Source organism: Kitasatospora sp. NPDC001547 (assembly GCF_042894165.1).
In the GTDB taxonomy this organism is placed as follows: Bacteria; Actinomycetota; Actinomycetes; order Streptomycetales; family Streptomycetaceae; genus Kitasatospora.
Genome location: NZ_JBIAVL010000004.1, coordinates 1 through 55,246, shown reverse-complemented (window position 1 = coordinate 55,246; position 55,246 = coordinate 1). Strand labels below are relative to the sequence as shown.

Genomic DNA, 55,246 nt, shown 5'->3' with positions numbered 1-55,246 from the left:
GCCTCCGCGCAGGCCAGCAGCTCCTCGCCGCCGCGGCCGAAGACGTACGGGTCGCCGCCCTTGAGCCGGACCACGAACTTGCCGGCCTTGGCGTGCTCGATCAGGGTGCGGTTGATCGCCTCCTGGGCCATGAAGCGGCCGTACGGGATCTTGGAGGCGTCGATCACCTCGACGTGCTCGGGCAGCTCGGCGAGCAGCTCGCGCGGGGCGAGGCGGTCGGTGACGACCACGTCGGCGTCGGCGAGCAGCCGGCGGCCGCGCACGGTGATCAGGTCCGGGTCGCCGGGGCCGCCGCCGACCAGGGCCACGCCGGCGCCGTGCGAGCGGTACTGGCGGGCGGCCAGCGAGCCGTCCCGCAGGCCGTCCACGATGGCGTCGCGCAGGGCGGCGGAGTGCCGCGGGTCGCCGGTGAGGACGGCGACGGTGGCGCCGGCGTCGCGGCCGCTGGCCGGGGTCCAGGCGGTGGCCGCGGCGGCGTCGTCGCTGCGGGAGCAGAACACCCGCTCGCGCTCGGCCTCGGCGCTGACCGCCGTGTTGACGGCCTGGTCGTCGGTGGCGACCAGGGCGTACCAGGTGTCGGCCAGGTCGCCGTCCCGGTACGGGCGGGCGTGCCAGGTGAGTTCACCGGCGTCGGCCATCGCCTGGACGGCCGGGGTGGTGGCCGGGGATATCAGGTGCAGGTCGGCGCCGGTGGCGATCAGGGCGGGCAGCCGCCGCTGGGCGACCTGGCCGCCGCCGACCACGACGACGCGGCGGCCGGCCAGCAGCAGGCCGACCGGGTAGGGGGTACGGCCCTCGGTGCTCGGGTGCGGGGTGGGCGCGGTCATCGGCGGTGCTCCTGATCGGGGTGAGGGTGTGGGGACGGTGCGGCACGTCACCGCTCCGCGGACCGGCGCGCCCTCGGGCCGGTCCGCGGAGCGGTGACGGGATGCGTCAGGCCTTCTCGGTGACCCCGGCGGAGTCGAAGGTGGCTACATCGTGCATCGCGCGGGCCGCGCTCTGCACCAGCGGCAGGGCCAGCAGGGCACCGGTGCCCTCGCCGAGCCGCAGGTCCAGGTCGATCAGCGGGCGCAGGCCGAGCTTCGCCAGCGCGGCCTGGTGGCCGGGCTCGGCGGAGCGGTGGCCGGCGATGCAGGCGGCCAGCACCTCGGGGGCGATGGCCTTGGCGGCCAGCGCGGCCGAGCCGGCGATGACGCCGTCCAGGACCACCGGGGTGCGCAGCGAGGCGGCGCCCAGCAGGAAGCCGGCCAGGGCGGCGTGCTCCAGGCCGCCGACGGCGGCGAGCACGCCGACCGGGTCGCTCGGGTCGGGCTGGTGCAGGGCCAGCGCGGCGCGGACGACCTCGATCTTGCGGGCGTGGGTCTCGTCGTCGATGCCGGTGCCGCGGCCGGTGACCTCGGCCGGGTCGAGGCCGGTGAACACCGAGATCAGGGCGGCCGAGGCGGTGGTGTTGGCGATCCCCATGTCGCCGGTGACCAGCGCCTTGTTGCCCGCCGCGACCAGGTCGCGGGCGGTCTCGATGCCGACCTCGATGGCCTTGAGGGCCTCCTCGCGGGTCATCGCCGGGCCCTGGGTCATGTCGGCGGTGCCGGGGCGGACCTTGCGCGGCAGCAGGCCGGTGGCCCGGCCCTGCTGGACGGCGTCCGGCAGTTCGGCGGCGACGCCGACGTCGACCACGCAGACCTCGGTGCCGATCTGCTTGGCGAAGGAGTTGATCACCGCTCCCCCGGCCAGGAAGTTGGCGACCATCTGGGCGGTCACCTCCTGCGGCCAGGGGCTGACGCCCTGGGCGTGCACGCCGTGGTCGCCGGCGAAGATCGCCACGCAGGCGGGCTCCGGGATCGGCGGCGGGCACTTGCGGGACAGGCCGCACAGCTGGGCGGAGATGATCTCCAGCATGCCGAGCGAGCCGGCCGGCTTGGTCATCCGCTTCTGCCGGTCCCAGGCCTCGCCGAGCGCCTTGGCGTCCAGCGGGCGGATGCCGCGCAGCGTCTCGGCGAGCAGGCTCTGCGGCTCCTCGCCGGGCAGCGCGCGGTTGCCGTACTGCTCCTCGTGGACGACCCAGGACAGCGGGCGCTTCTTGGCCCAGCCCTGCTGCTCCAGCTCGGGCTCGCCCGGGAACTCGTCGACGAAGCCGACGCACAGGTAGGCGACGACCTCCAGGTGCTCGGGCAGTCCGAGCTCGCGGACCAGCTCCTCGTCGTCGAAGAAGCTCACCCAGCCGACGCCCAGGCCCTCGGCGCGGGCGGCCAGCCAGAGGTTCTCCACGGCCAGGGCGGCCGAGTACGGGGCCATCTGCGGCTGGGTGTGGCGGCCCAGGGTGTGCCGGCCGCCGCGGGTGCGGTCGGAGGTCACCACGATGTTGACCGGGGTGTCGAGGATGGCCTCGATCTTGATTTCCTTGAACTGCTTGGCCCGGCCCTTGGGCAGCGAGTCCGCGTACGCCTCGCGCTGGCGCTCGGCCAGGGCGTGCATCCGCCGGCGGGTCTTGGCCGAGCGGATCACCACGAAGTCCCAGGGCTGCGAGTAGCCGACGCTGGGCGCGGTGTGGGCGGCCTCCAGGACGCGGATCAGCACCTCGTGCGGGATCGGGTCCGGGCGGAAGCCGTTGCGCACGTCGCGGCGCTCGCGGATCACCTGGTGGACGGCCTCGCGGCCGGCCTCGTCGAAGCCGGGGGCGGCCGGGCCGCGCGGCTCGGCGGGCTCGGTGGGCTCGGCGGCTTCCTCGGGCTGCTGCTCCGACTGTTCCGGCTGCTCCTGCGCCTCCACTGCGACGGGCTGCTCGGCGGCGGCCTGGTCCTCGGGGGCGTCGGTGGCGTCGGTGGCCTGGGGGGCTTCGGCGGGCTGCGGGGCTTCGGCGGCGGGCTGCTCGGCCGACTCGGCAGCGGGCTCGGCGGCCTGTTCCTGGGCGGGCTCGGCCTCCTGGGCTGCGGCGGGCTCCGCGACGGCGGCGGGCTCGGCCCCGCCCTCGGCCGGGGGCTGCGCCTGCTCGGCGGCCTGCTCCACGGGGGCCTCGGCCTCCGGGGCGGCGGGCTGCTCGGCGGCGCCCTCGGCGGGTGCGGCCTGCTCGGCAGGCTCCGCGGCCTCGGCGGCGGCCTCCTCGGCGGCTACGGCGGGCTGGGCCGCCTCCGCCTCGGGGGCGGCCTCGGCCGGAGCCTCGGCGACCGGCTCGACGGCGGCGGTGGCGTCGGCCTCCGCGGGCGCCTCGACGGCCTGCTCCGCGACCGGCTCGGCGGCCGCCTCGGCCGGGGCCTCGGGCTGCTGCTGCGGCTGCTCGGCCTCGGCGGCGGGCTCGGTGACGGCCTGCCCGGAGGGCATCTCACCGGTGCCCGCGGCGGTCTCGGCGACCGGCTCGGCGGCCGGCTCCACGACGGCCTCCGGCGCGGTCTCGACCGGCGGGGCCTGCTCGGCGGCGGCGACCGCCTCGACGGCCTCGGCAACCGGGGCGGCCTCGGCGGGCGCCACGGCCTCGGCGGCCTGAGCGCCCTCCACGACCCCGGCGGCCTGCGGCGCGTCGGCGGCCGCTATGGGGACGGGCTGCTGCGGGGCCGCCTCCTCGACGACCGGAGCCTGCTCGGCCGGCGCCACCTTGGGCAGGCCGTGCGGGGTGGGCGCGGCGAGGAAGGCGGAGATCCGGCGCGGCTGACCGGCCGGGGCGGCGGCCTCGGGCTGCTCGGCGGGCACCGCGGCGCCGTCGGTCGCGGCACCCTCGGCGACGACGGCCTCGGCGACAGCCGGCTCGACGGCGACGGCCTCGGCGACGGGTGCGCCGGCCGCCTCGGCCACCGGCTGGACGGCCTCGCTCTCGGCCTGCGCCTGGGCCTGGGCCTGCTCGGCCACCACGGCCTGCGGCGCGACCTCGCCGGCCTCGACCGCCTCGGCGGCGGCCTGGGGCGCCGTCACGTCCTGCGCGGACTGGGCCGGAACGGCCTGGAGGGCCTCCGGCGTCTCCACGACCTCGATCACCTCGATCGCCCCGACCATCTCGACGGCCGGCACGGCCTCGACCGGCGGCGCGGCCAGCGGCACCTGCTGGGCCTGCTGGAAGTCCTGCGGCGGCTGCTGCCCGTCCGCGACCGGAACGCCCGGAGCGACCGGCGGCACCGGGACGGCGGCCTGCGGCGCGACGGCGGGAGCCGGGGCGGCGGCCTCGGCCATCGGCGGACGGCCGACCACCGGGATGCCGTGCGCGGGCGTGCCGCCCTGCGAGGGGCCGCGGTCGGCCAGCGAGCGGACCGGCACCTGGCCGGTCATCAGCGACGGGTCCGGGATCGGCGGGCCGGCGTGCAGCGGTCGGCGCGGCTGCTGAGCCTGCGTCACCGGCTGCTGCGGCTGCGTCTGGACGGGCTGCTGCTGGAGGGCGTGCTCGGCGCCGAGCGCCGGCGGGTCCACCGGCGGCCAGGACGGCTCGACCGGCATGCCGTCCTGCGGCGCGAGCGGCACCTGCTCGGCCGGGACGGCCGCCGGCTCGCCCCAGGAGCCCTGCGGGCCGGGCATCAGCAGCACGTCGTCCTCGTCGTCCAGGCCGTCCGGCGCGTCGGGCTGGTCGAGGAAGTGGAAGGCCGGGCGCGGGGCGCCCTGGTCGACGGCCCAGCCGTCGCCGGGGTGGCCGGGCTGGGGCACGCCGGGAACGCCGTAGCCGTGCTGGGCCTGCGGCGGGACGACGCCCGCGCCCGGGGGCACCGCGCCGGGGACTCCGCCGATCGGGGCCGCCTGGCCGGGGATCAGTCCGCCGTCCGTCGCGACGCCCTGGAGGGGTGCAACGCCCGCGACGCCCTCCGGTCCGCCGAGCGGGTCCGGCCCGGCGTGCAGGTGCTCCGGCAGTCCCTCGCCCGGGACGTGGCCGCCATCGGTCATTGTCAAAGCTCCTTCCAGGCCGCTGCCGCGCCCTCGGCGACACGATCACCGATCGCAGCGCCCATCCGCACGGGCCGAACCAGCACCGACCCGCCCCTAACCACACGCGGCCGCCGCGCCGTGGCGCTGCGGCCCAAGTCCATCCGGTGCGCTGCGGCACCCCGGGGTCCGGCGCACCGCCCGTACGGGGCGGCACATCGTCTGAAACAACGACAACCCGGAGCAACCGGCACGACCGCACCGGACCCTACGGCATTCTCCAGGTCCGGCACGAGGCCCGTCGAATTGCCCACACTCCGAGCGGAACCGGATTGCACCACGTCAAAAAGGTGACAAACCGACCGAATCGGGTGGGTCGCCGACCGACGCGCCGCCCAGGACGTCACACTACCGGCCCGGCGCGGTCACCTCTCGAATCGGTGTCCGGATGCGACCTGGATCACCGTCGACGCCACCGGACGGTCCCGGCGCGCGCCCACGGCCTTCACACGATCTGCTCACCCCAGAGCACCAGCGCGCCGGTTCCGCCCGCCCCCGGCGCCAGCCCGTCGCCGCTCCCCACCGGCCGCAGCGGGGTCGACTGGAGCAGCGCGCCGTCCGCCCGGTAGCCGGCCCCGGCGATCGCCCGGTGGACCTCCTCCGCCTCGGCGAGGGTCCGGGGCAGCGCGACGAACCGCTCGGGCCGCCGGGCCAGCACCGCCCGCACCACGTCGAGGCCGCCGGACTCCACCACCGCCGCGTCCGGCTCCGGCAGGCCGCCCAGCACCTCGGGGCCGCTCCCGTACACCGTCTCCACCTCGACGCCGTAGCGGCGGGCGTTGACGGTCAGCCGGGCGCAGGCCGAGCGGGAGCCCTCCACCGCGACCACGGCGGCGCCGAACCGGGCCGCCTCCACCGCGAGGGCGCCGCTGCCGGCGCCGACCGACCAGACCAGGTCCCCGGGACGCGCACCCAGACGGGCCAGCACCAGGGCGCGCACATGGGCGGGGAGCACCTCCGGCACGCCCGGTTCGTCCTCCGCGCGCCCGGCGCCCGCGTAGGCGTCACCGGGGAGTGCCCAGCCGCGGTCCGCGCCGGGGTAGCCGACCGGGCGGCCGGCGAGCCAGCCGGCCGCCTCGTCCACCACCGCGGTCCGGGCGCCGCCGCCGATCACCAGCACCACATTGGGGTCGCGCCACACGTGGTCGGCGATCCGGTCGGAGGTGAGGACGGTGACGTCCTCGTCGGGGGTGCCGAGGGCCTCGCAGACCACGAAGGTCCGGTGCACCCCGCGCAGCATCAGGGCGAGTTCGGCGGGCCCGGCGCCCGGCGCGGTGAGCACCGCGACCTTGGGGTGGGCCCGGCAGATGTTGGCCGCGCGGCGCAGCCGTCCGCCGTGCACGCTGACCACCTGGGCGTCCTCCCAGGGCATGCCGGCCCGGGCGAAGGCCGCGGCCACCGAGGAGACGGCGGGCAGCACCTCCAGTTCGAGGCCGTACTCGGGGCGGCGCAGGGTGCGCACCACGCCGAAGAAGCCCGGGTCGCCCTCGGCGACCACGACGGCGGCGCCGCGGTGCTCGGCGATCCTGCGGGCGGCCTCCCGGATGTTGCCGAGGGTGATCCGCTCGGCGGACTCCGGCACCGGGAGCGCGTTCAGTTGGTAGGGGGCGCCGGCCACCAGGGTCGCCGCGGCCAGGGCCGCGCCGGCGGCCTCGGTCAGCGGTGTGCCGTCCCACCCGATGACCGTGATCCGGTCAGCCATCTGCGGCCGTTCTCCCTCGACTCGGTGTGCCACTCGATCCGCCGTCGTGCGGTGCCGGTCCAGAGGCTACCGGGTGTGATCCCCGAGGACCCGACATCTCGCACGGATGTCCGCGCAGGGAGAACGGACGGCGCGGCTCAGTCGCGCAGCACGTACCGGTGGTCGCCGTGCCAGCCGTCGCGGTGCAGTTCGGGTGATTCCAGGTCCTCCGGGAGCAGGCTCCACAGGATGAGGTCGCTGCGGCTCTCCTCGACCACCTCGCCGGACTCCCCCCGGACTATCCAGGCGCTGCGCAGCACGCCCTCGCTGATGCCGCCGATCTTCTGGGCGACCTGCTGGGCGGCGGTGTTCCCGGCGGCGGTGCGCAGCTCCAGGCGCAGGAAGCCGCGGTCCTCGAACAGCCACTGGGCGACGCCGAGTACGGCCTCCGGGGCGTAGCCCTCGCCGCGCGCCCAGACGGCGGTGACGTAGGAGATCTCGGTGCTGCGCAGCCGCCAGTCGGTGTTGCGCAGCTCGACCAGGCCGACCAGGCGCTGGGTCAGGTGCTCGGTGACGGCGAAGACGATGCCGCGTCCGGCGGCCCGGTGGGCGGGGGCGAGGGTGCGGGCGAGGTCGGCCGCGTACTCCTCGGTGAAGGGGTGCGGCAGGTCCGTCCAGGCGAGGACGAGGTCGTCGGCCATCATGGTGGCCAGGCCGGGGGCGTCGTCCTCCGCCAGGGGCCGCAGCAGCAGCCGCTCGGTGCTGATGGCGGTCTCGGGGAAGCTCGCTGCCATGCCGTCTCTCCTCGCCGGGTCGTGAACACAACACCGTACGCCTCCGTCGTGCCCCGGGTGCCACGCGGTGCGCCGCCCGCACGACGGTACGTCAGAACGCGGTCGGCCGGAGTGTCCCTGCTGCATACTGCCCGACCGGGCCCCCGCCGAGGTGCGGCGGGGGCCCGGTCGGGATCGGGGCGTCGAGCGGGTCGACGGCTCAGAAGGCCGGGACGACCGAGCCCTGGAAGGTGTCCTCGATGTACTTCTTGACCTCGGCGGAGTGCAGCAGCTCGGCGAGCTTCTTGACCCGCGGGTCGTTCTCCTTGCCCTTCTTGACGGCCAGGAGGTTGGCGTACGGGTTGCCCTCGGCCTTCTCCAGCACCAGGGAGTCGGTGGTCGGCTTCAGGCCGGCCTCGATCGCGTAGTTGCCGTTGATGACGGCGGCGTCCAGGTCGGAGATGGAGCGGGGCAGCTGGGCGGCCTCCAGCTCCTTCCACTTGAGGTTCTTCGGGTTGCCCGTGACGTCGGCCGGGGTGGCGGCGGTGCCGGCGCCGTCCTTGAGGGTGATGATCTTGTTGTCGGCGAGCAGCTTGAGCGCGCGGCCCTCGTTGGTGGCGTCGTTCGGCAGTCCGACGGTGGCGCCGTCCGGCAGCTCGGCGAGCGACTTGACCTTCTTGGAGTAGGCGCCCAGCGGCTCCAGGTGCACCGTCTCCACGGGGACGATGTTCGTGCCGTTCTTCTTGTTGAAGTCCTCCAGGTACGGCAGGTGCTGGAAGTAGTTGGCGTCGGCCGAACCGTCCTGCACCGCCGTGTTGGGGGTCACGTAGTCGGTGACCTCCTTGATCTCGAGCTTGAGGCCCGCCTTCTCCGCGAGGTTGTCCTTGACGAACTTCAGGATCTGCCCGTGCGGGGTGGGGCTGGCCGCGACCTTGAGCGGCGCGTTCGGGTCCGAGGAGGAGGACCCGGAGCTGCCGCAGGCGGCGAGCGAGAGGGCGATGCCGGCGGTGGCGAGGACGCTGGTGAACTTCAGGGCGTTGCGCACGAAAAGTGCCTTTCTGCGTGGAACGGGGAGCCGCGTCCGGGGTCGGACGGGGGAGGTCTAGTGGGCGACGAGGTCCTCGTCGGCGGCGGTGGCGGGGCGCGGACGCAGCAGCCGGGTGCGTCCGCCGCCGTGGCCCCGGTTGGCGAGCCGGCGCACGGCGTAGTCGCCGGCCAGCTGGATCACGGTGACGATGACCGCGATCTCCGCCACGATGATCCACATGAAGGAGGTCTCGAAGCGCAGGTAGCCGTAGCGGTAGGCGAGGTCGCCGAGGCCGCCGCCGCCGACCGTGCCGGCCATCGCGGAGTAGCCGATCAGCGCGATGACCGTGGTGGTGACGGAGGCGACGATGCCGGGGAGCGCCTCGGGCACGAGCACCTTGCGGACCAGCGTCCAGGTGCCGCCGCCCATCGCGTGGACGGCCTCGACCAGGCCGCGGTCGACCTCACGGACGGAGGTCTCCACCAGTCGGGCGAAGAACGGGATCGCGCCGACGGTCAGCGGCACGGTGGCCGCCTGCCAGCCCAGGGAGTTGCCGGTCAGCCAGCGGGTGAAGGAGATCAGCGCGATCATCAGGATGATGAACGGCATCGAGCGCGTGAGGTTCACGACCGCGCCGAGCACCTTGTTCACCGGCTGGTTCTGGAGCACCCCGCCCTTGGAGGTGAGCACCAGCAGGATCCCGAGGGGCAGGCCGAGGAGGACGGTGCAGGCCGTCGACACCCCGACCATCTGGAAGGTCTCCTGGGTGGCGGGCCACATCAGCTCCTGCATCTGGTCCCAGGTCATGCCACCGCTCCGTTCGCCGTGCCGACGCCGTCCGCGTCGAGGAGGTCCACCTGCAGGCCCTGCTCGCGCAGGTAGCCGATCGGCACCACGTTGTCCTGGTGGCTGCCGGGCAGTTCGACCCGCATCCGGCCGACCATCCGGCCGGCGATGGTCTCCACCGCGGCACCGAGGATGTTGATGTCGATCTGGTAGGTGCGGGCGAGCTGGGAGACGAACGGCTGGGCCGAGCTGTCGCCCTGGAAGGTGATCTCCAGGACGGTGGATCCGGCGTGGCCGGTGCCGAACTCGCTGAGCGGGAACAGCTCGCGGGCCAGCTCCGAGCCGGGCTCGGCCAGCAGGTCGGTGAGCTTGCCGGACTCGACCACCCGGCCGCCGCGCATCAGGGCGGCGGAGTCGCAGACGGACTTGATGACGTCCATCTCGTGGGTGATCAGCAGGACGGTGAGGCCCAGCTGCTGGTTGAGGTCGCGCAGCAGCTTGAGGATCGAGCGGGTGGTCTCCGGGTCGAGCGCCGAGGTGGCCTCGTCGGAGAGCAGCACCTTGGGGTCGCCGGCCAGCGCCCGGGCGATGCCGACGCGCTGCTTCTGGCCGCCGGAGAGCTGGTGGGGGTAGCTGCGGGCCTTGTCGCCGAGGCCGACCAGGTCGAGCAGTTCGGCGGCCTTGCGGCGGCGCTCGGTGCGGTCCAGTCCGATGATCTCCAGCGGGAGCTCGACGTTCTGCTGCACGGTCCGCGAGGAGAGCAGGTTGAAGTGCTGGAAGACCATGCCGATCCGGCGGCGGGCCTCGCGCAGCTCCCGGCCGGCCCGGTTCTCGCCGCCGGCCAGCGCGGTGAGTTCGACCCCGTCCACGGTGACCGTGCCGGAGGTCGGGCGCTCCAGCATGTTCACGCAGCGGATGAGGGTGGACTTGCCGGCGCCGCTGGTGCCGACGACTCCGTAGACCTCGCCCGGGCGGACGTGCAGGTCGACGTCGGCGAGGGCGGTCACCTCGCGGCCTCGGGAACGGTAGACCTTCGTCAGGTCCGTGGTGGTGATCACAGCGACTTTCCGTGGGTCGGGGGCGGGCGGCGTGGGTCGACCGCGCGACCGGCGTGCGGTCGGCGGCGGCGTTACGGCGCTGCGCCGGGAGGGTCCGGACCTACCATCCCCTGATCGTGGCCGCTGGACGGCCGGGCCGCGCGACGGCGTGGCCCTAACGAGTCACCCGGCCCGCGGGTGGGCGGGCACGGCGGAGGGAGGGGTCCGGGAGGAGGGGCGCGCTCGCACGGGAGGGAGCGGCGCGGAGTCTCGCTTCGGGGCGCGAGGGGGAGGCACCCTCAGGGGTGCCGGGGGCGGTGGCCCTCAGCAGTGACACATTCGACGACACATGGCACGCTCACCTGCCGGCAGGGTGCCGGTGGGGGTCCAGTTCGTCGTCGCAGTCATGTGAGCCAGTAAAACAGATGGGTGGTTTTCCGCCCAATTATTTGCCGGAGCTGTCCGCGATGCGGACATGCACCCCTGCCACCAGCGCGGATACGGCTCGGCGCCGCCACCGGTGGTCCGGATGGTGGCGGCGCCGGGAGCCGGGCGCGGGGCGGCGGGCTCAGGCCGTCGCGGCGAGCGGCGTGGTGGCGGGCTTCTCCAGGTGGACGACGCTCAGCCGGCTGTTGACCTGCTCGACCCGGGTCTGACGGTACCCCTGGCGGGCGTACAGCCGCAGGTTGCCGAGGCTGCGGTGGCCGGTGGACAGCCGGTAGGCGCTCACCGGACCGTGCTGGGCCATGTCGCGCTCCAGCGCGTCCATCAGCCGGCCGCCGAGGCCGTGGCGCTGCATCCGCGGATGGACGACCAGGCGCCCTATCCGGGCGACGCCGTCGGCGCCGACGTGGCCGCGGACCGTGCCCACCACCTCGTCGCCCAGCCGGGCGACCAGGAAGTGCTGCTCGGACAGTTCGGCGCGCAGGCTCTCCAGGCTCTGCGTCAGGGGCTCGATCGCCCAGTCGCCGTACAGCTCGGCCTCGGACTGGTAGCCGAGGTACTGGAGCTTGAGGATCTGCTCCGCGTCCTCGGCCGTCGCCGCCGAGATGATCACGCTCATGCCCATGTGGAGGGGCCTCCCCAGTCGTCTTGCCCGGCGCGCAGAGGGTGGCGCGCTCACGCTCAGTATCCGAGTGATCGCGTCACCGTCAAGAGCTGCGTTCGCCAGCGCTCTACCCGGGTGTCAGCTGCCCTCAACCTTCGCGGGCGCGGACGTGAGGAGGGTCACCTCCCTCGCTGCGCGGGTGCCGTGGGGTCGTACGACCGCGCTCAGGGGTAGCGCTCCGCGTGGAGCAGCGTCCGCAGGCAGGCCAGGCAGCGGGAACGGGTGGGGCCGATCGAGCCGCGCGGCATGCCGAGCCGCTCGGCGAGCTCACGGTAGGTGGGCGGCGGATCCTCGGCGAGCGCGGCGATCAGCTGCGGACAGCGGCCGGGCAGGGCGGCGACGGTCTCGCGGACCACGCGGCGGCGGCGCTCGGCGAGGTAGACGTCCTCGGCGGAGGGGACGGGCGGGATGGCGGTGCACACACCGTGCATGACGGCCCGGGGCGGGGCCGGTTACGCCCGGGCCGACGCGCGGACGCGGGAGGGGCGCGCCGGTCGGACCGCCGCGCCCCTCCCCCGCCGTGCCGGGGGTCGGCCCCGACCGCGTCGGGGCCGACCCTCCCGCCGGGGTCAGCCCCGGGCCCACTCCTGCTGCCGCGCCAGGTCCGCCTTCACCTCGGCGAGCTGGACCGCGACCGCCGAGGGGGCGGTTCCGCCGCGCCCGTCGCGGGCGGCGATGGCGCCGTGGACGCTGAGCACCGAGCGCACCTCGGGCGTCAGGTGCCCGGAGATCGCGGCGAACTGCTCGTCCGTCAGGTCGGACAGCTCGATGCCCTCGGCCTCGCAGACCTTGACGCAGGCGCCGGCCACCTCGTGCGCGACCCGGAACGGCACGCCCTGCTTGACCAGCCACTCGGCGATGTCGGTGGCGAGCGAGAAGCCGGCCGGGGCCAGCTCCTCCAGCCGCTGCCGGTGCACGGTGAGGGTGGCCATCATCCCGGTGAGGGCGGGCAGCAGCACCTCCAGCGTGTCGCAGGAGTCGAAGACCGGCTCCTTGTCCTCCTGGAGGTCCCGGTTGTAGGCCAGCGGCAGCGCCTTGAGGGTGGCCAGCAGGCCGGTCAGGTTGCCGATCAGCCGGCCGGACTTGCCCCGGGCGAGCTCGGCGATGTCCGGGTTCTTCTTCTGCGGCATGATCGAGGAGCCGGTGGAGAAGGCGTCGTGCAGCGTGATGAAGCCGAACTCCCTGGTGTTCCAGATGATCACCTCCTCCGCGATCCGGGAGAGGTTGACGCCGATCATCGCCGTCACGAAGGCGAACTCGGCGACGAAGTCGCGCGAGGCGGTGCCGTCGATGGAGTTGCCCGCCGAGCCGCCCTCGAAGCCGAGGTCGGCGGCGACGGCCTCGGGGTCCAGGCCGAGCGAGGAGCCGGCCAGCGCCCCGGAGCCGTACGGCGAGACGGCGGTGCGGGCGTCCCACTGGCGCAGCCGCTCGGCGTCCCGGCCGAGGGCCTGCACGTGCGCGAGGACGTGGTGGGCGAAGAGCACCGGCTGGGCGTGCTGGAGGTGGGTGCGGCCCGGCATCGCGGTGTCCGGGTGCGCCTCGGCGAGGCCGACCAGGGCCTGCTGGAGGTCGAGCAGCAGGCCGCCGATGATCCTGGCGTGGTCCCGCAGGTACATCCGGAACAGGGTGGCGATCTGGTCGTTGCGCGAGCGGCCGGCCCGCAGCTTGCCGCCGAGGTCGGCGCCTAGGCGCTCCAGCAGGCCGCGCTCCAGGGCGGTGTGCACGTCCTCGTCGGCGACGGTGCCGGTGAAGGTGCCCGCCTCGACGTCGGCGAGCAGCCGGTCCAGGCCGGCCAGCATGCCGGCCAGCTCCTCGTCGGAGAGCAGGCCCGCCTTGTGCAGGACCCGGGCGTGGGCCCTGGAGCCCGCGATGTCGTACGGCGCGAGGCGCCAGTCGAAGTGGACCGAGGCCGAGAGCCGGGCCAGCGCCTCGGACGGGCCGTCGGCGAAGCGCGCGCCCCAGAGGCGGACGTCGGAGGACTGCTCGGCGGTCATCGCGTGGCTCCTTCATGGATGTACGGTGGTTGGCATAAGTATGCACGAGGGCGTATGAAAAACAAACCCCGGCCGGACGGTCTCCGTCGGCCGGGGTTCGTGGGGTCGGGCGGTGCCGTGCTCGCCGCGGCGGCGCGCTACTGCGCCTTCGCCTGGGCGAGTTGCATGAGGTGGTCGGCGAGCGCCTGGCCGCCGGCCGGGTCGCGGCTGATCAGCAGGACGGTGTCGTCGCCGGCGATGGTGCCGATGATCTCGAACACCTCGGCCTGGTCGATCGCCGAGGCCAGGAACTGGGCGGCGCCCGGCGGGGTGCGCAGCACCACGAGGTTGCCGGAGGCCGTCGCGGAGACCATGAGCTCGCCGGCCAGCCGGGCCATCCGGCCCTCGCTGGCCGACTCCCCCATCGGGGCGCGCGGCGTGCGGTCGCCGCCCTCGGCCGGGACGGCGTAGATCAGCGCGCCGTCCCGGTTGCGGATCTTGACCGCGCCCAGCTCGTCCAGGTCCCGGGAGAGGGTGGCCTGGGTGACCACGAGTCCGTCGTCGGCGAGCAGCTTGGCGAGCTGGCTCTGCGAACGCACGGGCTGGCGGGTGAGCAGGTCCACGATCCGCCGGTGGCGCGCGGTGCGGGTCTGCGGGACCTGCGGCGTCGGGCCGGCGGCGGATGGGCCGGAGTGGGATGCGGTCATGTGATTATTCTCCCGGACGGCGGTCAACTCGCATCGGCCGGGGCGCCCTCGCGCACCGTCCGGAGGATGCCCGGCAGCGCGGCCAGGAACGCGTCCGCCTCCTGTTCGGTGAGCACCAGCGGCGGGGCCAGCCGGACGGCGTCCGGGACGGCCGCGTTGACCAGGAAGCCCGCCTGCTGCGCGGCGGCCTGGACCTCGGCCGCGACCGGCGCGGTCAGCACGATGCCGAGCAGCAGTCCCGCGCCGCGCACGTGCGAGACCAGCGGGTCGCCGAGCGCCTCGACGCCGTGCCGCAGCCGCTCGCCGAGCTTGCGGGCGTGCTCCAGCAGGCCCTCGGACTCGATGGTGTCCAGCACCGCGAGCCCGGCCGCGGCGGCCACCGGGTTGCCGCCGAAGGTGGTGCCGTGCTGGCCCGGGGTCAGCAGCTCGGCGGCCGGCCCGAAGGCGAGCACCGCGCCCATCGGCAGGCCGCCGCCGAGCGCCTTGGCCAGGGTGACCACGTCCGGCTCCACGCCCTCGTACGCCTGGTGGGCGAACCAGTGGCCGGTGCGGCCGACGCCGGTCTGGATCTCGTCCAGGACCAGCAGGGTGCCGGTGGCCCGGGTGATCTCGCGGGCCGCCCTCAGGTAGCCATCGGGCAGCGGGACGGCGCCGTTCTCGCCCTGGATCGGCTCCAGGAAGACGGCGGCGGTCTCCTCGGTGACGGCCGCGCGCAGCGCCTCGACGTCGCCGAACGGGACGTGGGTGACGTCGCCGGGCAGCGGGCGGAACGGGTCCTGCTTGGCGGGCTGCCCAGTGAGCGCGAGGGCGCCCATGGTGCGGCCGTGGAAGCCGCCCTGGAGGGCGACCACGTGGGTGCGGCCGGTCCGCCGGCCGATCTTGAAGGCGGCCTCGTTGGCCTCGGCGCCGGAGTTGCAGAAGAACACCCGGCCGCCGGGGCGGCCGTCCAGCTCCAGCAGCCGCTCGGCGAGCGCGATGGTGGGCTCGGCCATGAAGAGGTTGGAGACGTGGCCGAGGGTGGCGATCTGCCGGCTCACCGCCTCGACGACGGCCGGGTGGGCGGTGCCCAGGGCGTTGACGGCGATGCCGCCGAGCAGGTCGGTGTACTCCTTGCCGTCGGCGTCCCAGAGCTTGCTGCCCTCGCCGCGCACCAGCGGGATGCGGGGGGTGCCGTAGTTGTCGGTGAAGGAGTGCTGCCAGCGCTCGGCGAGCCGCTCGTTGTGGGTCGTACCGGTCCCGCCGGTCGTGCCGGTCCCGCCAGTCGTGCCAGTCATGCCAGTCCCCCGGTCACGGTCGGTTCGTCGTCCGGCACGACCATCGTGCCGATGCCCTCGTCGGTGAAGATCTCCAGCAGCAGGCTGTGCTGCACCCGGCCGTCCAGCACGCGGGCGGTGCCCACGCCGGAGCGGACGGCGCGCAGGCAGCCCTCCATCTTGGGGAGCATGCCGCTGGCCAGGTCGGGCAGCAGCTCCTCCAGCTCGCTCGCGGTGAGCTGGCTGATCACGTCGTCGGAGTTCGGCCAGTCCTTGTAGAGGCCCTCGACGTCGGTGAGGACGACGAGCATCTCGGCGCCGAGCGCGACCGCGAGGGCGGAGGCGGCGGTGTCGGCGTTGATGTTGTAGACGTGGCCGTCGGTGCCGCGGGCGATCGAGGAGATGACCGGGATGCGGCCGTCGGCGATCATCGCCTTCACCGCGCCGGCCTCGATGTTGACGATGTCGCCGACCAGGCCGATGTCGACCTGCTCGCCGTCCACCACCGCGTAGCGCTTGACCGCCGTCATGGTGTGGGCGTCCTCGCCGGTCATGCCGACCGCGAACGGGCCGTGCTCGTTGAGCAGGCCGACCAGCTCGCGCTGCACCTGGCCGGCCAGCACCATCCGGACCACGTCCATGGTCTCCGGGGTGGTGACCCGCAGGCCGTTGGTGAAGCTCGACTCCAGGCCGAGCCGGTCGAGTTGGGCGCTGATCTGCGGGCCGCCGCCGTGCACCACGACCGGGTGCAGGCCGGCGTAGCGCAGGAAGACCACGTCCTGGGCGAAGGCGGCCTTGAGGCTGTCGTCCACCATGGCGTTGCCGCCGAACTTGATCACGACGGTCTTGCCGTGGAAGCGCTCCAGCCACGGCAGCGCCTCGATCAGCGTCATGGCCTTGGGCAACGCGGTGTTGTTGCGGGCCTGTTCGCCCTTGGGTGCGATCTGCACGGGTTCCCTCGTCGATGGGGGTCCCCCGGCCGGAGGCTGGGGGAGGATGTCGCGGATCAGGTGGCGCGGGCCGGGTGTCGCGGGTCCGGTTCCGCGGGTCCGGTTCCGCGGGTCCGGTTCCGCGGACCGGGTGTCACCGCTCAGGGTGCCGCGGAGGAAGTGACGCGGATCAGGTCGAGTAGGCGCTGTTCTCGTGAACGTAGTCGGCCGTCAGGTCGTTGGTCCACAGCGTGGCGCCCGCCGTACCGGCGTTGAGGTTCGCGGTGACGACGACCTCGCGGCCCTTCATGTCCACCAGGTCGCGGTCCTCGCCCACGCCGCCGGCCCGGCAGACCCAGACGCCGTTGATCGCGACGTCCAGCTCGTTCGGGTCGAACGCCGCGGAGGTGGTGCCGATCGCGGCCAGCACCCGGCCCCAGTTGGGGTCCTCGCCGTGGATGGCGCACTTGAGCAGGTTGTTGCGGCTGATCGTCCGGGCGACCTCGACCGCCTCGTCCTCGGTGGCGGCGCCGGTGACGTCGATCCGGATCTCCTTGCTCGCGCCCTCGGCGTCACCGATCAGCTGGCGGGCCAGGTCGGCGCTGACCGTCCGGACGGCCTCGGCGAACTCGGCCTGCTCCGGGGTGATGCCGGAGGCGGCGGAGGCGAGCAGCAGCACGGTGTCGTTGGTCGACATGCAGCCGTCGGAGTCGATCCGGTCGAAGGTGGTGCGGGTGGCGCCGCGCAGCGCGGCGTCCAGGCCGGCGCTGTCGACGGCGGCGTCGGTGGTGAGCACGACCAGCATGGTGGCGAGGCTCGGGGCGAGCATGCCCGCACCCTTGGCCATGCCGCCGACCGTCCATCCGGCCGGGCTGGTGAACCGGGCGGTCTTGTGCACCGTGTCGGTGGTCTTGATGGCGATCGCGGCGGCCTCGCCGCCGGCCTCGTCGAGCTCGCCCGCGGCCAGGGCGACCCCGGGCAGCAGGACGTCCATCGGCAGCCGCACGCCGATCAGGCCGGTGGAGGCGACGGCGACCTCGCCCGCGTTGAGGCCCAGCTCCGCGGCCGCCTTCTCCGCGGTGGCGTGGGTGTCCTGGAAGCCGAGCGGGCCGGTGCAGGCGTTGGCGCCACCGGAGTTGAGGACGACGGCGGAGACCCGGCCGCCCTTGAGGACCTGCTCGGACCAGAGCACCGGCGCGGCCTTGACCCGGTTGGCGGTGAAGACGCCGGCCGCGGCGAGCGAGGGGCCGTCGTTGACCACCAGGGCGAGGTCGGGGGTGCCGGAGGCCTTGATGCCGGCGGTCACACCGGCGGCGCGGAAGCCCTTGGCCGCGGTCACCCCGACGTTCGTGCTGTTGCTCACGGTGCGACTCCGTTCACGGGAAGGCCCAGCTCCTCGGGCAGGCCCAGGGCGATGTTCATGCTCTGCACCGCGCCGCCGGCGGTGCCCTTGACCAGGTTGTCGATCGCGCTGATCGCGATGATCCGCCCGGCGGCGGCGTCCAGGGCGACCTGGACCAGGGCGGTGTTGGCGCCGTAGACGCTGCTGGTCTGCGGCCACTGCCCCTCGGGCAGCAGGTGGACGAAGGGCTCGTCCGCGAAGGCCTCGGTGTACGCGGCGCGCAGGCTCCGGGCCGTCACCTCCGGCCTGGCCTTGGCCGAGCAGGTGGCGAGGATGCCGCGCGGCATCGGGACGAGGGTGGGGGTGAAGGAGACGGTGACCGGCTCGCCGGCGACCGGGGTGAGGTTCTGCGCCATCTCCGGGGTGTGCCGGTGGACGCCGCCGACGCCGTAGGGGCTGACGCTGCCCATCACCTCGCTGCCCAGCAGGTGCGGCTTGGCGGCCTTGCCGGCGCCGGAGGTGCCGGAGGCGGCGACCACCACGGCCTCCGGCTCGGCGAGCCGCGCGGCGTACGCGGGGAACAGCGCCAGGGAGACGGCCGTCGGGTAGCAGCCGGGGACGGCGATCCGGTTGCTGCCCTTCAACGCGGCGCGGTGGCCGGGGAGTTCGGGCAGGCCGTAGGGCCAGGTACCGGCGTGCGCGGAGCCGTAGAACTGCTCCCAGTCGGCGGCGGCCCTGAGCCGGAAGTCGGCGCCGCAGTCGATCACCAGGACGTTCGGGCCGAGCTCCTCGGCGACCGCGGCGGACTGGCCGTGCGGCAGCGCCAGGAACACCACGTCGTGGTCGGCCAGCACCTCGGGGGTGGTGGCCTCGAGGACGCGGTCGGCCAGCGGGAGGAGGTGCGGTTGGAGCGCGCCCAGTCTGGTGCCCGCGTTCGAGCCGCCGGTCAGCGCCCCGATCTCCACCTCCGGGTGGCCGAGCAGCAGGCGCAGCACCTCACCGCCCGCGTAACCGCTCGCGCCGGCGACGGCGACTCGCAATGCCATGGCGTTCCTCCTTCGACTTGGCATGAATATACGCGCGACGGAAAATTCATGCAAGGAGTTCATGCCGCATCCCGGCGGGGCGGAGCCGCCCGGGTCAGCGCTTGACGGCCCGCAGCACCACGAACTTGGGGTTGCCGGCGACGAGTTGGCAGTTGCCGAAGAGGCGGCGCAGCTTGACGTGGTAACCGAGGTGGCGGTTGCCGACCACCCAGAGTTCGCCGCCGGGCCGCAGCGCCCGCCTGGCGCCGGTGAACATCCGCCAGGCGGTGGCGTCGGTGGTGGCCTGGTGGGAGTGGAACGGCGGGTTGTTGAGCACCAGGTCCACCGAGCCGGCCGCGACCACGTCCGGGGCCAGGGCGTCGGCGGCCAGGAACTCGGCCGGGGCGTCCGGGCCCAGGTTGAGGCGGAAGGTCTCCTCGGCGGAGGCCACCGCCTGGTGCGACTCGTCCACGAACACCAGCTCCGCGCCGGGGCCGGCCAGCGCCGCGGCCGTGCCGACCACGCCGTTGCCGCAGCCGAGGTCCACCACCCGGGCGCCGGGGGCCGGGACGGGCAGGTGGGCGAGGAGGAAGCGGGTGCCGATGTCGAGCCGTTCGGCGCAGAAGGTGCCGGCGTGGTTGACGACGGTACGGCCGGAGGCGGGGCCGATGTCCGGAGGCAGCGCGTAGCGGTGCGGCCACGGACTGGGGCCGGGGTCCAGGGTCCGGTCCGGGGTGCAGAAGATCAGTCGGGCCTTGCGGACCGCCAGCGAGGTGCGGGTCGGGCCGAGGATCCGCTCGAACAGCTGGAGCGTGGAGGTGTGGATCTCGGTGACCATGCCGGTGCCGATCACCACGGTGCCCTCGTGGACGGCCGGGGCGAGCCGGTGCAGCTGGTCCTCCAGCAGGGCCAGGCTCTTGGGGACGCGCACCAGCAGCACGTCGATCCGCTCCGGCACCGCGTCCCGGGTGGTCAGCAGCCGCGACTCGTCGACGGCGGCGCCGGCCCGGGCCAGGTTGGCCAGGGTGGCCCGCCGGCCGAGGTGGGAGTCGGTGATCTGCAGCGGCCGGTGCCCGGCGAGCGCGGTGGTCAGCGCGCCCCAGCGGTCACCGAGGACGACGACCGTGCGGCCGGCCAGTTCCGTCGCGGCGCCGGCCGCGCTGTCGGCCTCGCCCGCGAGGTGGCGCAGCAGGTACTCGTCGGCGGCGTCCCAGGCCCGGAGCCGCTCGCGCGGGTCAACCGGGAAGCGGGTGAGCTCCAAGGTGCCCCACGGGGTGGCCATGGTGGTGTTCGACGGGGTCGCGGCGGGCGTGGTCTGGGAATTCATCGTGCCCTCAGGCTATCCGACAGCCCCCGGGGGCGATTACGGACGGATACTGGAAGAGCCCGACCGAGAGGGGTGAGGGCGATGGAGTGGAGACTCGAAGTCGTGGTGGTCCCGGTGTCCGACGTGGACCGCTCGAAGCTCTTCTACGAGGAGCAGGTCGGGTTCACCGTCGACCACGACACCCTGCTGCGGGACGGGATCCGGGTGGTCCAGCTGACTCCCCCCGGCTCGCCCTGCTCCATCGTGGTGGCCAAGGGGGTGATCGACTCGCCGCCCGGATCGGTGAAGGGCCTCCAGCTGGTGGTGCCGGACATCGACAAGGCGCACGCCGAACTGACGGCGCGGGGCGTGCCGGTCAGCCCCGTCCAGCACTTCGTGACGGGGGGCCGGGTGGACGGGCACGGCGAGGCGTGGAACAACTTCGTGTTCTTCAACGACCCGGACGGGAACGGCTGGGCGGTCCAGGAGGCGCCGCGCGCCGGATAGGTCTTGGGTAGGCTCCGAGGATGGCTGAACACGAGGGAAGCGTGCGGGTGGACAGCTGGATCTGGTCGGTCCGGCTGGTCAGGACGCGGGCGCTGGCCGCCGCCGCGTGCCGCGCCGGGCACGTCCGGGTGAACGGCGAACGGGCCAAGCCCGCCCAGGCGCTGAAGCCCGGGGACGAGGTCCGGGTCCGCGAGGAGGGCTACGAACGGGTCGTGGTGGTGCGGAAGCTGATCCGCAAGCGGGTCGGCGCCGCGGTCGCCGCGGAGTGCCTGCTCGACAACAGCCCGCCGCGGCCGCCGCGCGAGTTCGTCGCGGCGGCCGGGACGCGGGACCGCGGCACCGGGCGGCCGACCAAGCGGGAGCGCCGCGAGCTGGACCAGCTGCGCGGACACTGAGAGGTACCGGTCCGTTACGCGGCGGCGGTGGCGAGCACCTTGTCGAGGAAGCCGCCGAGGTTGCCCACCGTACGGTCGATCTGCAGCTCCAGCGGCAGCGACTCGTCGGGCCGGGTGACCAGCGTGGACTTCTTCAGCCCGCGCACGTACAGCGAGCAGGCCAGGTCGGCGCAGATGTAGGTGCCGACCGTGTTGCCCTCGCGCCCGGCCGTCCCGGCCCGGCGGGCGGCGAGCAGCGCCACCCCTGACCCGGCGTGCGCGGTGATGCACAGCGAGCACACGTTGGTCTTGGTCAGGCTGCGCCGGATCACCGGCGAGCGCAGCGTCACGCCGACGAGCTCGCCGCCGTACGGCGCCACCAGGTACGCGCGGTCGGGTGCGCCTTGATCCCGCCAGCCGAGGAAGTCCAGGTGCTCCCAGGGCAGTTCGGCCAGGCCCCGGGGCAGGTTGAGCCGGCGGGCCTCGCCCTTGGAGCAGTTGACGAAGGACGCGCGGATCTCGTTCTCACTCAGGGGTTCCATGTCGCGGAAGCTAACACCGACCCGTCCGCCCTGTCGCGCCGTTTTCACCCGGTGCGCACCGGATGGGCGGCCTGGACGGCCAGCCGCCGCGGGGCGTCCTCGCCGATCCGGGTGAGCAGGTCGTCCAGCGCGAGGAAGGCCTCCCAGCGCTCCCTGCCGCCGGCGGCGAGGAGGTCCACCACGCGGTCCTCCAGGTCCTGGACGCGCTTGTTCTTCCAGGCCTTGTCGGCGAGGCTGACCAGCAGTTCCTCGACGGTCACCCCGGGTGCGCCCCAGCTCGCGTGGCTGCGGGCGAAGCGGGCGAGGTACTCGGGGACGCCGCGGGAGAGCAGCAGCCGGTGTCCGGCGGCCTCGTGCAGGGAGCCGGGGCCGGAGAGCTCCTCGGGGTGGAGGACCTTGCCGATGTCGTGGATGGCGGCGCCGTAGCGGACCGCCTCGCGGTCGAAGGCCAGGCCCTCGCGGGCGCAGAAGTCGGCGATCTCCTCGGCCGCCTCGTGCACCAGCGCGAGGTGGGCGACCAGGCGGGGCGGGGCGTCGACGGCCCGCAGGAGGTCGGCGACGTCCGGGGGCAGCGGCGGCAGGGACTCGGTCACGGCGGCGGGCCGGCTCCGGGGTGAGGGGATGTCAGTGAGGGTCCGTAGGCTTCTGCCGTCCGGTCCCGGCGCAGGAGGGAGGCGCCGGGGCCGGACGCGGCGGAGCGGGGAGGGGGCTACTTCTTGAAGGCGACGCCGGCGTACGCCGAGACGTCCTGCCAGCCCTCGGGGAGTTCGGAGGTGGGCACGTGGCCGGCGGTGGGGCGCCAGAGCGGGAGCTGGACGAGCCCGGGGCCGGCGAACTCGAAGTCGCCGAAGAAGGGTTCGACGCCGGAGCGCGGGCGCAGCACGAGCGGGGCGCTGGCGCTCCGGTAGATCCGGGTGCCCTCGGCGGCGCTCTCGCGGGAGGCGAAGTCGGGGCTGCCGTGGGAGAGGATCAGCGCGCTGCCGGGGGCGAGCGCGTCGCGCAGGGTGCGGACGATCCGCTGCGCGCCGTCCTCGTCGCGGATGAAGTGCAGGACGGCGACCAGCATCAGCGCGACCGGCTGGGAGAGGTCGACGGCGCCGGCCAGCGCGGGGTGGCCGAGGATCGCGGCCGGGTCGCGCAGGTCGGCCTCGATCACCGAGGTGTGCCCGGCGGGGTGGCTCGCCAGCAGGGCGCGGGCGTGGGTGGCGACGATCGGGTCGTTGTCCACGTACACCACCCGGGCGTCCGGGGCGACGCGCTGGGCGACCTCGCTGGTGGAGCCGACCGCCGGGATGCCGGTGCCGATGTCGACGAACTGGCGCACGCCCCGGCCCGCCACGAACTCCACGGCGCGGCCGAGGAACTGCCGGTTGGTGCGGGCCAGCAGCGGCAGCGCAGGGTAGGCGGATATCGCGGCCTGGGCGGCCTTGCGGTCGGCCTCGAAGTTGTCCTTGCCGCCGAGGTAGTAGTCGTACATCCGGGCGGTGTGCGGGACACCGGTGTCCAGCTCGCTCGGCGGCTGCCAGTCGTCGGCTCTGGCCCAGTCCCACTCGGTGCCCGCGCTCCGGCCGGTCGCCGCGCTGTCCTCGTACATCCTGTCCGCCCCCAATGCGCAATGCCGGAAGAGTCTGGCCACCGCCCGTCACGCGGTGCGCGGTGATCGTATCCAAGGACACTGCGCGGAAACAGCGGGAGTTCAGGTTCACGCAACACCCGGTGACGGACGGTGTCCACGTCAAGGGCCGGTGCGGCCGGTCGTACCGGATCGCCCGGCCGGACCGCGCTCTCTATGCTGGCTGCCGATGACTGCCGACCGCCGCACCGTGCTGCGCACCACCGCCCGACTCGCCGCCCTCGCCGCCACCGGCGGCCTGCTCACCGCCTGCGGCACCGGAACGCGCCGCCGGGCCGATCCGGGGGCGCTCTCCGCGCACCCGGGCACCGTGGACCCGCAGCACACCACCGACCCGGCCTGGAACGGCGGCGAGGGCCCGGGCTCCCCCGCGCCCTCCGCCCCGGCGGAGCCCGCTCCCGCCGGTGGGCCGACCGCCGCCGCGGCCGCGGCCGCCGCCACCCAGCCCTCCGCCCCGCCGGCCCCGCCCGCGCTGCCGCCGCTGGCGCCCGGCACCCCGGTCGAGGTCGCGTACGGGCCGCGCACCGGCCGCAACGTGGCGCTCACCGTCCACGGCAGCGGCGACCCGAAGCTGGCCACCGCCCTGCTGGAGGCCGCCGAGCAGCGCGGCGCCCGGCTGACCGTGATGGTGGTCGGCAGCTGGCTCGACCAGCAGCCGCAGATGGCCCGGCGGATCCTGGGCGGCGGCCACGAGCTGGGCAACCACACCCAGAACCACCTCAACATCTCGGCGATGACGCCGGACCAGGCGCGCGCCGAGATCGCCCAGTGCGCGGAGCGCCTGCAGCGGCTCACCGGCTCGATCGGCCGCTGGTTCCGCCCCTCCGCCGCGCAGTACGCCACGCCGATGGTGCGCGAGCAGGCCAGGGCGGTCGGGTACGAGCACGTGCTGTCCTTCGACGTCGACCCGCGCGACTACGGCGACCCGTCGGCCGCCGAGCTGCAGCGCCGGGTGCTGAACTCGGTGCGCGGCGGCTCGGTGGTGGCGCTGCACATGGGGCACCAGTGCACGGTGGACGCGCTGCCCGGGATCCTGGACGGGCTGGCCAAGGCGGGGCTCAAGCCGGTGACCGCCAGCCAGCTCTGCGCCTGAGGACGCGTTCAGAGCATCGGGTCGTCGTCCTTGTACGGGCGCAGCCGCAGCGTGCGGGCGTCCGCGGCGCGGATCGCGTCGGCCCGGTTGACCAGCTCCTCCAGGTTGTCCCGGCCGGCGTGGATGAACCGCCCGTGCAGTGCGTCGAAGCGGCCGCGGGCGGCGTCCACGGTGACCGCGACCATGTACGGGATGGAGTCCCAGGACCTGGCGTCCTTGAACATCGGCATCCCGGCGGTCATGTCGGTGGCCACCGCGCCCGGGCTGATGTCGAGGACGACGATGCCGTTGCGGGCGAGCGAGTCCGCCATGTTGTCGGAGAGCTGGAGCAGCGCGCCCTTGGAGGTGGCGTACGCGGTGTAGTGGCCGTCCGGGCGCAGCGCGAAGCCGGAGTTGAGGTTGACCACCCGGCCGCGCCGGCGGGCGACCATGCCGGGCAGCACGCAGCGCAGCAGGTTGTAGGGGCCGCGCAGGTTGGTCTCGACCACCTGCCACCACTGGTTGGCGTCGGTCTCCCAGAGCGGCACCTCGGCGCGGTCGACCAGGCCGGCGTTGTTGACCAGCAGGTCGATCGGCCCGAGGTCGCGCTCGACCACCCGGACCGCCTCGCGCACCGACCCGGGGCGGGTGACGTCGGCGGTCACGGCGACGCCCCGGGAGCCCCGCCTGACGCACTCCTTGAGGGTGTCGGTCAGCGTCTCGTGGGTGCGGCCGACCAGGCCGACGGCCATCCCCTCGGCGGCCAGGCCGATGGCGAGCTCCCGGCCGATGCCCCGGCCGGCGCCGGTGACCAGGGCGACCTGTCCCGCGAGCGATCCCGTCGACACCCTGTGCTCCCTTCGGGCCCCCGGCCCGGTCCGCTTCCGCCCCCTCCCCGTCTGCGGCATTCTGTCGGCCGCCGGGCGGAGCAGGCCCCGGGCACACGGGTCCGGGGGCGCCGCGTCACTCGTTCGGGGGATTCCCGGTGGTGGCACCCTGCCGGGGAGGGGGTGACCTACTGGCCGGTACGGAGTAGTAACGTCGTCGGGGCGGTGACCGGTGCACCCATTCCGGTACACCGGCCCGTCGTCCAGCAGCTCGCTGGGCCACCCGTAGCTGGGCGACCCCCAGCACCGTCGAAGGGCAACTGAGTGAGTGACATCGCGCGCGTCGGAGTGATCGGCTGCGGCCTGATGGGGTCGGGTATCGCCGAGGTCTTCGCCCGGGCCGGGCTGGACGTCCTGGTGTCGGAGGCCAGCGGTGAGGCCCTGGAGTTCGGCCGCACCCGGCTGACCAACTCCCTGGACACGGCGGTCAAGCGGGGCAAGCTGACCCCCGAGCAGCGGGACGAGGCGATGGCCCGGCTGTCCTTCACCGTCGACCTGTCCGACTTCGCCGACCGCGACCTGGTGGTCGAGGCCGTCGCCGAGCGCGAGGACGTCAAGGTCCGGATCTTCGAGACCCTGGACCGGGTGGTCGAGCGCCGCGACGCGATCCTGGCCTCCAACACCTCCTCGATCCCGATCGTGAAGCTGGCCGCCGCCACCACCCGCCCGGAGCAGGTGATCGGCCTGCACTTCTTCAACCCGGCGCCGGTGCAGAAGCTGGTCGAGGTCATCCCGACCCTGACCACCTCGGCGACCACCACCGAGCGGGTCGAGGCCTTCGCCTCCCAGGTGCTCGGCAAGGAGCCGATCCGCGCCCGCGACCGGGCCGGCTTCGTGGTCAACGCGCTGCTGGTGCCGTACCTGCTGTCCGCGGTGCGGATGTTCGAGTCGGGCGTGGCCACCGCCTCCGACATCGACAAGGGCATGGAGGCCGGCTGCGCCCACCCGATGGGCCCGCTGCGGCTGTGCGACCTGATCGGCCTGGACACCATCGTCTCGATCGCCGAGTCGATGTACGACGAGTACAAGGAGCCGCTGTACGCCGCTCCCCCGCTGCTGTCCCGGATGGTCGACGCGGGCCTGCTGGGCCGCAAGTCCGGCCGCGGCTTCTACGACTACACCGCGAGCGCCTGACCTGCGCGGCGCACCGGACACCAGGGGCCCGGCGGCCGGTTCACGGCCGCCGGGCCCCTCCGGTGCGGTGCGGCGTCAGCTGTTGATGGCGTAGCTGTCGCCGTAGACCTTCCACTTCAGCGGCGGGTTGAGGTCGAAGTTCTTCGCGTTGAGGAAGACCAGCTGCTCGGTGTCGACCCGGCTGGTGTCGGAGTGCGCCTCCTCCTTCTTCATGACCACCTTGCGGGCGTCCAGGAAGGCCTTGAGGTAGGTGGCCTCGTCGCCGCCCTGGGCGGGCGTCTTGGCCTTCTTCATGGCGGCGGCGCGGATGCCGCCGAAGCTGTCCGAGCTGTTGCCGGGGCCGTGCATGACGATGGCGTCGTAGTAGGCGAACTGGCCGAGCGCGCGCAGGCCGTCGCTCTTGGCCTGGTTGACGGCGGGGTTGAAGTACACCCGGTCGCGCTCGTCGTTCTGCGCCTGCTGGAAGACGGAGTCCTTGGCGGCGGTGGCCCAGGCCTTCTCGAACGCGGAGCCGAGGCCGGCGTGCGAGTCGGAGCCGTTGACCTTCTCCAGCGCCGGCAGGAACTTGGCCAGGACGTTGCCGGGCTTGAGGTCGGTGTAGTGCTGGACCAGCTCCAGCATGTCACCGGTGCCGGAACAGAAGCCGATGATGCCGGCGGTGTAGCCGCGGCCGTCCTTGATGTCCTCGATGTACTTGTACTGGGCCTTCCAGTCCAGCGACGAGTTCTCCGCGCTGGACACCAGCTGCATCGCGATGTCCTTCTTGTGCGGGTCGTCCAGCCCGACCCCCTTGAACTGGACGGCGGCGGCCGGCGACGGGGCGGCCTGGGCCGCCGAGGTGGCCGCGACGGTCAGGGGAGCGGCCACCAGGGCGGCGGCGAGGGCGATGCGGAGGGCACGACGGGGCTGAGGGCGCATGGGACGCTCCGATTCCTCGTGGGGTTAGGAAACTTTCCTAACGAGAAGTAGGAATACGCCTCCGGCCGTGCTCCCGCAAGGGTTTTGACGGAACGTCTTCAAGAGATCTTGGGCGGCCGGGCACCACGTGCCCGGGCACCACGCACCCGGGCGACGGAAAGGGCCCCGCCCCGGACGCGTGGTCCGGGGCGGGGCCCCTTGGGGCGCTGCCGCGTCAGGCGCCGCGCAGCACCGCGCCGGTGCGGGCGACGGCCTCGGCGACGGCTGCCTCACGGGCGGCGGTGGCCTCGTCGGCGGTCAGCGTGCGGTCGACCGCGCGGAAGCGCAGCGCGTACGCCAGCGACTTCCTGCCCTCGCCGACCTGCTCACCGGTGAACACGTCGAACAGCCGGATGGCCTCCAGCAGTTCGCCCGCGCCGGCGCGCAGCGCGGCCTCGACGTCGGCGGCCGGGACGGCGGTGTCGACGATCAGCGCGACGTCCTGGGTCGCCACCGGGAAACCGGAGACGGTCGGGCCGCCGACCCGCTCGGCGCCGTCGGCGGTGAGCAGGTCGATGTCGATCTCCATCGCGGCGGTACGGGCCGGCAGCCCGAGCGCCTTGACCACCCGCGGGTGCAGCTCACCGGCGTGGCCGACCACCCGGTCGGTGCCGGCCACCACCAGCTCGGCGCAGCGGCCCGGGTGCCACGGCGCCAGCTGGCCCTGACGGACGGTCAGCTCGACGCCGGCCGCGCGGGCCACCGTACGGGCCGCCTCGACGGCGTCCGCCCAGGAGGCCTGGGCGCCCTTGCCCCACCAGCCCGACGGCAGCCGCTCGCCCGCGAGGGCGACGGCGATCCGGCGCGGCTGGTCCGGCAGCGCGGCGTCCAGCGCGGCCAGCTCCTCGTCGCTGGGCCGGTGGTCGACCGCCGGGCGCGGGGCCACGCTCAGCTCGTCCTTGGGCAGGAAGACGGTGCCGGTCTCGTAGACCGCCAGGTCGGTGTTGCCCCGGCCGACGTTGCGGCGCAGCGCGCCGAGCAGGCCCGGCAGCAGCGTGGTGCGCAGCGCCGGCTCCTCGTCGTTCAGCGGGTTGACCAGCTTCACCGTGCGGCGGCGCCGGTCGTCCGCCTCCAGGCCGAGCGCCTCGAAGGCGGCCTCGCCGAGGAACGGGTAGTTGTTGACCTCGACGTAACCGGCCCCGGCCAGCGCGACGCCGATCCGGCGGTTCACCCGCTGGGCCTCGGTCAGGCCCTTGCCCGGGGGCACGTTCGGCATCCGGGCGGGGACGTTGTCGTAGCCCTCCAGCCGGATGACCTCCTCGGCGAGGTCGTACGGGTCGGTGAGGTCGGGGCGCCAGGTCGGCGGGGTGACCTCCAGGACGTCGGCGCCGGAGACCGAGCAGCCGATCTCCTGCAGGCGCCGGGTGACGGTCTCGCGGCCGTACGCGGCGCCGGCCACCCGGTCGGGCAGGTCGGCGGCGATGGTGATGGTGCGCACCGGGTGCGGGGCGGCGATGTCGGTGACCCCGGCCTCGGCGGTGCCGCCGGCGATCAGGACCAGCAGGTCGACGGCGCGCTGCGCGGCGGCGCGGGCGGCCTCCGGGTCGACGCCGCGCTCGAAGCGCTTGGACGCCTCGGAGGGCAGCTTGTGCCGCTTGGCGCTGCGGGCGATCGCGACCGGGTCGAAGTGCGCCGCCTCGATGATCACCTCGGTGGTGCCCGGGCCCGCGGCCGGGTCGAGGATCTCGGTGGAGGCGCCGCCCATCACGCCGGCCAGGCCGATCGGGCCGCTGTTGTCGCAGATCAGCAGGTCCTCGACGGCGAGCTTGCGCTCCACCCCGTCGAGGGTGGTGAGGGTCTCGCCCTGCTCCGCCCGGCGGACCACGATCGGGCCGTCCACGCGCTGCTTGTCGTAGGCGTGCAGCGGCTGGCCGACCTCCAGCATCACGTAGTTGGTGATGTCGACGGTCAGCGAGATCGGGCGGATGCCCGACTTCTGGAGCCGGCGCTGGAGCCAGATCGGGGACATGGCGTTCGGGTCGACGCCGACGACCGTACGGGCCACGAAGCGGTCGCAGCCGGCCTGGTCGTTGACCTTCACCAGGTAGCCGAAGGAGTTCGCCGGCGGCACGTCGAGCAGCGCCGGGTCGGCCAGCGGCAGCCCGTACGCGGCGGCGGCCTCACGGGCCACGCCGCGCATGGACAGGCAGTAGCCGCGGTCCGGGGTGACGGCGATGTCGAGCACCTCGTCGACGAGCTGGAGCAGCTCGATCGCGTCGGTGCCGGGCTCGTACTCCGGCGGGAGCACGATGATGCCGTTGTGGTCGTCGCCCATGCCCAGCTCGCGGGCGGAGCAGATCATGCCGGCCGAGGTGTGGCCGTAGGTCTTGCGGGCCGCGATCGGGAACGGGCCGGGCAGCACCGCGCCCGGGAGCACGACCACGACCTTGTCGCCGACGGCGAAGTTGGTCGCGCCGCAGACGATCTCCTGCGGCTCGCCGGTGCCGTTGGCGTCGCCGACGTTCACGAAGCAGTGCCGGATCGGCTTCTTGAAGCCGGACAGCTCCTCGATGGAGAGCACCTCGCCGACCACCAGCGGGCCCTTGAGGTCCGCGCCGAGCTGCTCGACGGTCTCGACCTCCAGGCCGGCCCGGACCAGGCGCTCCGCGACGTCACGGCCGGTCTCGCCGGCCGGCAGGTCGACGTACTCGCGCAGCCAGGAAAGCGGGACGCGCATCAGATCTCCATCCCGAACGGGAGGGTGAAGCGGACGTCACCCTCGACCATGTCGCGCATGTCGGCGACGTTGTGACGATTCATCAGGATCCGCTCCAGGCCCAGGCCGAAGGCGAAGCCGCTGTAGCGGTCGGGGTCGACACCGCAGGCGACCAGCACCCGCGGGTTGACCACGCCGCAGCCGCCGAGCTCGATCCAGCCCTCGGAGGAGCACGTCCGGCATGGCCGGTCCGGGTTGCCGACGCTCGCACCGCGGCACACGAAGCACTGGAGGTCGATCTCCGCGCTCGGCTCGGTGAACGGGAAGTACGACGGGCGCCAGCGCAGCTCCAGGCCGCCGCCGATCAGCTTCTCGACCAGCACCTCGATGGTGCCCTTGAGGTCGGCGAAGGTGATGCCCTCGTCCACCGCGAGGCCCTCGACCTGGCGGAAGACCGGGGTGTGGGTGGCGTCCAGCTCGTCGGTCCGGTAGACCCGGCCCGGGCAGACCACGTAGAGCGGCGGCTCGCGGTCGAGCATGGTGCGCGCCTGGACCGGGGAGGTCTGGGTGCGCAGCACCACGCCGGAGTCGGCGGAGCCGTCCGGGGCCTGGACGAAGAAGGTGTCCTGCATCGAGCGGGCCGGGTGGTCCGGGCCCAGGTTGAGGGCGTCGAAGTTGAGCCACTCGGCCTCGACCTCGGGGCCCTCCGCGACCTGGTAGCCCATCGCGACGAAGGTGTCCTCGATGAGCTCGGCCATGGTGGTCAGCGGGTGCCGGGCGCCGCGCGGGGCGCGGTCGTACGGCAGCGTGACGTCCACCGCCTCCTCGACCAGCACGCGGGCGTCCCGCTCCGCCTCCAGCTCGGCCTGCCGCTTGGCGAGGGCCTGGTTGACGGCCCCGCGGGCCTGGCCGATCAGCTTTCCGGCGGCCGCCTTGGCGTGCGGGGGCAGGGCGCCGATCTCGCGGTTGGCGAGAGAGAGCGCGGAGCGATCGCCGGTGTGGGCGACCTTGGCCTGCTTCAGCTCGTCCAGGGAACCGGCGGCGGCGAACGCGGCGACCGCCTCGTCCCGCGCCTGCTCCACCACCTCGGGCTTCAGGGCCTCGACCTCGACCGGGTCGTACGACTTGTTGGGTGCCGACATCTCTATCTTTCCCGTGCTCCTGCTCGTCCGTGCTCAAGGTCTTTGGGCCAACGCCAAAGGTCGAGTGTAGTCGCAGCGGGTATCACCGCTGCCGCGAAGCCCGTCCGGGGAGCGACGTCCGGCCCGCTCGGGAGCGGCCGGTACGGCTCGGAGCACATGGTGCTCGTCGTCCACGCTCCTTCAGAGCATGAAGTCGGGTACCCCGGCGGGCAGGATGAATCGGAACCGGGCGCCGCCGCCGGGCGCGCGGTCGACGCGGATCGAGCCGCCGTGGGCCTCCACGATGCCCTTGACGATGTAGAGGCCCAGGCCCGTGCCGCCGCGCTTGGAACCGCGCCAGAAGCGGGTGAAGACGCGCGGCATCGACTCCTCGGGGATTCCGCTGCCTTCGTCGCTCACGGTGACCGCTGTGCCTTCCACGATGCGGGGCGGGGTGCCGCCGCGCTCCCACAGGGGCGCCTCGACGACCTCCTTGGCCGGTGCCACCTCGATGGTGACAGTTCCCTCGCCGTGCCGCACCGCGTTTTCCAGCAGGTTGGCGAGCACCTGGTCGACCTTGTCCGGGTCGGCCCACAGGACGGTCAGCGGCTCGGCGATCCGGATGTCGAAGCGGTCCTCGGCGATGCCGGTGGCGACCTTGCGCTCGACGTGCCGGCGCACCGCCGCGGCCAGGTCGACCACCTGCTTGCGCAGCTCCAGCCGACCGGCGTCGATGCGGGAGATGTCCAGCAGCTCGGCGATCAGCCGGGTGACCCGGTCGGCGTCGGCGTCCACCGTCTCCAGCATCAGCCGCTTCTGCCCGTCGGTGAACCGCTCCCACTTGGCCAGCAGCGTCGCCGTGAAGCCCTTGACGCTGGTCAGCGGGGAGCGCAGCTCGTGCGCCACGGTGGCGATCAGCTCGGCGTGGCTGCGCTCGGTGCGGCGCCGGGCCTCGGTGCCGCGCAGGGCGATCACCAGCCGCTCCAGCGGCCCGCCCGGCGCGCTGCGCACGTACCGGGCGGAGACCAGCACCTCGCGCCCCCCGGGCAGCAGCAGGTTGCGCTCCGGCTGGCGGGTGCGGATGGCCAGGCCGCCGTACGGGTCGGTCAGCTGCCACCAGCGGCGGCCGTCCAGGTCCTCCAGCGGGAGAGCGTCCTCCAGCACGCTGCCGAGCGCGGCCTGCGGGAGCACGCCGGTGAGCCGGGCCGCGGCCCGGTTGAAGCAGACCACCCGGCCCAGCGCGTCGGCGACCACCAGGCCGTCCGGCAGGTCGTCCGGGTCGAGCTCGGGCCCGCTGCCGACCATGGGTTGCCTCCCCGATTACCCACCGTGCCGTTCCCCCCACCGAGGCAGACCCTAGCGCCTCCCAGGCCCGTGCAGTAGGGCTTGCAACGGGTGATCCGGACGCGCCCCCGGGCGGGTCAGGCGTTCGAGCGGCAGCCGCCGGGCGAACGCTGGGCGCGGGCCGAGGCGTACAGGCAGACGGCCGCGGCGGTGGCCAGGTTGAGGCTCTCCGCGTGGCCGTGGATCGGGACGCGCACGACCTCGTCGGTGAGCGCGCGGGTCTCCTCCGGAAGCCCCCACGCCTCGTTGCCGAACACCCACGCACCCGGCGCGCCCAGGGTGCCCTCGTCCAGCTCCCGGTCCAGGTCCCGCTCCCCCGCGCCGTCCGCGGCGAGCACCCGGACGCCGGCCTCGCGCAGCTTCCCGACGGCCTCCTCGACCGGCACGCCGACCGCCACCGGCAGGTGGAACAGGCTGCCCACGGAGGCCCGGACGGCCTTCGGGTTGTAGAGGTCCACCGAGGCGTCGGTGAGCACCACGGCGTCCGCGCCGGCCGCGTCGGCGGTGCGCAGCACGGTGCCGGCGTTCCCGGGGTCGCGCACGTGGGCGAGGACCGCGACCAGCTTGGGGCGGGCCTTGAGCACCTCGGCGAACGGGGTGTCGATGAAGCGGCAGAGCGCCACGATGCCCTGCGGGGTCACCGTGTCGCAGATCCCGGCGATCACCTCGTCGGTGGCGGTCAGCACCGGCAGCCCCTCGGCCAGGGCGGCGTCGACGATGCCGGCGTGCCGCTCGGCGGCCTCCGGCGTCGCGTATACCTCGACCACCGCGTGCTCGCCGGTGCCCGGCAGCCTGCCGAACGCGACGGCCTCCCGGACCGCCTGCGGGCCCTCGGCCAGGAACCGGCGCTCCTTGGTGCGCTGGTTGCGCTTGGCCAGCCGGCGGGCGGCGACGACGCGCGGCGAGCGCAGGGAGGTCAGCAGGGGGGTGTCGGTGCTCGGCATGGTCTCGTTCTCTGGAGGCGCTGAAGGAGGGGCAGAAGCAGGACCGGACCCGCAGGCGAACCTGCGGGTCCGGTCGGAGCTCAACCGATCTCGGAAGATCAGGCGGCGTCGGCGGCGGCCTTCGGGGCGTTCACGTCGGCCGGCAGCGCCTTCTGGGCGACCTCGACCAGGGAGGCGAACGCACCCGGGTCGTTGACGGCCAGGTCGGCCAGCATCTTGCGGTCGATCTCGACGCTGGCGGCCTTCAGGCCCTGCACGAAGCGGTTGTAGGTGATGCCGTTGGCACGGGCCGCAGCGTTGATGCGCTGGATCCACAGCTGACGGAAGTCGCCCTTGCGCTTCTTGCGGTCGTTGAAGTTGTAGACCAGCGAGTGGGTGACCTGCTCCTTGGCCTTGCGGTACAGGCGCGAACGCTGGCCACGGTAGCCGCTGGCGCGCTCCAGGATGACCCGGCGCTTCTTGTGGGCGTTGACTGCCCGCTTGACGCGTGCCACTTGATTACTCCTTGGGTTGGACCACGGACTACTTCACGTGGTCCGTCATTCGAATGGGTCGGGAAGGATCAGCTGCCCCGCTCGCGGCTCGCGCCGGGCGGGAGGGCGATCACTTGCCGAGAAGCTTCTTGATCTTCTTGGCGTCAGCGGGGGCCAGCTCGATCGTCCCGGCCAGCTTGCGGGTCAGCGTCGAGGGCTTGTGCTCCAGGAGGTGGCGGCGGCCGGCGCGCTCGCGCAGCACCTTGCCAGAGCCACTGATCTTGAAGCGCTTGCTGGCGCCACTGTGCGTCTTCTGCTTCGGCATTTCGCCGTATCTCCTCGTCGGTCCCGTCCACGCCCGCGCGGCGGCTGCCACGCGGGCGTGAACTGGATGGATCTGCGGTGACCGGGCGGGCCGCCCCGTCACCCTGTGGGCCGGTCTCCCGGACCTCCTGGCCGGTGAAGGCTCAGGCGCCCTGGGAGGCGGCCGGCTGCTCGACCGGAGCGTCGGCCTCGGCGGCCGGCGCCTCGGCCGGGGCGTCCTGCGCCTCGGTCACGGCGTCGTCGTTCACGGCGTCCTCGTCGACCGCCACGTCGTCGTCCGCGGCGGCGTCGGAGCCGGCGGTGCGGCCCTGACGCTCGGCCTTGCGGGCGTCCGCGAGGGCGCGGGCCTCGGCCATCGCCTCGGTCTTCTTCTTGTGCGGGCCAAGGACCATGATCATGTTACGGCCGTCCTGCTTCGGCGAGGACTCGACGAAACCCAGGTCCTGGACGTCGTCGGCGAGCCGCTGGAGCAGACGGAAGCCCAGCTCGGGGCGGGACTGCTCACGACCGCGGAACATGATCGTGATCTTGACCTTGTCGCCCTGCTTGAGGAACCGGACGACGTGACCCTTCTTGGTGTCATAGTCGTGCGGGTCGATCTTCGGCCGGAGCTTCATCTCCTTGATGACCGTGTGCGCCTGGTTCTTGCGCGCCTCACGGGCCTTCATGGCCGACTCGTACTTGAACTTGCCGTAGTCCATGAGCTTGCACACCGGCGGCCGGGCGGTCGCCGCGACCTCGACCAGGTCGAGGTCGTACTCCTGCGCGAGCTCCAGCGCCTTGGCAAGCGGCACGATGCCGACCTGCTCGCCGCTGGGACCGACGAGTCGCACCTCGGGGACGCGAATCCGGTCGTTGATGCGGGGCTCGGTGCTGATGGGGCCTCCTCGGTTGCACCTTCTGCGATGCGGCCGTCGGACGGCGGTCGCACGTAGTGGACTCGACCACTGGGCGGGGCTTCATTCGTGCTGCGCTGCCCGGTGGGTACACCGCCGCACGAAAAAAGCCCCGCTCGGTACAAGCGGGGCTCCACACAACCGGGGGCGACGCCCGGTGAGGGGCGTTGCGGGCGACTCGGCGCCAGGGGCGCCCGTCGCGGACCGGGACCCGTCGACCGCGAGGCCGATCGGGTGGGAGACTTTCGTGGTTTGCCCTCTCGGGCCTCCTCGGTGGAGCCTCCTCTTGCTGGCCAGGGACCCGTGAGGGAACCCGGCCGGTCAGTCTCGAAGCTTACAGCGTCGTGCCGTCGAACGCTATTCCGCCCCGCCGCGGGGCCCCTTGTACGCTCCACATGTACCCACACGGCACAACGGAACGAGCCCCCCTTGAGCAGCGAGCCCACCCAGAACCCCGGCGCTGAGGACGACGCGATCGGCTTCGACGACCTCACCCGCGACATCGCCGAGGTCCCGGCCGTCGAGGTGATCACCACCGTCGCGGTGCACCTGATGAGCGCCGCCGCCGTCAAGTGCGGTCTCGCCGAGGGCGGCGAGAAGGACAAGGACCTGGACGAGGCCCGCAAGCTGATCACCGCGCTGGCCGGGCTGGTCACCGCCGGTGCCCCGGAGATCAGCAACTTCCACGCCGCGCCGCTGCGGGACGGGCTGCGCTCGCTCCAGCTCGCGTTCCGCGAGGCCTCGGTCGTCCCGGACGCCCCGGGCGCGGGCCCGGGTGAGAAGTTCACCGGGCCGGTCTACTCCTGAGCCCGCTCGCGAAGGGAGCGCCCCGGGCGGGGCGCTCCCTTCGCGTCCACCACTGCCCGCGCCCAGCCGGCCGCCGGCGCTCTCGGGGGGCGGCCCCCGGGACTACCGCTTGTAGAGCGGCTCCCCCGGCAGCTCCGCGCCGGCCGGCAGCACCGCGAGGTCCAGCCCCCGGTCCAGCCGCACCCGCAGCACCGGGTCGGCGGCCACCGCCTGCCCGACCCGCTGCGCGGCCGCCTGCAGCCCGGCCTGGTCCAGCGCCGGGTCGAACACCACCGCGAGCACGCCGTCCGAACCGTCCGAGGCCGCCAACAGCCCGGTGACCACCTCCGGCTCGGCCGCCAGCAGCCCGCGGACCGCCTCGCGCACCTCCGGGTCCCGGACCGGCGGCAGGAACGGGCGGTTCTCCGCCAGCGCCCGCAGCCGGGCGCCGCTCAGCTGGAACGGCACCGGCCCGGCCGGGTCGATCAGCAGGGTGTCGGCGCGCTCCGCGAAGGCGACCATCGCGGCCTGCGGGGCCGCCGTCGGCGCCGGGCGGGCGTCGGCGCGCCAGCGGGTCAGCGATTCGAGCGAGGTGAAGGCCGGCAGCGCGCGGCGGCCGTCCGGGGCCTCCAGCACCGGCACGGCCATGTCGCTGGTCTTCTCGTGCCGGTGCCCCTCCGGGCTCACCTCGACCTCGCCGAGGATCGCGACGATCGGGACCATCAACCGGGTGGGGGTCAGCGCCGCCAGCACCTCCGGCTCGGCCGCGCGGTCCCGCGACCAGCGGTCGAGCGCCTCGGTGAGCGCCGGGTCGGCGGTGCCGTCGTCGTCGGAGAAGCCGGGATTCGGGATGCTCTTGCCGACGAACGCCGGGTTGGAGAAGTCTTTGCGGTCCACCCGTCCGACCCTATGCCACCGCGCCCGAGCGGCCCCATTCCGCTGCACGTCCCCCGCCTGCCAGGCCTTCCCGCACTTTCCCCGCACGGGGCCTACCCACCGGTAGTGCGGTGTGGCACCCTGCGGCCATGGTGATCCTCGACGCACCCGCGACCGCGCCCGCCCCGGTCTCCGACCGCCTCCGGTACGACCGCGCCACCGCCCACCTGGACGGGCCGGTGGCCGTCGTGGACCTCGCCGCGTTCGACGCGAACGCCGCCGACCTGGTCCGCCGGGCGGGCGGCAAGCCGATCCGGCTGGCCAGCAAGTCGCTCCGCTGCCGGGCGCTGCTGGAGCGGGCGCTGGCGGTGGACGGCTTCCTCGGGGTGATGAGCTTCACCCTGGAGGAGTCCCTCTGGCTGGCCCGCGCCGGCCTCCGCGACATCCTGCTCGCCTACCCCTCCGCCGACCGGGCCGGCTTCGCCGAGCTGACCGCCGACCCGGAGGCCGCCCGCGGGATCACCGTCGTCCTGGACGACCCCGCCCAGCTGGACCTGATCGACGAGGCCCGCGGCGGCGACGCCGAGGTCCGGGTCTGCCTGGAGCTGGACACCTCGCTGCACCTGCTCGGCGGCCGGGTCCGGGTGGGCGCCCGGCGCTCGCCGCTGCGCACCCCCGAGGACCTCGGCGCCTTCGCCGAGCTCGTCCAGCGCCGCCGGGGCTTCCGGGTGGTCGGCCTGATGGCGTACGAGGGGCACGTCGCCGGGGTGGGCGACCGGGTGCCCGGACGGCCGGTGCGCTCGCAGCTGATCCGGCTGATGCAGGCCAAGGCCCGGACCGAGCTGGCCGAGCGCCGGGCGGCGGCGGTCCGGCGGCTGCGGCAGGTCGCCGACCTGGAGTTCGTCAACGGCGGCGGCACCGGCAGCGTGGAGTCCACCGTGGCCGAGCGCGCCGTCACCGAGGTGGCGGCCGGCTCCGGGCTCTACCAGCCGCAGCTGTTCGACAACTACCGCTCCTTCCGGGGCCGCCCGGCCGCGCTGTTCGGCCAGCCGGTGGTGCGCCGCCCCGGCCTCGGCGTGGTCACCGTCCTCGGCGGCGGCTACCCGGCCTCCGGCGCGGCCGGGCCGGACCGCTCGCCGGTGCCGTACCTGCCCGCCGGGCTGCGCTACGACCCGATGGAGGGCGCCGGGGAGGTGCAGACCCCGCTGCTCGGCTCGGCGGCGGACGACCTGCTGATCGGCGACCGGGTCTGGTTCCGGCACGCCAAGGCGGGCGAGCTGTGCGAACGCTTCGCCGAGCTGCACCTGATCGAGGGCGACCGGATCGTCCGGACGGTGCCGACGTACCGGGGTGAGGGGAAGGCGTTCCTCTGACGCCCCGTCCGCCGTTGCCCTACCGTGGAGCCGACACCAAGGCAGTGACGAGGGGAGCGGCATGGACGCCGAAATCACCGAGATTGCGACGAGGGGCGCGACCGCCCTGGCCGGCCTCATGGTCACGTCAGCCTGGGAACGGGTCAAGCCGCGCGTAGCCGCGATGTTCGGTCGACGGGCGGAGTCGGTCTCCGAGGAACTGGACGAAACCCAGGCGGAGCTGATCGCGACACCGGAGGACGGTCGCGAGTCCGCCGCTCAGAGCGCGCAGGGGGAGTGGGAGCCCAAGCTGCGCCGACTGCTGGCCAACGACCCGGCCATGGTCGCCGAACTCCGGTCAATCCTCGATGAGTTCGCACCGGTTCGGCCCGAGCAGGTCCCCGGCACGGTGCACAACGAGATCGGCGGGAATGCCAGGATCCACGGCAAGGTCGTACAGGCCCACACGATCAACAGTCTGAACCTCTGACCTTTCCGGAGCCTTAAGCGGGCCCGATGGAACGGCTAACCACGCCGTCCGTCGGGCCTTTGCGCTGCTCGGGGCCCTACAGTCCGTCAACAAGCACAGCGCGCGCGGCTATTGCCATCTGGTCCAGACCAATCCTACGCTCTGGCCGGGGGCCGCGCGCCGGGCCGGCGGCTCCCGAACGGGCAGGCGTGCCCGTTCCCCCACACTCGCCCGGAACGACGGTCAAGGAGTCCCCACCCCATGTCCATCAAGCGAAGTGCCCTGTCCGTCGGCGTGATCGGCGCCGCGGTCGTCGCGGTGGCCGGTGCCACCGCCGGCACCGCCAGCGCCCACGGCACGATGACCAACCCCGTGAGCCGGATCGCCGCCTGCTTCGCCGAGGGCCCCGAGCACCCGGTGTCCCAGATCTGCAAGGACCTCGTCGCCGCGAGCGGCACCCAGCCGCTGTACGACTGGAACGAGGTCAACATCGGCAGCGCCGCCGGCAACCACCAGGCGCTGATCCCGGACGGCAAGCTCTGCTCGGCCAACCGCGACAAGTACGCGGCGCTGGACTGGCCGCGCACCGACTGGCCGGCCACCGCGGTGAAGGCCGGCGCCTTCACCTTCCAGTTCCGCGCCACCGCGCCGCACGTCGGCACCCAGACCGTCTACATCACCAAGGCGGGCTACGACCCGACCAAGCCGCTGAAGTGGTCGGACCTCGACCCGACCCCGGTGGCCAAGGTGCAGGTCGACCGCAATACCGTCAACGGCTCGTACTCCTACTCGGGCACCCTGCCGCAGCGCACCGGCCGCCAGGTGCTGTACACGGTGTGGCAGCGCAGCGACAGCCCGGAGGCCTTCTACGCCTGCTCCGACGTCGACTTCGGCTCCTCCACCACGGCCGTGTCGGCACTCGCCGCCCAGGCCCCGGCCGCGCCGAGCGACGCCCAGATCGCGGCCGACGCCTCCAGGTCCACGGTCGCCCACCACGGCCACGGCGGGGACCCGGACTCCCCGGCCGGCCAGGTGGTCCCGACCGCCGCCGCGGCCGTGGGCGGCACCTCGGCCACCGGTCCGCTGCTGCTCGCGGGCGCGGCCGCGATCGGTGCCGGCTGGGCCGGCATGGTGCTCCGGCGCCGTCGTGTCGAGGCTGTTCGACGCGACTCCTGACGCCGGGCGCGGGACCGGGCCGGCCATACCCCCGTCCGGCCCGGCTCCCGTGGCACGTTCCAAGAGCGGCGGCCCACCCGGAGGGTTCCCTCCCGGGTGGGCCGCCGCCGTGTGAGGAGCGCGGGGCTCAGGTGGTGGTGCCCCCGGGGCCGCCGGAGCCGGAGCCCGTCCCGGGCAGTCCGGGGATGCCCGGCAGCTTGCCCTTGTAGTCGGAGATGCCCTGGACGATGGTGTCCATCACCGCGACGTCCGGCGACTTGTCGGCGATGTCGAAGCCGAAGTGCACCGAGACCAGCGACTTCCCGTCGGCGGACGGGAAGACCACGGTCTGCACGGTGCCGTTGTTGCCCTTGGGCGCGTCCACCTTCCAGCGGACCAGGTAGCCGTCCTTGCCGTTGACCTTCACGGCCTCGGACTTGAGCTCCTGGTGCCCGGTGACGTCGCCGTACGCGTCCTTGGCCGCCGACGCGATGTCGGCCTTGGCCGCCGCCTGGACGTCGGTGCCGCCGCCGGCGATCCGGCCGGTGTTCACCCCGCCGAGGGAGCACTCGCCCTGGCCGCCCGCGCAGGTGTACGAGCCGACGCTGAGCATGGCGTAGCCCTTGTCGGTGGTGCCGGCCTCCCAGCCGTCCGGGACGGGCAGGGTGAGCCGGTTGACCACGTCGATCGCCTGGTCGGCGTTCGGGCGGGGCTTACCGCCGCCCTTGCCGCTCCCGCCGCTCCCGCCGTTGCCGCCGCCCCCGCCCTTGCCGCTCCCGCCGCCGTTCCCGTCACCGCCGTTGCCGGGGTCGCCGAAGTCCGGGACGCCGCCCCACGGGCCGTTGCCGTCGGACTGCGGGGCCGGGCGGGCGCTGCGCTTGGGGCGGTCCCCGTGGCCGTCCATCGCGAGGTAGGTGATGCCCGAGCCGGCGCCCAGGCCGAGCAGGGCGGCGACGGCGGTCGCCAGCACCAGCTTGGAGGGCCGGCGCGGCGGTCCGGCGGGCGAGCCGTAGGCGGTGCCGAAGGGCGGCGGCTCCGGGTAGCGGACGGTCGGGCCGCTGTCGAGCACCTCGCCCTCCAGCACCGTGGGCCGCCCGGCCGGTCCCGCCCCCGGGTCCGCGGCGGCGGCCGGTCCCGGGTCCGCGGCGGCGGCCGGCTCCCGCTCCGGAGCGGCCGGTGCCGGGGCGTCCGAGGGTGCGGGCCGGGTGTCGGCCGTCCAGCCCCTGCCGTCCCACCACCGCTGGGGCCTCGGGTCACTGGTGGTGTCCTTGGGGTCCGGGTACCACCCGGCGGGAATCTGCTCACTCACGACAGAGAATCTAAAGGCAGCCGGATAAACGCGAAATCAGCGCAGCACGGAATTCCCGCCGTTTTCGATGAGATTCCGGTGAGAACCCGCGCGCCGGGCCGGGCGGACCCTACAGCGGCGTCACGTAGGCCCCGGAGATGCCCCCGTCCACCAGGAACTCGCTCGCGGTGATGAACGAGGAGTCGTCGCTGGCCAGGAAGGCCACCGCGGCGGCGATCTCCTCGGCGCGGGCGAACCGGCCGAGCGGGATGTGTACCAGCCGGCGGGCGGCCCGCTCCGGGTCCGCGGCGAACAGCTCGCGCAGCAGGGGGGTGTCCACCGGCCCGGGCGAGAGCGCGTTGACCCGGATGCCCTCCCGGGCGAACTGCACGCCCAGCTCGCGGGACATCGCCAGCACCCCGCCCTTGGAGGCGGTGTAGGAGATCTGCGAGGTGGCCGCGCCCATCCGGGCCACGAAGCTGGCGGTGTTGATGATCGAGCCCCGCCCGTGCCGGCGCATGTACGGCAGCGCGGCCTTGCAGCACAGGTAGACCGAGGTCAGGTTGACCTCCTGGACCCTGCGCCAGGCGTCCAGGCCGGTGGTCAGGATCGAGTCGTCCTCGGGCGGGGAGATGCCGGCGTTGTTGAACGCGACGTCCACGCTGCCGCAGGTCTCGTACGCCTCGTCGAACAGCGCTTCGACCATGTACGGGTCGGTGACGTCGGTGTGCACGAAGAGCCCGCCGACCTCCTTGGCGGCGGCCCGTCCGGTCTCCTCGTCGAGGTCGGCGCAGACCACCTTCGCCCCCTCCGAGGCGAGCCGCCGGGCGGCGGCCAGGCCGATGCCGCTGCCCGCGCCGGTGACCACGGCGGTGCGGCCGACCAGCCGGCGGCAGACGGGTCCGTCCTGCTCGGCGTGCTTCTCGCTCATCGGGCTGTCACTCCTCGCTGTGGATGAAGACGTTCTTGGTCTCGGTGAAGTGGCGCAGCGCGTCCGGTCCCAGCTCACGGCCCACCCCGGACTCGCCGAAGCCGCCGAAGGGCGTCCAGTAGCGCACCGAGGAGTGCGAGTTGACCGACAGGTTGCCCGCCCGTACGCCCCGGGCCAGGCGCAGCGCGCGGCCGACGTCCCGGGTCCAGATCGAGCCGGACAGGCCGTAGCGGGTGGCGTTGGCCAGCCGCAGGGCGTCGGCCTCGTCGGTGAACGGCAGGACGGCGGCGACCGGGCCGAAGATCTCCTCGGTGACGGCCGGGACCTGCGGGTCCGCGGGGGCGATAACGGTCGGCGGGTACCAGTAGCCGGGCCCGTCCGGGACCTTGCCGCGGGCCAGCACCGGCAGCTCGGGGGTGAGGTAGGAGGCCACCCGGCGGACCTGGGCGGCCGAGATCAGCGGGCCGAGCTGGGTCTGCGGGTCGGTCGGGTCGCCGGTGCGCAGGGTCTCGACGGCGGGCAGCAGCAGGGCGAGGAAGTCGTCGTACACCTCGCGCTGGACCAGGATCCGGCTGCGGGCGCAGCAGTCCTGGCCGCTGTTGTCGGCGAAGGACATCGGGTCGGCGGCGCGGGCGAGGTCGGCGTCGGCGAAGACGATGCTGGGGCTCTTGCCGCCGAGTTCCAGGGTGACCCGCTTGGCGCGGGCGGCGCAGCGGGCGGCGACCTCCTTGCCGACCACGGTCGAGCCGGTGAAGACGAGCTTGCGGACGGCCGGGTGGTCCGCCAGGGCCCGGCCGGTGGTGGCGCCCGCGCCGGGGACGACCTGGAACAGGCCCTCGGGCAGGCCCGCCGCGAGGGCGAGTTCGGCCAGCCGCAGGGCGGTCAGCGGAGTGGCCTCGGCGGGCTTGAGCAGGACGGCGTTGCCGGCCGCCAGGGCGGGGGCGAAGCCCCAGGCGGCGATCGGCATCGGGAAGTTCCACGGCGCGATCACCCCGACCACGCCGACCGGCTCGTGGAGGGTCACGTCCAGGCCGCCCGCCACCGGGATCTGTCGGCCGGTCAGCCGCTCCACTCCCCCGGCGGCGTACTCCAGCAGGTCCCGGACGTTGCCGGCCTCCCAGCGGGCGTTGGCGGGCAGGTGGCCGGCCTCGTCCACCTCCAGGGCGGCCAGCTCGGGGACGTGCACCTCGACCTGGTCGGCGAAGCGGCGCAGCAGCCGGGCGCGTTCGCCGGGGGCGAGCGCGGCCCAGCCGGCCTGGGCCTTCACCGCCCGCCGGACGGCCGCGTCCAGCTGCTCGGAGGTGGTGTCCGGGACGGTGGCGAGCACCTCGCCGGTGGCGGGGTTGCGGACGGTGCTCGCGGCGGGCTCGGTCATGGGTCACATCCGTCGGTCATGGGTCACATCCGTTCGAAGGATCGGTAGCGCTCCCAGTCGGTGACCGCCCCGTCGTAGGCGGCCTGCTCGACCCGGGCCATGTTCAGGTAGTGCTCGACCACGTCGTCGCCGAACGCCTCGCGGGCCAGTTCGCTGCCGGCCCACAGCTCGGCCGCCTCGCGCAGCGATCCGGGCACCCGGGGGTACTCCTCGACCGCGTAGGCGTTGCCGAGGCAGGGCGCGGGCAGTTCCAGCTTGCGCTGCAGCCCGTGCAGGCCGGCCGCGATCATCCCGGCCACCGCGAGGTACGGGTTGACGTCGCCGCCCGGCACCCGGTTCTCCATCCGCAGGCCGGGGCCGTGGCCGACCACCCGGTAGGCGCAGGTGCGGTTGTCCCGGCCCCAGGCGACGGCGGTCGGGGCGAAGGAGCCCGGGCGGTAGCGCTTGTAGGAGTTGATGTTCGGCGCGTACAGCACGCTGAACTCGCGCAGCGCGACCAGCTGGCCGGCCAGGAAGTGCCGCATGGTGTCGGTCATCCGGCCGTCCCGGTCGGCGAAGGCGGGGGCGCCGACGGCGTCGCGCAGCGAGAGGTGGATGTGGCAGCTGTTGCCCTCGCGCTCGTCGTACTTGGCCATGAAGGTGAGCGCGCAGCCGAGTTGGGCGGCGATCTCCTTCGCGCCGGTCTTGTAGACGCTGTGCTGGTCGCAGGTGGTGAGGGCGTCGGCGTAGCGGAAGGCGATCTCGTGCTGGCCGAGGTTGCACTCGCCCTTGGCCGACTCCACCACCAGGCCGGCGCCGGCCATCTCGGTGCGGATCCGGGACAGCAGCGGCTCGACCCGGGCGGTGCCCAGCATCGAGTAGTCCACGTTGTAGAGGTTCGCCGGGGTCAGGCCGCGGTAGCCGCCCAGCCAGGCCTGCTCGTAGGTGTCGCGGAAGACCAGGAACTCCAGTTCGGTGCCGATGTCGGCGGCCAGGCCGTGCTCGGCGAGCCGGGCGATCTGGCGGCGCAGCAGCTGGCGCGGGGCGGCGTCCACCGGGTGGCCGCCGTGCCGGGCGAGGTCGGCGGTGACCTGGGCGGTGCCGGGCTGCCAGGGGGTGAGCCGCAGGGTGTCGAGGTCGGGGCGCATCGCGAAGTCGCCGTAGCCGGTGGCCCAGGAGGAGAAGGCGTAGCCGTCCACGGTGTTCAGGTCGACGTCGACGGCCAGCAGGTAGTCGCAGGCCTCGGCGCCGTGCTCGGCGACCTCGTCGAGGAAGAACCGGGCGGCGAAGCGCTTGCCCTGGAGACGGCCCTGCATGTCGGTGAAGGCGAGCGCGACGGTGTGCACCTCGCCGGCGTCCACCAGGGTGCGCAGCCCGTCCAGGGTCAGCGGCGGCCGGGGCGGCGAGCCTGCGGCGACCTGTTCGGACCTCTCGGACATTTCAGACATGGCCGAACCCTCCTCGTCGATCACTCTTCGAGATCAAGCGGTCACAGCGAACCGTACGGCCTGCGACTCGCGGGGCGGAAGAGGGCGGGTGGGTGTCGGGTGGCCGTGGCGCGCCGACGCGCGTGGCTGACGGTGGTTCAGGTGCCGCGGAGGGAGAATGCGCGCCATGGATCGCAGGCCTTTGATCGGCGTCAGCACCTACCTGGTGGACGCGAGTTGGAGCGATTGGCGGGACCGCCGGGTGGCACTGCTGCCCGAGCGGTACACCGCGCAGGTCCGGGACTCCGGCGGGATCGCGGTCCTGCTGCCGCCGGACGCCCCGGAGCGCGCGCCGGAGGTGCTGGCCCGGCTGGACGGCCTGGTGATCGCGGGCGGGCCGGACATCGATCCGGCGTACTATGGGGAGCCGGCCCATCCGGCGACCGAGGTGGACTCGCCGGAGCGGGACGCCTGGGAGGTCGCGCTGCTGCGGGCGGCGCTGGCGGCGGGGATGCCGCTGCTGGCGGTCTGCCGGGGGATGCAGGTCCTGAACGTGGTGTGCGGCGGGACGCTGGTGCAGCACCTGCCGGACGTGGTGCCGGTGGACGTGCACGGCGCACCGCCCGGGCGCTACGGCACCCACGCGGTGCGGCCGGTGCCGGGGACGCTGCTGGGCGGACTGCTGCCGGAGAGCGAGCTGGAGGTGCCGACCTTCCACCACCAGGCCGTCGACCGGGTCGGAACGGGGCTGCGGGTGAGCGCCCACGCGCCGGACGGGACGGTGGAGGCGGTGGAGGGCCCGGGGTTCGCGCTCGGGGTGCAGTGGCACCCGGAGCAGGGGGACGACCTGCGGCTGATGCGGGCGCTGGTCCGGGCGGCCACCGCGGCGGTCCTCGACGCGCTGGCGCTGGGATAGCGCAACTGGGCCCGGCGGCAGGGGATTTCGGCTGTTCGGCGGGGTGCGGCGTACGGCGGATCCGGCCCTCCGAACGGCAACGACAACGGTCACCAGTACAGCCTTTGGATCTTTGTCGATTCTGCGGTTCACTTCGGTTGCGGGGCGGTCGCAGCGCGCCCCCTTTCGCACCCGTGCGCCCAGAGAGGACTTTCATGGCCGGGCACGAGCATTCGCACGATGATCATGTGCATGACCACCAGCACTCGGGTTCGCCGTCGCAGCCGCACTCGCGCTCGCACTCGCACTCGCACGGGAAGGGCGGCCACGGGCACGGGTCCGGGGGGCACTCGCACGGATCCGGGGGCCACGGCGGCCACTCGCACGGCGTCGCCGCCGACGCGGACCGCCGCTGGCTGCTCAGCGCGCTCGCCCTGATCGTCGCCTTCATGGCCGGCGAGGTCGTGGTCGGCTTCGCCGCCGGCTCCCTGGCGCTGATCTCGGACGCGGCGCACATGCTCACCGACGCCGCGTCCATCGTGCTCGCGCTGATCGCCATGCGGCTCGCCGCCCGCCCGGCCCGGGGCGGCTACACCTACGGCCTCAAGCGCGCCGAGATCCTCTCCGCGCAGGCCAACGGCGTCACCCTGCTGGTGCTGTCGGCCTGGCTGGGCTACGAGGCGGTCACCCGGCTGTTCGAGCCGCCGGAGGTCACCGGCTCACTGGTGCTGGTCACCGCGCTGGTCGGGATCGTGGTCAACCTCGCGGCCACCTGGTGCATGTCCAAGGCCAACCGCAGCTCGCTGAACGTCGAGGGCGCCTTCCAGCACGTGCTGACCGACCTGTACGCGTTCGTCGCCACCGCCGTCGCCGGTGTGGTCGTGGTGACCACCGGCTTCGCCCGGGCCGACGCGATCGCCTCGCTGATCGTCGTCGCGCTGATGCTCAAGGCCGGCGTCGCACTGGTCCGGGACTCCGGACGGATCTTCCTGGAGGCCGCCCCGGCCGGGATCGACCCGGACGCGGTGGCCGACCGGATGGTCACCGAGCCGCTGGTCGAGGAGATCCACGACCTGCACATCTGGGAGATCACCTCCGGCCAGCCCGCCCTGTCCGCGCACATCCTGGTCACCCCCGGCGGCGACTGCCACGCGGTGCGCCGCCGGCTCCAGGGCCACCTCGCCGCCGAGTACGGGATCACCCACAGCACCCTCCAGGTCGACCACGTCGGCGAGGACGAGTCCGGCGGACTGCTCCAGATCGCCGGCCCCGGAGAGTCGGCCGTCGACGCCGAGCACTGCGCCGACGCCCACGGCCCGGTCCACCGCGCCGGGCCGCACGAACACTGACAACCACCCCGTCCGTCACCGCGGTGCGGCATGATGCTGAGTCGTGACCGCACCGCGACTGATGCTGCTCGACTCCGCCAGCCTGTACTTCCGGGCCTACTTCGGCGTACCGGACACCCTGCGCTCGCCGCAGGGCGAGCCGGTCAACGCCGTCCGCGGCCTGCTGGACTTCATCGCCCGGCTCGTCCACGACCACCGCCCCGCGGAACTCGTGGCCTGCATGGACGCCGACTGGCGCCCGCAGTGGCGGGTGGACCTCGTCCCCTCCTACAAGACCCACCGGGTCGCCGAGGCGGCCGAGGACGGCGAGGAGGAGGTGCCCGACACGCTGGCCCCGCAGGTCCCGGTGATCGAACAGGTGCTGGACGCCCTCGGCATCGCCCGGGTCGGCTCCCCCGGCTACGAGGCCGACGACGTGATCGGCACCCTCACCGCCCGCGCCACCGGGCCGGTGCAGATCGTCACCGGCGACCGCGACCTCTTCCAGCTGGTGGACGACGCCCGCGGGATCACCGTGCTCTACCCGGTCAAGGGGATGGGCAACCTCCAGGTCACCGACGACGCGCTGCTGCTGGAGAAGTACGGCGTGCGCGGCGCCCAGTACGCCGACATGGCCGCCCTGCGCGGGGACCCGTCGGACGGCCTGCCCGGCGTCAAGGGCATCGGCGAGAAGACCGCCGCCCAGCTGATCAACGAGTACGGCGACCTCGCGGCCATCCGCGCCGCCGCCCTCGACCCCGGCTCCAGGCTCACCCCGGCCCGCCGCCGCAACATCGTCGAAGGCGCCGCCTACCTCGACGTCGCCCCCAAGGTCGTCCGGGTCGCCGACGACGCCCCGCTGCCCGCCTTCGACCCGGCCCTCCCCCGCGAGCCGCTGTACCCGATGACGCTGGAGGAACTCTCCACCCGCTGGGGCCTCGGCACCTCCCTGGACCGCCTGCTGGAGGCCCTCGCCACCCGCTGAGCCGCCGTACACCCAGGGCCCGCACGCTCCCGCCGGAGCGTGCGGGCCCTCGGCGTCCCTTGACGCCATGTCACTTTGCGATGCAAAGTTCATGGCACAGCAAAGTGGACACGCGTGACAAGGGGTGGATCATGGCGTCAACACACCGGGCCGGCCCGGCCGAACTCCTCGCCGAGACGGAGGGGCTCCGGGCCCGGGCCCGGACCCGGCTGCGCGGCTCGGGGGTGCCGCTGCTCGGGTTCGGCCTGCTCGCCCTGGCCGCCGTGCCGGTCTCCGGCCAGGCCTACAACTTCGGCGCCAACGGACGGTTCGTCGCCTCGTACCCGTCCTTCGCCTACTCCGAGCTCATCGACCTCTGCGTGCCGCACGCACCGGACGGCTCGTGCCGGACCGGCGACTTCGACGGCGCCGTGCTCCGCTTCCTGGCCTGGGGCGTCTGGTACGCCCTGCTCCCGCTCGCCTGGCTGGCCCTGGCCCGCTGGTACCGGCGGCGCGGCGAGGCCCGCGGGATCGTCCCGCACCGCGACGGCTGGGTCGGCGCCGCGGTCGGGATCGGCGTGCTGCTCACCGCCGTGCTGCTCGGCCTGGTCTTCGCGCGCCATGTGCCGTTCGGACTGTCCCTGCTGGTGAACACCTACGCCTCCCCCTGGTACGTGGTCGGCATCGGCCTGATCGTCCTCGGCCTGACCGAACGCAGCCCCCTGGTGACCACCGCCGGCCTCGCCCACACGGCACTGCTCACCGGCTACCTCGCGGCCCCGTGGGAGAGCGGCTGGCTGCCCTGGCTCGACCGCGGCGACGGCGGCTGGGCCGACGGCCCCCAGCCGAAGGCCCTGCTGCTGGCGGCGGTCCTGCTGGCCGCCGGCCTGGCACAGTGGACGGCGGCCCGCCGCACACCGGGGGCATCCCGTACGGTCACCTCATGAGCGTTGCGGACGAAGCCGAGGAGCAGCACCCGACCCTGGCCCTGGACGACACCGTCCACCAGCGGGTCCGGCTCGGCATCCTGGCGATCGCCCGCGAGGCCGACCGGGTCGAGTTCGGCTTCCTCAAGGAGCAGTTGGGCGCCACCGACGGCAACCTGTCCCGCCACCTCAAGGTCCTGGAGGAGTCCGGCCTCGTCGCCGTCGCCAAGGGCTACGTCGGACGCCGCCCCCGCACCTGGGTCACCCTCACCCCCCACGGCGCCGACGCCCTCGACCGCGAACTCCGCGCCCTGCGCGCCCTCGTCCGCCGCCTCGACGCCGCCGCCCCCGGGCCCACCCCGGCGTAGGAAGTCGGCCGGGCCGACTTCCTACGCCGGGTCGGTTCCTGCCGCAGCTCCGGCAGCGGCGCCGTACTCTCGTGTCCGCCTCCGGACTTCGGCGTCCTTGAAGGCCAGCACCTCGTCGACGATCCCGCTCTTCGGCAACTCGGCCACGGGAACGCAGAGGTCCATCCGTTGGATGCAGACGCCCACCATGTACTCCCCCTGGTCGGTGAGGTAGAGGCGGATACCGTAGTAGCCCTCCTCACAGTCCGTGTCGTTGTTGAACCGGCACGACGCACAGGTGTCGGGGAGCCGCACGGCAGCAGCCGCTTCACGTACACCGCCCGGCTGCCGAGCGCCCGGTAGAGGGTGCGCTCGTCGGACGTACCGGCGGTGAACGTCCGGAGCACCGGCTCCGCACCGACCCAGGCCAGCACTTCGGAGATCGCCGCGACCGACTCCGGGCCGTCCTGGATGCTGGTGAGCATCCGCACGTCCGCGAACTGGCCGTACGACTCGACCAGGTGGACGACCCGGTCGACGTGGGCCGTTCCGGGAACGACGATGCTCACGGAGACCTTCACACCGTTGGAGACGGCAGCACGGATGGTCTGCTCCGCCGCGCGGATCTTCGCCTCGGCCAGGCCCGCCGTCCTGAAGCGCTCGGACTGGACGACCTGGAGTTCTTCGGCGGTCGTACCGAACACCGAGACGTTGACCCGATTGAGGCCCGCTGCCGAACACTCCGGCATGACCTGTCGGCCGCGCTCCCCGTTGCTGGTCATCCCGACGCTCAACCCCATGCCGGAGAGCGCCGCGACCAGCGCGGGCACCTCCGTGTGCAGCGTGGGCTCCCCACCCGTGAGGTGGACCTCGTCGGCACCGAACGCCCTCGCCACGGTTCGCACCGCCCGCCGGAAGGCCATGTCCGGGTCCATCCTGGCGGCCAGGAAGCCGACTCCGTTCGTCTCGCTGTAGATCGACACACGCCCGGTCCTGCCCGGGCCCGCGGCGAAGGGCAGTTCGGTGCGGCCCCGGTTGTCGGCGGTGACCGGTGTTCCCTCGTTGTGGCAGAACGTGCAGGCCAATCCGCAATCGTCGATCACCTTGATGCGGATGGTCCGGTCCCGGACGACCCTGACCGCAGGACGCTGGGTAGCTGACAAGGCTTCTCTCCCGTCACTCGAACGTGAGCCGGGGGGTCGACTCGATGTCGATCCCGTACCGGTGGTAGACCTTGGTCGTGTTCTCGCTCGTCAGCTCCTCGAGAGGGAGCTTGAGCGCGAGGGCGGTCGCGTGGACGTGTTCGGCGCTGTCGCCCTCGATCTCCACGTAGGGGGGAATCAGCGGCCAGTGGTCGATCTCGACGGCCGCGCCGGCCAGCCTCCACGAGGACCGACGGTTCTCCTGGTAGGCCTTCGGCTGGTAGCCGAGCTTGCCGAGGAGCGCGTTGGTGACGTCGAAGTCGCCGACGGTCGTCTCCGTCTCGGTCACGCCGTCGATCGCGTCGGAGTGGATCTCCTTGACGCACAGGGTGACGTCGGTGCCGGTGTCCCGCAGCCGGACCCACGCGCCCGGTCGGCCGGGGATGTCGTAGACGTAGCGGCGCTGGAACCGGTCGACCAGGTGCTCGGCCCCGGCCTCGGCCAGGAGCGCTCGCATCGCCTCCGGCTCGATGTTGAGGACCTTTGCCTCGAACTCAATTGCGGTCATGGAACGTTGCCTTCCTCGATGCGGTACGAGCATGCGAGCGCACGGTGTCGGCGATACCGCGCGCCACCTCCTCGGGCGGGCGGTCGGTGCCGTCCACCGGCAGCAGGCCCAACGCCCGGTACACACGGGAGCTCTCGGCCACGTTCGGCTCCTCGCGCTGGTGCCAGCAGGTCAGCGTTCCTTGTTCGGCGCGCTGATGAAGACGCTCCTGCCGTACGCGGTCGTCCACTTCCAGGAGGATCGGCACGTCCGGAACGAGGACCCCGTCGGGATACGCCGGCACGCAGTCCGTGCCCCATCGCCCTGTGCGTGGCGATCGTGCGCGGGAAGTAGGACTCGACCACCACCGTCCGACCGGACTCGATGAGCGCCCGGGCGGTCTCGGACTTGATGTGGTTGGCCATCATCCACCAGTGGAACCGCGCCGGCAGGGTGCCGACGGCGTCCACCTCCGCACGCGTGCGGGGGAACGTCGACAAGGTGCCGTCGGTGACGTGAACACCGTTGACGAGGGCGGCGACCAGCGGGGCGATGGTGGTCTTCCCGCTCGCGCTGAGACCGTCGATGGTGATGAAGAGTCCTCGGGTCACGTCCATGTGAACTCCATTCGTGGCCCCCAGTTCCACGGGGCCGGGCGGGCTCCGCGCAGGCATGCGACGCGGTGGGCGGCCTCCCGGAGGGTGTTGGCATCGAGGTGAGCGCGGCGCACGACGTCCATCACCGCAGTGAGGACGACGACGTCGCGTACGACCTGGTAACCGGACCAGGCGCCGATGTAGGGGTGAGCCGGAGCCTGGTCCTGACGCTCATAGGAGAGGTAGGTGTCGGCGTAGAGCCGGTGGTCCTGACGCCGGCCGATGAGCAGCTCGCTGCGCCAGCGGGCGGCGACCAGGTCCCACTCGCGGTGGCCGCGCGTCAGTGGGCGGCGCAGCAGGAGCCCGACGTGGACGCCGTCGTCGTGACAGGGGACCATGCCGAGGGCGCCGAGGATGACGGTGTCCGGTGTCGGCCAGTCGAGGTAGTCCCACTCTTCGCGCAGGCCAGCCGCGTGCTCGCGCAGGAAGCGGCGGGCGGTCTCGTTCAGCGGAGCGTCGTCCAGGCCGTCCAGCAGCCCGGCGAACGGGTCGTGCTCCCTGAGCCATGGGGCCGTCCCGGGGTCGATCCGATGGGTGAGGGCGGTCACCCATCCGGAAAGGGACGTGTCGGCGCTCGGTGCTCCTGGATCCTGCCAGAAGGTCACGGCCCGGCCTTCGGCGGTCGCGCGGACGTCCGTGTACCAGGGGGAGGTGACGGCGACCTGGTGCTGCCGCAGGAACTGCACGCCCTTGATGAGCGCCCAGGCCTCGTCCGGGTCGGGGTGCACGATGGCGAGCGCACGGGAGTCGGGCAGCGACCACAGGTGGTTCGGGCTGTCGCTGACCAACTCGGCCTTCGCGACGTCGTCACCGGTGAACACGCAGGCCTGTGTCAGGGCCTCGAAGGAGGCCGCGATGTCCAGCCTGCGAGCCGGGGTGGCGGTCTTGAGCAACAATCTGGTGCGCAGTCCGATGCTCACAGCGCAGTCCTCGGGTGGGCGTAGGTGGATGGAGCGAAAGGGAGATCGGTCCGGGAGGCCCCAATCCCATGGGGCCTACCGGGCCGCCGGCATTGGGAAGTCTGGTGGTGTCGCCGGCGCGAGGCGCCTTCGGGCGTCACCTGCGGACCAGCAGGTTGTCTACGCCGGTATCCGGTCGAACGTCGGACGCTCGGGCAGCCTGCCGCCGGCGGTCCGGTGGCGGAAGTCCCGCACGGCGGTGTCCGAGCGCGGCCCCCTGACCCGCTGGCCGATCTGCTCGGTCATGGCAGCCGCCACCATCGAATCGGGCAGCTCGATCTCCGCCCAGATCTCTTTGCCACCCTCGGGGAGGTCCTCGATGCCGACCCGGGACGCAAGCGCCGTGACCAGTCTCAAACCACGGCCATGGGTGGCCCCGTTGCTCGCCTGCCGGTACTCGGGCCTGCCGTCACCCGGGTCGGTCACGGACACGCGCAGCACGCCCGGGGCATACGTCAGAGAGGCCGTCAGCTTCACGCCCGGCTGGTCGCCGCCACAGCCATGCAGGACGGCGTTGGTGCCGAGTTCGGACAGAACGAGTTCCACGTCGCCCAGCACGCCACCGCGCTGCCGGTCGTCCAGGCCGAGGAGCGGCACGGCCGTCCTGGCCCAGTGACGGAGTTCGCCGATCCGTTCCCGTTCGGCGGGGAACCTCGTCGTGATGATGCGTGATCCAGGCTCCATGGGGGCGCCTCACTCACTCGGGTAGGTCTGTCGGAGGTCGGGCCGCGCTGTTGCCCCAATGACGGGACGTTCGCAATGCGGCCTGCAACTGCCTTGCACGAACAGCAAACCGCCCAAGGTGGCTGGGAGTAAGGTGTTAGCCACCGTCCGTTGTTGAACCGGTTAAACGGCATCGCCAGGAGACCCTCATGGGGCGTACTCGCCAACCCAATGAGCGGCTGGGACAGCTCATCCGGGAAGCAGGCCGGCCGAACGAAGCCCTCGCCCGGGCCCTGTGCGCCGTCGCGGCCCGCCACAACGATCCGGCGCGACCGAGCCGGGTGTCCGTCACGCAGTGGGTCCGCCAAGGCGTGACGCCCTCCGGGAACATCCCGCAGTATCTCGCCGAGGTGCTCACCAGTTGGCTGAACCGTGACATCACTCTGGCGGCAATGGATCTCGGCAACGAGCAACCGGACCTGCGCGACTGGAACTTGGATACGCTGAAATCCCTGGCGGCTCTTGGACGGATCGACGTTGACGTGGAACGCAGACAGCTCCTCCGCACCCTCACGTACTCACTCGGGGCGCTGAGCATCCCGCCGGACAGTTGGTGGGAACACATGGCCCGGACCGGCAGCCGCGGCGTTACGCAGCGCCGCGCCGGTCAGGCCGACGTCGATGCCGTCCGGGAAATGGCTGGACTCTTCTCCCAACTCGACCAGCGCCGAGGTGGCGGCCACGGACGGACAGCCGTCGCGCAGTATCTCCTCACCGATGTCGGAGAGTTCCTGCACGGCACTTTTGCCTCCGACCAGATTCGGCGCGACATGTTTTCCGCTGCCTCGGAACTCGCTTACCTGGCCGGGTGGACAGCGTTCGACAACGGCGAGCACCCCATCGCCCAGCACTACTACACCGTCGCCGTGAAACTGGCGGCCGAGGCCGACGACCCCGCGATGGCCGGCCACGTCCTCCGCGCCATGGCCCACCAGGCGGTCGACCTCCGAAAGCCTCACCACGCGGTCAAGGTCGCCGAAGCTTCCGTGGCCGGCGACAGGTACGGGCTCGCCAGCCCGCGCGAACGCTCGCTGCTCGGCGTCGTCCACGCGCGCGCCCTGGCTGCGGCGGGGCGCACCACTGAGGCGAACGCCGCGCTACTCCGGGCCGAACGCGACCTGTCCGCGGCCTCCCTTGGCGACGACGAACCAGGCCGGGTGTTCTTCTTCGGCGAGGCCTCCTTGGCGCACGAGACCGCCTCGGCGCTGCGCGACCTCGGCGATCTGGACGGTGCAGCAAGGCAGTTCGCACGCAGCGTCGCGACACGACAGGCCTCCTCCTTCACCAGGACCCATGCCGTTACTCTTGGCCACCTGGGCCTCGTGAAAGCCCGGCAGCATGCCATTGAGGAGGCTTGCACTATCTGGTCGCGGTCACTTGACGCCATGCAGACTGTCCGATCGGCCCGCACCCGCGACGTCGCCCTGCAGATCCGCAGCGCGTTGTCTCCCTACCGCGGACGGAGGCTGGCGACCATCGACGTCGTCGACAGGCGTGCCGCTGAGTACCTGGCAACCACCATCTGACCCGCCGTCCCGGTGGGTTCGTTCACAGGAGGGGAAGCACGTGGGTGACGCCTTCAGCGTGGAAGCGCTCGGGCACGTTGTGGGAGGCCGAACGGAGCCGACCGATGACTACTGGGGAGGGACGCGGGCCATCATCCGGCTGGACGGCGACAGGTTTCCGCTCGACGCAACGAAGGGACTGGAAGAGTTCTCCCACCTCGACGTGATCTTCCGGTTTCACCGGACCGACCCGACCGACCTGAACTTCGGTGCGCGCCGCCCCCGGGACAACCCGGACTGGCCCGAGGTCGGCGTGTTCGGCCACCGGAACATGCGACGCCTCAACTGGCTCGGGTCCTCCCGCTGTCGACTCGTCAAGGTCGACGGCCTGGACCTGCACGTCGAGGACCTTGACGCCATCGATGGCACCCCGGTCATCGAAGTGAAGCCGTGGTTCGAGGAGTTCGGCCCGCGCGGAGAGGTTCGCCAACCCGCGTGGACCACCGAGATGCTCCGCGACTATTTCGCCCCGGCACCACCCACGGCCTGACGATAAGCATCGCCCCGTTTATTTCGGCTGCCTCCTCTCCGTGAGAAGTCGACCACATCGGCTTCCCCTGCAACCCCCTTCCGTTGCCGCTTCGGCCCCGCCGAACCGGCAACGGCTTGGAACGTCGCTTGTGCCGTCTCCATGGCTCTGCCCCCGCCCTCGGCGGGGGCAGAGCCATCTTTCTTCTGCGCAGGAAGTCGGCTGGACCGACTTCCTGCGCAACGCCGTGGAAGCCCGAGCGGCGAGGCAAAGCCGAAGCTGCACGGTGGGGGGTGGGGGGTGGGGGGTGGGGGGTGGGGGGTGGGGGGTGGGGGGTGGGGGGTGGGGGGTGGGGGGTGGGGGGTGGGGGGTGGGGGGTG

At 73.3% G+C, this 55,246-nt stretch carries 53 protein-coding genes and 1 pseudogene (1 of these 54 cut by a window edge); 15 read left to right on the top strand and 39 right to left on the bottom strand.

Annotated features, from left to right (window positions below):
- The 16 genes from cobA to ACFY0X_RS08525 form a co-directional block, all read right to left on the bottom strand.
- Positions 1 to 827 carry the 5' portion of a uroporphyrinogen-III C-methyltransferase gene (cobA, locus tag ACFY0X_RS08600; RefSeq protein ID WP_387750766.1) on the bottom strand. Its footprint begins 421 nt before the window's first position, so 827 of the gene's 1,248 nt are visible here — the first part of the coding sequence; its start codon is at positions 825 to 827; its stop codon lies beyond the left edge, outside the window.
- 106 nt (positions 828 to 933) lie between these two features.
- The gene (cobT, locus tag ACFY0X_RS08595) at positions 934 to 4,857 is read right to left on the bottom strand and encodes a nicotinate-nucleotide--dimethylbenzimidazole phosphoribosyltransferase (protein WP_387750762.1); all 3,924 of its coding nucleotides are present in this window, start codon (positions 4,855 to 4,857) and stop codon (positions 934 to 936) included.
- A gap of 484 nt (positions 4,858 to 5,341) precedes the next feature.
- Entirely contained in the window at positions 5,342 to 6,598 is a 1,257-nt protein-coding gene (gene cbiE, locus ACFY0X_RS08590) for a precorrin-6y C5,15-methyltransferase (decarboxylating) subunit CbiE (protein WP_387750759.1), read from the bottom strand.
- A gap of 137 nt (positions 6,599 to 6,735) precedes the next feature.
- Positions 6,736 to 7,371 carry a GNAT family N-acetyltransferase gene (locus ACFY0X_RS08585; protein WP_387750756.1) on the bottom strand — a complete coding sequence of 212 codons (636 nt, stop codon included), beginning with the start codon at positions 7,369 to 7,371 and terminating at the stop codon, positions 6,736 to 6,738.
- Positions 7,372 to 7,570: 199 nt separating this feature from the next.
- Positions 7,571 to 8,395: a MetQ/NlpA family ABC transporter substrate-binding protein gene (locus ACFY0X_RS08580; protein WP_387750753.1), complete on the bottom strand. Its 825-nt coding sequence runs from the start codon at positions 8,393 to 8,395 to the stop codon at positions 7,571 to 7,573.
- A 57-nt stretch (positions 8,396 to 8,452) separates the two neighbouring features.
- On the bottom strand, positions 8,453 to 9,184 hold the full coding sequence (locus ACFY0X_RS08575; RefSeq protein ID WP_387750745.1) for a methionine ABC transporter permease: 732 nt from the start codon (positions 9,182 to 9,184) through the stop codon (positions 8,453 to 8,455).
- Positions 9,181 to 10,221, bottom strand: coding sequence for a methionine ABC transporter ATP-binding protein (locus ACFY0X_RS08570; RefSeq protein WP_387750742.1), 1,041 nt, complete (start codon positions 10,219 to 10,221; stop codon positions 9,181 to 9,183). Before ACFY0X_RS08570 ends, ACFY0X_RS08575 begins: the two co-directional genes overlap by 4 nt.
- A 547-nt stretch (positions 10,222 to 10,768) precedes the next feature.
- Positions 10,769 to 11,269, bottom strand: coding sequence for a GNAT family N-acetyltransferase (locus ACFY0X_RS08565; RefSeq protein ID WP_387750739.1), 501 nt, complete (start codon positions 11,267 to 11,269; stop codon positions 10,769 to 10,771).
- 203 nt (positions 11,270 to 11,472) lie between these two features.
- Positions 11,473 to 11,730: a hypothetical protein gene (locus tag ACFY0X_RS08560; RefSeq protein WP_387750737.1), complete on the bottom strand. Its 258-nt coding sequence runs from the start codon at positions 11,728 to 11,730 to the stop codon at positions 11,473 to 11,475.
- A 147-nt stretch (positions 11,731 to 11,877) separates the two neighbouring features.
- Entirely contained in the window at positions 11,878 to 13,302 is a 1,425-nt protein-coding gene (gene argH / locus ACFY0X_RS08555) for an argininosuccinate lyase (protein ID WP_387750734.1), read from the bottom strand.
- 137 nt (positions 13,303 to 13,439) lie between these two features.
- On the bottom strand, positions 13,440 to 13,988 hold the full coding sequence (locus tag ACFY0X_RS08550; protein WP_049652068.1) for an arginine repressor: 549 nt from the start codon (positions 13,986 to 13,988) through the stop codon (positions 13,440 to 13,442).
- Between the two features lie 23 nt (positions 13,989 to 14,011).
- Positions 14,012 to 15,262 carry an acetylornithine transaminase gene (locus tag ACFY0X_RS08545; RefSeq protein WP_387750731.1) on the bottom strand — a complete coding sequence of 417 codons (1,251 nt, stop codon included), beginning with the start codon at positions 15,260 to 15,262 and terminating at the stop codon, positions 14,012 to 14,014.
- On the bottom strand, positions 15,259 to 16,134 hold the full coding sequence (gene argB / locus ACFY0X_RS08540; protein WP_387751910.1) for an acetylglutamate kinase: 876 nt from the start codon (positions 16,132 to 16,134) through the stop codon (positions 15,259 to 15,261). The genes ACFY0X_RS08545 and argB overlap by 4 nt, the downstream gene beginning before the upstream one ends.
- Before the next feature lie 226 nt (positions 16,135 to 16,360).
- Positions 16,361 to 17,533, bottom strand: a complete 1,173-nt coding sequence (gene argJ, locus ACFY0X_RS08535) for a bifunctional glutamate N-acetyltransferase/amino-acid acetyltransferase ArgJ (RefSeq protein ID WP_387750728.1) — start codon at positions 17,531 to 17,533, stop codon at positions 16,361 to 16,363.
- Positions 17,530 to 18,558, bottom strand: a complete 1,029-nt coding sequence (argC, locus tag ACFY0X_RS08530; protein WP_387750725.1) for an N-acetyl-gamma-glutamyl-phosphate reductase — start codon at positions 18,556 to 18,558, stop codon at positions 17,530 to 17,532. Before argC ends, argJ begins: the two co-directional genes overlap by 4 nt.
- A 94-nt stretch (positions 18,559 to 18,652) precedes the next feature.
- Positions 18,653 to 19,819 (bottom strand): methyltransferase, encoded by a 1,167-nt coding sequence (locus tag ACFY0X_RS08525; protein ID WP_387751907.1) that lies wholly within the window; start codon positions 19,817 to 19,819, stop codon positions 18,653 to 18,655.
- Between the two features lie 126 nt (positions 19,820 to 19,945).
- Between ACFY0X_RS08525 and ACFY0X_RS08520 the strand changes: the two genes are divergently transcribed.
- Positions 19,946 to 20,350, top strand: coding sequence for a VOC family protein (locus ACFY0X_RS08520; protein WP_387750722.1), 405 nt, complete (start codon positions 19,946 to 19,948; stop codon positions 20,348 to 20,350).
- Positions 20,351 to 20,370: 20 nt separating this feature from the next.
- Positions 20,371 to 20,745, top strand: a complete 375-nt coding sequence (locus ACFY0X_RS08515; RefSeq protein ID WP_387750719.1) for an RNA-binding S4 domain-containing protein — start codon at positions 20,371 to 20,373, stop codon at positions 20,743 to 20,745.
- Positions 20,746 to 20,759: 14 nt separating this feature from the next.
- On the opposite strand, the gene ACFY0X_RS08510 is transcribed toward ACFY0X_RS08515, so the two are convergent.
- From ACFY0X_RS08510 to ACFY0X_RS08500, 3 genes are all read right to left on the bottom strand, one after another.
- The gene (locus ACFY0X_RS08510) at positions 20,760 to 21,266 is read right to left on the bottom strand and encodes an FBP domain-containing protein (protein WP_387750716.1); all 507 of its coding nucleotides are present in this window, start codon (positions 21,264 to 21,266) and stop codon (positions 20,760 to 20,762) included.
- A gap of 44 nt (positions 21,267 to 21,310) precedes the next feature.
- Positions 21,311 to 21,859 carry an HDIG domain-containing metalloprotein gene (locus ACFY0X_RS08505; protein WP_387750713.1) on the bottom strand — a complete coding sequence of 183 codons (549 nt, stop codon included), beginning with the start codon at positions 21,857 to 21,859 and terminating at the stop codon, positions 21,311 to 21,313.
- A gap of 116 nt (positions 21,860 to 21,975) precedes the next feature.
- Positions 21,976 to 22,860, bottom strand: coding sequence for an SAM-dependent methyltransferase (locus ACFY0X_RS08500; protein ID WP_387750710.1), 885 nt, complete (start codon positions 22,858 to 22,860; stop codon positions 21,976 to 21,978).
- A 208-nt stretch (positions 22,861 to 23,068) separates the two neighbouring features.
- Between ACFY0X_RS08500 and ACFY0X_RS08495 the strand changes: the two genes are divergently transcribed.
- A complete protein-coding gene (locus tag ACFY0X_RS08495) occupies positions 23,069 to 23,992 on the top strand; it encodes a polysaccharide deacetylase family protein (protein WP_387750707.1) in 924 nt (307 codons plus the stop codon).
- Between the two features lie 8 nt (positions 23,993 to 24,000).
- On the opposite strand, the gene ACFY0X_RS08490 is transcribed toward ACFY0X_RS08495, so the two are convergent.
- Positions 24,001 to 24,819, bottom strand: a complete 819-nt coding sequence (locus tag ACFY0X_RS08490) for an SDR family NAD(P)-dependent oxidoreductase (RefSeq protein WP_387750704.1) — start codon at positions 24,817 to 24,819, stop codon at positions 24,001 to 24,003.
- A gap of 303 nt (positions 24,820 to 25,122) precedes the next feature.
- Here ACFY0X_RS08490 and ACFY0X_RS08485 point away from each other — a divergent pair, with 303 nt between their 5' ends.
- On the top strand, positions 25,123 to 25,992 hold the full coding sequence (locus ACFY0X_RS08485; protein ID WP_387750702.1) for a 3-hydroxybutyryl-CoA dehydrogenase: 870 nt from the start codon (positions 25,123 to 25,125) through the stop codon (positions 25,990 to 25,992).
- 75 nt (positions 25,993 to 26,067) lie between these two features.
- Here ACFY0X_RS08485 and ACFY0X_RS08480 read toward each other — a convergent pair whose 3' ends face one another.
- From ACFY0X_RS08480 to infC, 8 genes are all read right to left on the bottom strand, one after another.
- A complete protein-coding gene (locus tag ACFY0X_RS08480) occupies positions 26,068 to 26,910 on the bottom strand; it encodes a chitosanase (protein WP_387750699.1) in 843 nt (280 codons plus the stop codon).
- Between the two features lie 214 nt (positions 26,911 to 27,124).
- Positions 27,125 to 29,626 (bottom strand): phenylalanine--tRNA ligase subunit beta, encoded by a 2,502-nt coding sequence (gene pheT, locus ACFY0X_RS08475; RefSeq protein WP_387750696.1) that lies wholly within the window; start codon positions 29,624 to 29,626, stop codon positions 27,125 to 27,127.
- The gene (gene pheS, locus ACFY0X_RS08470) at positions 29,626 to 30,747 is read right to left on the bottom strand and encodes a phenylalanine--tRNA ligase subunit alpha (protein WP_387750694.1); all 1,122 of its coding nucleotides are present in this window, start codon (positions 30,745 to 30,747) and stop codon (positions 29,626 to 29,628) included. The genes pheT and pheS overlap by 1 nt, the downstream gene beginning before the upstream one ends.
- Before the next feature lie 180 nt (positions 30,748 to 30,927).
- Positions 30,928 to 32,031: an ATP-binding protein gene (locus ACFY0X_RS08465; RefSeq protein WP_387750691.1), complete on the bottom strand. Its 1,104-nt coding sequence runs from the start codon at positions 32,029 to 32,031 to the stop codon at positions 30,928 to 30,930.
- A gap of 116 nt (positions 32,032 to 32,147) precedes the next feature.
- A complete protein-coding gene (locus tag ACFY0X_RS08460; protein ID WP_387750688.1) occupies positions 32,148 to 33,014 on the bottom strand; it encodes a TrmH family RNA methyltransferase in 867 nt (288 codons plus the stop codon).
- A gap of 98 nt (positions 33,015 to 33,112) precedes the next feature.
- Complete coding sequence (gene rplT / locus ACFY0X_RS08455) at positions 33,113 to 33,508, bottom strand: 50S ribosomal protein L20 (protein WP_030055649.1); 396 nt, start codon at positions 33,506 to 33,508, stop codon at positions 33,113 to 33,115.
- Positions 33,509 to 33,617: 109 nt separating this feature from the next.
- Entirely contained in the window at positions 33,618 to 33,812 is a 195-nt protein-coding gene (rpmI, locus tag ACFY0X_RS08450) for a 50S ribosomal protein L35 (RefSeq protein ID WP_045701618.1), read from the bottom strand.
- Between the two features lie 142 nt (positions 33,813 to 33,954).
- Entirely contained in the window at positions 33,955 to 34,689 is a 735-nt protein-coding gene (gene infC / locus ACFY0X_RS08445; protein ID WP_387751903.1) for a translation initiation factor IF-3, read from the bottom strand.
- 447 nt (positions 34,690 to 35,136) lie between these two features.
- On the opposite strand from infC, the gene ACFY0X_RS08440 reads away from it, so the two are divergent.
- Positions 35,137 to 35,514, top strand: a complete 378-nt coding sequence (locus tag ACFY0X_RS08440) for a DUF1844 domain-containing protein (protein WP_387750686.1) — start codon at positions 35,137 to 35,139, stop codon at positions 35,512 to 35,514.
- Between the two features lie 102 nt (positions 35,515 to 35,616).
- Here the strand turns inward: ACFY0X_RS08440 and ACFY0X_RS08435 are convergent, their stop codons facing one another.
- Positions 35,617 to 36,390: an SseB family protein gene (locus tag ACFY0X_RS08435; protein WP_387750683.1), complete on the bottom strand. Its 774-nt coding sequence runs from the start codon at positions 36,388 to 36,390 to the stop codon at positions 35,617 to 35,619.
- Positions 36,391 to 36,518: 128 nt separating this feature from the next.
- Here ACFY0X_RS08435 and ACFY0X_RS08430 point away from each other — a divergent pair, with 128 nt between their 5' ends.
- The 3 genes from ACFY0X_RS08430 to ACFY0X_RS08420 all read left to right on the top strand — a co-directional run bounded on the left by ACFY0X_RS08430 (position 36,519) and on the right by ACFY0X_RS08420 (position 39,366).
- Positions 36,519 to 37,742 (top strand): amino acid deaminase/aldolase, encoded by a 1,224-nt coding sequence (locus ACFY0X_RS08430; RefSeq protein ID WP_387750680.1) that lies wholly within the window; start codon positions 36,519 to 36,521, stop codon positions 37,740 to 37,742.
- A gap of 61 nt (positions 37,743 to 37,803) precedes the next feature.
- Positions 37,804 to 38,211, top strand: a complete 408-nt coding sequence (locus tag ACFY0X_RS08425; RefSeq protein WP_387750677.1) for a hypothetical protein — start codon at positions 37,804 to 37,806, stop codon at positions 38,209 to 38,211.
- Between the two features lie 240 nt (positions 38,212 to 38,451).
- Positions 38,452 to 39,366: a lytic polysaccharide monooxygenase gene (locus ACFY0X_RS08420; protein WP_387750674.1), complete on the top strand. Its 915-nt coding sequence runs from the start codon at positions 38,452 to 38,454 to the stop codon at positions 39,364 to 39,366.
- 127 nt (positions 39,367 to 39,493) lie between these two features.
- Here ACFY0X_RS08420 and ACFY0X_RS08415 read toward each other — a convergent pair whose 3' ends face one another.
- The 4 genes from ACFY0X_RS08415 to ACFY0X_RS08400 form a co-directional block, all read right to left on the bottom strand.
- A complete protein-coding gene (locus ACFY0X_RS08415) occupies positions 39,494 to 40,654 on the bottom strand; it encodes a DUF2510 domain-containing protein (RefSeq protein WP_387750671.1) in 1,161 nt (386 codons plus the stop codon).
- Positions 40,655 to 40,763: 109 nt separating this feature from the next.
- On the bottom strand, positions 40,764 to 41,564 hold the full coding sequence (locus ACFY0X_RS08410) for a 3-oxoacyl-ACP reductase (RefSeq protein ID WP_387750668.1): 801 nt from the start codon (positions 41,562 to 41,564) through the stop codon (positions 40,764 to 40,766).
- A gap of 7 nt (positions 41,565 to 41,571) precedes the next feature.
- Complete coding sequence (locus ACFY0X_RS08405) at positions 41,572 to 42,939, bottom strand: aldehyde dehydrogenase family protein (RefSeq protein ID WP_387750665.1); 1,368 nt, start codon at positions 42,937 to 42,939, stop codon at positions 41,572 to 41,574.
- 23 nt (positions 42,940 to 42,962) lie between these two features.
- A complete protein-coding gene (locus tag ACFY0X_RS08400; protein ID WP_387750662.1) occupies positions 42,963 to 44,366 on the bottom strand; it encodes a glutamine synthetase family protein in 1,404 nt (467 codons plus the stop codon).
- 166 nt (positions 44,367 to 44,532) lie between these two features.
- Between ACFY0X_RS08400 and ACFY0X_RS08395 the strand changes: the two genes are divergently transcribed.
- The 5 genes from ACFY0X_RS08395 (at position 44,533) to ACFY0X_RS08375 (ending at position 48,826) form a co-directional block, all read left to right on the top strand.
- A complete protein-coding gene (locus tag ACFY0X_RS08395; protein ID WP_387750659.1) occupies positions 44,533 to 45,261 on the top strand; it encodes a gamma-glutamyl-gamma-aminobutyrate hydrolase family protein in 729 nt (242 codons plus the stop codon).
- A gap of 227 nt (positions 45,262 to 45,488) precedes the next feature.
- A complete protein-coding gene (locus tag ACFY0X_RS08390) occupies positions 45,489 to 46,589 on the top strand; it encodes a cation diffusion facilitator family transporter (protein ID WP_387750655.1) in 1,101 nt (366 codons plus the stop codon).
- Between the two features lie 61 nt (positions 46,590 to 46,650).
- Positions 46,651 to 47,553 (top strand): 5'-3' exonuclease H3TH domain-containing protein, encoded by a 903-nt coding sequence (locus ACFY0X_RS08385; RefSeq protein ID WP_387751900.1) that lies wholly within the window; start codon positions 46,651 to 46,653, stop codon positions 47,551 to 47,553.
- Positions 47,554 to 47,684: 131 nt separating this feature from the next.
- Complete coding sequence (locus ACFY0X_RS08380; RefSeq protein WP_387750652.1) at positions 47,685 to 48,479, top strand: hypothetical protein; 795 nt, start codon at positions 47,685 to 47,687, stop codon at positions 48,477 to 48,479.
- On the top strand, positions 48,476 to 48,826 hold the full coding sequence (locus ACFY0X_RS08375) for a winged helix-turn-helix domain-containing protein (RefSeq protein ID WP_387750649.1): 351 nt from the start codon (positions 48,476 to 48,478) through the stop codon (positions 48,824 to 48,826). Before ACFY0X_RS08380 ends, ACFY0X_RS08375 begins: the two co-directional genes overlap by 4 nt.
- Before the next feature lie 21 nt (positions 48,827 to 48,847).
- Here ACFY0X_RS08375 and ACFY0X_RS08370 read toward each other — a convergent pair whose 3' ends face one another.
- From ACFY0X_RS08370 to ACFY0X_RS08345, 6 genes and pseudogenes are all read right to left on the bottom strand, one after another.
- Positions 48,848 to 49,120, bottom strand: coding sequence for a hypothetical protein (locus tag ACFY0X_RS08370; RefSeq protein ID WP_387751940.1), 273 nt, complete (start codon positions 49,118 to 49,120; stop codon positions 48,848 to 48,850).
- A 293-nt stretch (positions 49,121 to 49,413) separates the two neighbouring features.
- Positions 49,414 to 49,908 (bottom strand): annotated as a pseudogene (locus ACFY0X_RS08365) (radical SAM protein); the annotation flags it as partial.
- A 73-nt stretch (positions 49,909 to 49,981) separates the two neighbouring features.
- On the bottom strand, positions 49,982 to 50,515 hold the full coding sequence (locus ACFY0X_RS08360) for a class IV adenylate cyclase (protein ID WP_387750646.1): 534 nt from the start codon (positions 50,513 to 50,515) through the stop codon (positions 49,982 to 49,984).
- The gene (locus tag ACFY0X_RS08355; RefSeq protein ID WP_387750643.1) at positions 50,502 to 50,762 is read right to left on the bottom strand and encodes a hypothetical protein; all 261 of its coding nucleotides are present in this window, start codon (positions 50,760 to 50,762) and stop codon (positions 50,502 to 50,504) included. The genes ACFY0X_RS08360 and ACFY0X_RS08355 overlap by 14 nt, the downstream gene beginning before the upstream one ends.
- Before the next feature lie 339 nt (positions 50,763 to 51,101).
- On the bottom strand, positions 51,102 to 52,070 hold the full coding sequence (locus ACFY0X_RS08350; protein ID WP_387750640.1) for a hypothetical protein: 969 nt from the start codon (positions 52,068 to 52,070) through the stop codon (positions 51,102 to 51,104).
- A gap of 159 nt (positions 52,071 to 52,229) precedes the next feature.
- Positions 52,230 to 52,793 (bottom strand): ATP-binding protein, encoded by a 564-nt coding sequence (locus tag ACFY0X_RS08345; RefSeq protein WP_387750638.1) that lies wholly within the window; start codon positions 52,791 to 52,793, stop codon positions 52,230 to 52,232.
- Positions 52,794 to 52,981: 188 nt separating this feature from the next.
- Here ACFY0X_RS08345 and ACFY0X_RS08340 point away from each other — a divergent pair, with 188 nt between their 5' ends.
- Both ACFY0X_RS08340 and ACFY0X_RS08335 read left to right on the top strand, forming a co-directional pair.
- Positions 52,982 to 54,358: a Tat pathway signal protein gene (locus ACFY0X_RS08340; RefSeq protein ID WP_387750635.1), complete on the top strand. Its 1,377-nt coding sequence runs from the start codon at positions 52,982 to 52,984 to the stop codon at positions 54,356 to 54,358.
- A 40-nt stretch (positions 54,359 to 54,398) separates the two neighbouring features.
- On the top strand, positions 54,399 to 54,887 hold the full coding sequence (locus ACFY0X_RS08335) for an SAM-dependent methyltransferase (RefSeq protein WP_387750633.1): 489 nt from the start codon (positions 54,399 to 54,401) through the stop codon (positions 54,885 to 54,887).
- The last annotated feature ends 359 nt before the right edge of the window (positions 54,888 to 55,246 follow it).

What these genes read in the sequence shown, in the direction of transcription:
- cobT (WP_387750762.1), bottom strand. Translation starts at nt 4,857, where the DNA reads ATGACCGATGGCGGCCACGTCCCGGGCGAGGGACTGCCGGAGCACCTG.
- cbiE (WP_387750759.1), bottom strand. Translation starts at nt 6,598, where the DNA reads ATGGCTGACCGGATCACGGTCATCGGGTGGGACGGCACACCGCTGACC.
- ACFY0X_RS08585 (WP_387750756.1), bottom strand. Translation starts at nt 7,371, where the DNA reads ATGGCAGCGAGCTTCCCCGAGACCGCCATCAGCACCGAGCGGCTGCTG.
- ACFY0X_RS08575 (WP_387750745.1), bottom strand. Translation starts at nt 9,184, where the DNA reads ATGACCTGGGACCAGATGCAGGAGCTGATGTGGCCCGCCACCCAGGAG.
- ACFY0X_RS08565 (WP_387750739.1), bottom strand. Translation starts at nt 11,269, where the DNA reads ATGGGCATGAGCGTGATCATCTCGGCGGCGACGGCCGAGGACGCGGAG.
- argH (WP_387750734.1), bottom strand. Translation starts at nt 13,302, where the DNA reads ATGACCGCCGAGCAGTCCTCCGACGTCCGCCTCTGGGGCGCGCGCTTC.
- ACFY0X_RS08550 (WP_049652068.1), bottom strand. Translation starts at nt 13,988, where the DNA reads ATGACCGCATCCCACTCCGGCCCATCCGCCGCCGGCCCGACGCCGCAG.
- ACFY0X_RS08545 (WP_387750731.1), bottom strand. Translation starts at nt 15,262, where the DNA reads ATGACTGGCACGACTGGCGGGACCGGCACGACCGGCGGGACCGGTACG.
- argB (WP_387751910.1), bottom strand. Translation starts at nt 16,134, where the DNA reads ATGACGCTGATCGAGGCGCTGCCGTGGCTGGAGCGCTTCCACGGCAAG.
- argC (WP_387750725.1), bottom strand. Translation starts at nt 18,558, where the DNA reads ATGGCATTGCGAGTCGCCGTCGCCGGCGCGAGCGGTTACGCGGGCGGT.
- ACFY0X_RS08525 (WP_387751907.1), bottom strand. Translation starts at nt 19,819, where the DNA reads ATGGCCACCCCGTGGGGCACCTTGGAGCTCACCCGCTTCCCGGTTGAC.
- ACFY0X_RS08520 (WP_387750722.1), top strand. Translation starts at nt 19,946, where the DNA reads ATGGAGTGGAGACTCGAAGTCGTGGTGGTCCCGGTGTCCGACGTGGAC.
- ACFY0X_RS08515 (WP_387750719.1), top strand. Translation starts at nt 20,371, where the DNA reads ATGGCTGAACACGAGGGAAGCGTGCGGGTGGACAGCTGGATCTGGTCG.
- ACFY0X_RS08510 (WP_387750716.1), bottom strand. Translation starts at nt 21,266, where the DNA reads ATGGAACCCCTGAGTGAGAACGAGATCCGCGCGTCCTTCGTCAACTGC.
- ACFY0X_RS08500 (WP_387750710.1), bottom strand. Translation starts at nt 22,860, where the DNA reads ATGTACGAGGACAGCGCGGCGACCGGCCGGAGCGCGGGCACCGAGTGG.
- ACFY0X_RS08495 (WP_387750707.1), top strand. Translation starts at nt 23,069, where the DNA reads ATGACTGCCGACCGCCGCACCGTGCTGCGCACCACCGCCCGACTCGCC.
- ACFY0X_RS08480 (WP_387750699.1), bottom strand. Translation starts at nt 26,910, where the DNA reads ATGCGCCCTCAGCCCCGTCGTGCCCTCCGCATCGCCCTCGCCGCCGCC.
- pheT (WP_387750696.1), bottom strand. Translation starts at nt 29,626, where the DNA reads ATGCGCGTCCCGCTTTCCTGGCTGCGCGAGTACGTCGACCTGCCGGCC.
- pheS (WP_387750694.1), bottom strand. Translation starts at nt 30,747, where the DNA reads ATGTCGGCACCCAACAAGTCGTACGACCCGGTCGAGGTCGAGGCCCTG.
- ACFY0X_RS08465 (WP_387750691.1), bottom strand. Translation starts at nt 32,031, where the DNA reads ATGGTCGGCAGCGGGCCCGAGCTCGACCCGGACGACCTGCCGGACGGC.
- ACFY0X_RS08460 (WP_387750688.1), bottom strand. Translation starts at nt 33,014, where the DNA reads ATGCCGAGCACCGACACCCCCCTGCTGACCTCCCTGCGCTCGCCGCGC.
- rpmI (WP_045701618.1), bottom strand. Translation starts at nt 33,812, where the DNA reads ATGCCGAAGCAGAAGACGCACAGTGGCGCCAGCAAGCGCTTCAAGATC.
- ACFY0X_RS08430 (WP_387750680.1), top strand. Translation starts at nt 36,519, where the DNA reads ATGGTGATCCTCGACGCACCCGCGACCGCGCCCGCCCCGGTCTCCGAC.
- ACFY0X_RS08425 (WP_387750677.1), top strand. Translation starts at nt 37,804, where the DNA reads ATGGACGCCGAAATCACCGAGATTGCGACGAGGGGCGCGACCGCCCTG.
- ACFY0X_RS08420 (WP_387750674.1), top strand. Translation starts at nt 38,452, where the DNA reads ATGTCCATCAAGCGAAGTGCCCTGTCCGTCGGCGTGATCGGCGCCGCG.
- ACFY0X_RS08410 (WP_387750668.1), bottom strand. Translation starts at nt 41,564, where the DNA reads ATGAGCGAGAAGCACGCCGAGCAGGACGGACCCGTCTGCCGCCGGCTG.
- ACFY0X_RS08405 (WP_387750665.1), bottom strand. Translation starts at nt 42,939, where the DNA reads ATGACCGAGCCCGCCGCGAGCACCGTCCGCAACCCCGCCACCGGCGAG.
- ACFY0X_RS08400 (WP_387750662.1), bottom strand. Translation starts at nt 44,366, where the DNA reads ATGTCTGAAATGTCCGAGAGGTCCGAACAGGTCGCCGCAGGCTCGCCG.
- ACFY0X_RS08395 (WP_387750659.1), top strand. Translation starts at nt 44,533, where the DNA reads ATGGATCGCAGGCCTTTGATCGGCGTCAGCACCTACCTGGTGGACGCG.
- ACFY0X_RS08385 (WP_387751900.1), top strand. Translation starts at nt 46,651, where the DNA reads ATGCTGCTCGACTCCGCCAGCCTGTACTTCCGGGCCTACTTCGGCGTA.
- ACFY0X_RS08380 (WP_387750652.1), top strand. Translation starts at nt 47,685, where the DNA reads ATGGCGTCAACACACCGGGCCGGCCCGGCCGAACTCCTCGCCGAGACG.
- ACFY0X_RS08375 (WP_387750649.1), top strand. Translation starts at nt 48,476, where the DNA reads ATGAGCGTTGCGGACGAAGCCGAGGAGCAGCACCCGACCCTGGCCCTG.
- ACFY0X_RS08360 (WP_387750646.1), bottom strand. Translation starts at nt 50,515, where the DNA reads ATGACCGCAATTGAGTTCGAGGCAAAGGTCCTCAACATCGAGCCGGAG.
- ACFY0X_RS08345 (WP_387750638.1), bottom strand. Translation starts at nt 52,793, where the DNA reads ATGGAGCCTGGATCACGCATCATCACGACGAGGTTCCCCGCCGAACGG.
- ACFY0X_RS08340 (WP_387750635.1), top strand. Translation starts at nt 52,982, where the DNA reads ATGGGGCGTACTCGCCAACCCAATGAGCGGCTGGGACAGCTCATCCGG.